This window comes from Streptomyces sp. NPDC001514 (assembly GCF_053597075.1).
In genome coordinates, this window is the sequence record NZ_JBSFHO010000031.1 from 9,300 (window position 1) to 64,690 (window position 55,391).

The following is a 55,391-nucleotide window of genomic DNA, read 5'->3' on the forward strand; positions in this document are numbered from 1 at the left end:
ACGCCCCACCCAACATCACCCCCCGCGCCGGGGCGCGGGGCCTGCGCCCCCCCCCCCCCACTGTTCTGTGGTTGTGCGAACCTGGGCCCATGAACGAGCGAGGCGCGGCCCGTCTGGTGCTGCTGCGGCACGCCAAGTCCGCGTGGCCGGACGTCGCGGACAATGAGCGCCCCCTCGCGCCGCGCGGCCGCCGGGACGCTCCCGTCGCCGGACGGCTGCTGCGCGAGATGACGTGCGTTCCCGACCTGGTGATCTGCTCGACCGCCCGGCGGGCCCGCGAGACCTGGGAGCTCGCGGCTGCCGAACTGGGCGCGAAGGTGCCGGTCCGTTACGACGAGCAGGTGTACGGGGCGGATCCGGCCGAGCTCATCGACGTGCTGCGGGAGGTTCCCGCGGAGGTGGGAACCGCCCTGCTGGTCGGCCACAACCCGGGTATGGAGGACCTCGCGGGTGCACTCACCGCCGAGGCCGAGGGTGACGCCCTCGCCCGGATGACCGAGAAGTTCCCGACGTCCGCCTTCGCGGTGCTCGACTTCGACGGCGGCTGGCCGGCGCTCGCTCCCGGCACTGCTCGGCTGACCGCCTTCGTCGTCGCCAGGGGTGCAAAGGGCACCAAGGACACCTAGGGCACGAGGGCGGGCCGGACACAAAACAGTCCCCGGTAGTCCGCCTCGATTTCCGTGCGTCTCAGTCGTCGCTGAAACACCGGTCCTCGTGCTTTCTGCCGGGGGCCTAGCCAAAGCCGAGGGCTGGGTCACGCGTATCTTCGGACGTCTCCTCCGACGCGTGTGGCTCGTCTCTGGTTCTGGTGTAGGGGTAATTTTCCTCCTGATTTGTCCGAAGTCAAGGGGCGTCCGCCCATCGACTTACGCGATGAGCTCCCTGGCGTGGGCGAGTGCACCCCTGAGGACGCCGGAGAGCCTGCGGTCCCCCTCGGCGGACAGGAGGTGGCTCTGCCACGGGTCGACCGACTGCCATCCGTGGTCGGTCAGGGGTGGCCTGGGCCCTCCGGCTTTGAGGGAATGGGGCGGCGACGGAAGTCGCACGAGCAGGGTCCCCATTCCCAGGACCACAGCGGCCGCGATGCCCTCGTGAGCCAGTACCGGAACCCCGTAGGCGGCGTGAAGAGGATGGCCCGGGACCAGCCGGGTCAGCCGCCCCCAGAGGTCGGTGTGCGTGTGCAGCTGCCACTCACCCAGGGTCCAGTCATGCGGCCCGCTCGGCGGAGAGGCCTGCGCCCGCAGGAACTCCAGCAGTGCGGCGTTCTGTGGCAGATCCGGGAGCCTTGGCGGCGTTCCAGGGCGCATGGGGCGACGCTACTGGCCACCGTTTCCCGGAGGCAACGCCCAAGACCGGTGCGCCATCTCGTCGCGTGCTCGCCGCACCGGACGCGGCCCGCGTACCCCTGCCAGGAACCGTGCACACGGTCCCCGGAGTCTGAGGCGGCATGCGCGTGACGATGATTCTCCCCGCCCTGACGGAGGCGACCAGTCCGCTCTTCCGTCCCATCAAGTACTCGCTGTTCCCGCCGCTCGGGCTCGCGACCCTCGCCGGGTACCTGGATCCGGACGACGAGGTGACGCTGTACGACGAGCACGTCGAGCGGATCGACATCGAGGCCCTGCCCACCCCCGACCTGCTGGTCATCCAGCCGTACATCACCTCCGCGCGGAGGGCGTACGAGATAGCCGACCACTTCCGGGCCCGTGGTGTGCATGTGGCCATGGGCGGTCTGCATGTCACCTCCCTGCCGGAGGAGGCGGCGGCGCACGCGGACACGATCTTCACCGGGCCGGGCGAAGACACCTGGCCGCAGTTTCTGAAGGACTTCCGGGACCGGGTCCCGGCTCCCCGGTACGACTCCGCGACCCGCACGCTCGCCGGGCTGCCGCCCGTGCGACGGGATCTGATCAAGCGTCATCTCTATCTCGTACCGAACTCGATCGTCGTGTCGCGCGGCTGCCCGCACCACTGCGACTTCTGCTACAAGGACGCGTTCTTCGAAGGCGGGAAGTCGTTCTACACCCAGGCCGTCGACGACGCACTGGCCGAGATCGAGCGGCTGCCGGGCCGGCATCTGTACTTCCTCGACGACCACTTGCTGGGAAACCGGCGGTTCGCCGAGGCGCTGTTCGACGGGATGCGCGGGATGGGGCGGCTGTGGCAGGCGGCCGGCACGGTCAGTTCCGTACTGCGGCCCGGTCTGCTGGAGCGGGCGGCGGAGGCGGGGCTGCGCAGTCTGTTCGTGGGGTTCGAGACGGTCAACGGCGCGAACCTCGCGGAGCGCAGGAAGAACCAGAACATCGGCACGGACTACGCCGCCGCCGTACGCCGCCTGCACGACGCGGGTGTCATGGTGAACGCCAGCTTCGTCTTCGGCCTCGACCACGACGGTCCGGACGTTTTCGACCGCACCGTGGAGTGGGCGGTGGAGCAGGGCATCGAGACGGCGACGTTCCACATCATGACGCCGTATCCGTCGACGGGGCTGTGGAAGCAGCTCGAGGCCGAGGGCCGGATCGTCCACCGGGACTGGGATCTGTACGACACCCGCCACGTCGTCCACCGGCCCGCGGGGATGACGCCGCAGGAGCTGGAGGACGGCTACTGGCGGGCGTACCGGGACTTCTACCGCTGGTCGAACATCTGGCGGGGCGCGGCCAGCCAGCCGGGCCCGCACGAGCGGCTGCGGCATCTCGCGTACGCGGGCGGCTGGAAGAAGTTCGAGCCGGCCTGGGACGCCCTGATCCGCTCCCGCCGGGTGGTGCGGGCGATGCCGATGCTGGAGCGGACCCTGTCGGCGTTCGGCGGGCGCTGAGCCGGGATGTGGTTCCCCGCATCTGTTTGCCGGTGCGGCCGACCGTGCCGAGTGCGCAGCGGTCGGCGACGGCCGGCATTCCCCCGGGGCCCGTCTCAGGGCTTCCCGATGTCCACCACCCGGACCCCCATCCGTCGTACGCCTCGGGCACTGCGCTGAGTACCTGACCGTCGACGGTGCCGGAGACCGCCGCGTGGATCGCGTGCGCATGGCGCGAGTCGACGCCGGGGGCCACGGCCTGTTCGACGGTCGACTTCTGAAGTCGTTGCAGACCTGTACTCAGATGTAGTACTTCTTATACATGAGCGAGCAGGTACACAACAGGCTGGCCGTCGTCAGAGCTGAGCGGAAAGTGTCCCGCCAGCAGCTGGCCGAGGCAGTGGGAGTCCACTACCAGACCATCGGCTACATCGAGCGGGGGCAGTACAACCCCAGCCTCGATCTGGCGTTGAAGGTCGCCCGGTACTTCCGGCTCCCGGTGGAGGCACTGTTCTCCCTGGAGCCGTTCCAGCCGCTCACGGACGAGATCTACGGGAGGAAGAAGTCGTGACGGTGACCAGGGGGACTACGGGGACTGCGGTGGCCACGGGGGCCACGGAGGCGGCGCCGACTCCGACGCGGTTCGACCGGCGGATGTACGAGATCATGAACAGGCGGGACGGGGCGGCGGTGTACGCGACGGCCGCGCGCAGGCGGCTCGTGGTCGCGGCGCATGTTCTGCTGACCACCGGGACGGCGGCAGCGTGGCTCGGGGCGGTCCTGGGGGACTCGCTGTGGCCCGTGTTCGTGACGTTCGGGCTGCTGGTGCCGTGGTGCTTCGCCACCGGCGCCATCAACGCCTCCACGCGCGGGCTGCTCGAACTGCGCCTGCGGATCCTCGACGAGCGGCAGCGCGCCGAGCGCGACCAGGTGCAGGCGCGGGCGCACCGGCTGACCACCTGGCTGCTGTTCGGGGCGGCCGTCGGAGCCGGGTCCGCGAGCTGGCTCGGAGGGCTCAAGGCCGAGGCGCTGATCTTCCCCGCGCTGTTCGGCGTCCTCGTCGTGCACTGGCTGATGCCCCTGTGGGTGGCCGGACTGCGCGTGCAGGACGAAATCGGCGACGAACCCTCCGACGGGCCCGGAGGCGATTTCGGCCGGGAGTGAGTCAGGCCACTTCCGGCAACACGTCGCGCATGCTTTCCGCCCTCCGGGGCAGGCGTCACGATCACCAGTTGTCACTGGTGAGGAACGTAACGGGAACGGAAGGCCAAACGCGACGTGTCGGCACAACTGACCATCCACGTGGGCGGAGAGTGGCGTGAATCCGCCTCCGGGGCCACGCGAGAGATCCTCGACCCCGTCGACGCCACCGCCTTCGCGGTCGTGGCGGAAGGCGGGGCCGAGGACGTCGACGCCGCCGTCGCCGCCGCATGCCGGGCGTTCGACCGGGGCCAGGGGGAGTGGCCCCGTACGCCCGTGGCCCAGCGGGCCGCGCTGCTCCGGCGCGTCGCCGCACTGCTCCGGCGGGACCGTGAGGAGCTCGGGCTCCTGGAGAGCCGGGACGCGGGCAAGACGCTGGAGGAAGGGCGCGTCGACGTCGACTGCGTCGCCGACGCCTTCACGTACTTCGCCGACCTGGTCGTGAACGAGAACGGGCGCGTCGTCGACGCCGGGTCGAGCGACATCCACAGCGTGGTCGTGCATGAACCCGTCGGCGTCTGCGCGCTCATCACCCCGTGGAACTATCCGCTGCTGCAGGCAAGCTGGAAGATCGCCCCGGCCCTCGCCGCGGGCAACACCTTCGTGATCAAGCCCAGCGAGCTCACCCCGCTGACCACCGTGGCCCTGATCCGGCTGCTGACCGAAGCCGGTCTCCCCGACGGCGTCGCCAACATCGTCACCGGCCCCGGCCACTCCGTCGGGGCGCGCCTCGCCGAGCACCCGGACGTCGACCTCGTGTCGTTCACGGGCGGCTTGACCAGCGGTACGAAGGTGATGCGCGCGGCCGCCGACACCGTCAAGAAGGTCGCCCTGGAGCTCGGGGGCAAGAATCCGAACGTGGTGTTCGCCGACGCCTGCACGGACGACGAAGCCTTCGACACGGCCGTCGACCAGGCACTGAACGCCGCCTTCATCCACAGCGGCCAGGTCTGCTCCGCCGGCTCCCGCCTCATCGTCGAGGAGTCCCTGCGCGAGCGCTTCGTCGCCGAACTCGCCCGCCGCGCCGAGAAGATCCGCCTCGGCCGCGGCACCGACAAGGACGTCGAATGCGGGCCGCTCGTATCCGCGCAGCAGCTGGCGAAGACCGAGGAGTACGTCGCCTCCGCGCTGGCGGAAGGCGCCGTGCTGCGGGCGGGCGGCACCCGGCCCGACGGGCCCGGGTACGCGGGGTACTTCTACCGGCCCACCGTCCTCGACCGGTGCCACCGCGACATGCGCGTCGTCCGCGAGGAGGTCTTCGGGCCGGTCCTGACCGTCGAGACGTTCCATACGGAGGACGAGGCCGTCGCCCTCGCCAACGACACCGAGTACGGGCTCGCGGGAGCTGTCTGGAGCGGCGACCCCGGACGGGCCCGGCGCGTCGCAGGCCGGCTGAGGCACGGAACCGTATGGATCAACGACTTCCACCCCTATCTCCCGCAGGCGGAGTGGGGCGGCTTCGGCAAGTCGGGCGTCGGGCGCGAGCTGGGGCCCGCGGGTCTCGCCGAGTACCGCGAGACCAAGCACATCTATCAGAACCTCGCCCCGCGCCCCGTGCGCTGGTTCGCGGGCTGAACACGGGGAGCAGGAGCACCACGAGCATGACCGAGCACAAGTACCAGACCGAATACGACTATGTCGTCGTCGGGGGCGGCACCGCCGGATCGGTGATCGCCTCCCGCCTGACCGAGAACCCGGATGTCACCGTCGCCGTCATCGAGGGCGGCCCGAGCGACGTCGGCCGGGAGGACGTCCTCACGCTGCGCCGCTGGATGGGGCTCCTCGGCGGCGAGCTCGACTACGACTACCCCACCACCGAACAGCCCCGCGGCAACTCCCACATCCGGCACAGCCGGGCCCGCGTCCTCGGCGGCTGCTCGTCGCACAACACCCTCATCGCCTTCAAGCCGCTGCCGTCCGACTGGGACGAGTGGGCGCAGGCCGGGGCCGACGGCTGGGACGCCGCCGCCATGGACCCGTACTACGAGCGGCTGCTCAACAACATCGTGCCGGTCGACGAGGCGGACCGTAACGCCATCGCCCGCGACTTCGTCGACGCCGCGCAGACAGCGCTCGGCGTCCCGCGCGTCGAGGGCTTCAACAAGAAGCCCTTCCACGAGGGTGTCGGCTTCTTCGACCTCGCGTACCACCCGGAGAACAACAAGCGTTCGTCGGCGTCCGTGGCCTACCTCCACCCGGTGATGGACGACCGGCCGAACCTCACGCTGATGCTGGAGACGTGGGCGTACCGGCTGGAGGTGGACGGCGGACGGCGTGCGACCGGCGTCCATGTGAGGAAGAAGGACGGGACGGAACTGGTCGTACGGGCCCGGCGCGAAGTCGTCGTCTGCGCCGGAGCCGTCGACACCCCGCGGCTGCTCCTGCACTCCGGCATCGGGCCCAAGGCCGATCTGGAGGCGCTCGGCATACCCGTCGTCCACGACCTGCCGGGCGTCGGTGAGAACCTCCTCGACCACCCCGAGTCGGTGATCGTCTGGGAGACCCACGGGCCGATACCCGAGAACTCGGCGATGGACTCCGACGCCGGGCTCTTCGTACGCCGGGATCCCGAGCACCGGGGCCCCGACCTGATGTTCCACTTCTACCAAATACCGTTCACCGACAATCCGGAGCGGCTCGGCTACGAACGCCCGCCGCACGGCGTGTCGATGACACCGAACATCCCCAAGCCGCGCAGCCGCGGCCGCCTCCACCTCACCAGCGCCGACCCGGAGGCCAAGCCCGCCCTCGACTTCCGCTACTTCACGGACGAGGACGACTACGACGGCCGCACCCTCGTCGACGGCATCCGCCTCGCCCGCGAGATCGCCAAGGCCGAGCCGCTCGCGAGCTGGCTGAAGCGGGAGGTGTGCCCGGGACCCGAGGTGACGGACGACGAGGAGCTGAGCGCGTACGCGCGCAAGGTCGCGCACACCGTCTACCACCCCGCCGGCACCTGCCGAATGGGTGCTTCCACCGATGAACTGGCCGTAGTGTCACCCGACCTGAGGGTGCGGGGGCTCGACGGAATCCGTATCGCCGACGCCTCCGTCTTCCCGACGATGCCCGCCGTGAACCCGATGATCGGCGTTCTGATGGTCGGCGAGAAATGCGCGGAACTGCTGCAGACGGGGAGTGAAGCCCGATGACCGCCGAGATCACCAAAGAGCCGCCTGTCTTCGCCGTGCGCGAGCTGTGGAAGGTCTTCGGGCCGCGGGCCGGGCGGGTGCCGGGATCCACGGAGCTCGGTGCGCTGACCCCCACCGAGCTGCGCGAACGCACCGGCTGCACCGCAGCCGTACGGGACGTCAGCTTCGACGTCCGCCGCGGCGAGGTCTTCGTCGTCATGGGCCTGTCCGGCTCCGGCAAGTCCACGCTCGTACGGTGCCTGACCCGGTTGATCGAACCGACGTCCGGGTCGATCGCCATCGACGGCGAGGACGTGCTGTCGATGGACAGGTCACGGCTGCGCGAGCTGCGCCGGCACCGCGCATCGATGGTCTTCCAGCACTTCGGACTGCTGCCGCACCGGTCGGTGCTCGACAACGTCGCCTACGGGCTGGAGATCCAGGGCGTCGGCCGTGCGCAGCGGCGCACCAGGGCGGCGGAGGTCGTCGCGAAGGTCGGCCTGGAGGGTCTCGAACACCGCCGCCCCGGGCAGCTCTCCGGTGGTCAGCAGCAGCGCGTCGGACTGGCGCGGGCGCTCGCCGTCGACCCCGAAGTGATGCTCTTCGACGAGCCGTTCAGCGCGCTCGACCCGCTGATCCGCCGCGACATGCAGGACGAGGTCGTGCGGCTGCACCGCGAGGAGGGCCGCACGATGGTCTTCATCACTCACGACCTGGGCGAGGCTCTGCGCCTCGGCGACCGGATCGCGCTGATGCGGGACGGGCGGATCGTGCAGCTCGGCACGCCCGAGGAGATCGTCGGCTCGCCGGCCGACGACTACGTACGGGACTTCGTCCGCGATGTCCCGCGCGAACAGGTCATGACCGTCCGCACGGCGATGCGCCGGCCGGTGGACGCGGACGAGGCCGCATCGGGCCCGGCCGTCGCGCCCGGCGCCACGGTCGCCGACGCGATCGAGGCCGTCGCGCGGGCCGGGCTCCCGGCCCGGGTCATGGACAACGGCCGCTGCGTGGGCGTCGTCGACCAGGCTGCGCTGCTCGCGGTGGTGGCGGGGCTGTCGGTGGGGGAGGTGGCGGCGTGAGCGTCTTTTCCCCACCCTGCCCCTTCTCCCCACCCCGCCCCTTCTCCCCACCCAGCCCCTTCCCGAACCGGGGGCTTCGCCCCCAGCCCCCCACTCCCTGGCGGTGGTACCGATGACCGCCACCGTGGACGCACTGGCCAAAACACCCGAGGCCGTGGGCGGGCCCCAGGGGCCGGGCCGCGGGCTGCGGGACGTCGTACGACGTCGCCGCGGACTGATCGTGGGCGCCGGTGCCGTCGCCGTGCTCCTCGCGCTCGGCATCGCCCTGCTCGGCGGCGGAGGCTGGCCCTCCGGGCTGACCGTCGACATCTCGCAGCCGCTCGACGACGCCAACGCATGGGTCATCGACAACCGCGACACCCACCCCCTCTTCCTCTACTTCCTGCTGCATCTGTCCAACACGGCGACCGCCGCGGTCGACGCCGTCTACCAGCTGCTCGACGCACTCGGCTGGCTCGGGGTCCTCGCCGCGGGCGTCCTGACCGCGTGGCGGGCCGCCGGGCTCGGGCGGCGCGGGGCGCGCGTGGCGCTCACCGCGCTCGGGGCGTTCGCCATGTGCGGGCTGCTCGGGATGTGGGACGCCACGCTGATCACCATCGCGCTGATGGTGGTGTCCGTGACCGTCGCCGCGGTACTGGGCGCCCTGATCGGGCTCCTGGCCGGGGTCTCCGACCGGGTGGACAGGGCGCTGCGGCCGGTGCTCGACACCATGCAGGTGCTGCCGGCGTTCGCGTACCTCCTGCCGTTCGTGCTGGTCTTCGGCACGGGCACGCCTGCCGCGCTCTTCTGCACGGTGATCTACGCGGCCCCGCCGATGGCCCGCCTCACCGCGCTCGGCCTGCGCGGCGCCGACCCGGCCGCGCTGGAGGCGTCCGCGTCGCTCGGCGCGAGCGGCTGGCAGCGGCTGTGGACGGCCCGGCTGCCGCTGGCCCGCCGGCAGATGCTCCTCGGCCTCAACCAGACGATCATGATGGCGCTGTCGATGGTCGTCATCGCCGCCCTTGTCGGGGCCGGCGGCCTGGGCGAGGAGGTGTATTCGGCGCTGTCGACGACGGACGTCGGCAAGGCGTTCGCCGCAGGCGTCCCGATCGTGCTGATCGCGATCTGGCTGGACCGTACGACCGCGGCCGCCGGCGACCGTATCGGCGGCGTGCCGCCGCGCGCGGGGAGTTGGCTGCACGGTGGCCGGGCCTGGGCGCTGGTGCTGGTCGCGGTCGGTGCCGCGGCCGCCGTACGCACCACGGCATGGCCCGAGGTGTGGACGTACGAGATCTCGACGCCGGTCAACAAGGCGCAGGAGTGGATCACCGAGAACCTGACGTTCATGGAAGCCTGGGCGCGGGAGTTCACGCTGTGGATCCTCAACCCGCTGCGGGACACCCTGTTCTGGCTGCCGTGGTGGTCGGTGGTGCTGCTCGTCGCCGCCGTGGCCTGGCTCGTCGGGAACTGGGCCGCCGCGCTCACGGCGACCGCCGCTATGACCGCGATCGGGGTGCTCGGTGTCTGGGCGAAGTCCCTGGACACGCTCTCGCAGGTGCTCGCCGCGCTGGTGATCACGTTGGTGCTGGGCGTCCTCGCGGGCGTGCTGTGCGCGCGGGCCGGCCGGCTGGAGCGATGGCTGCGGCCGCTGCTGGACGCGATGCAGACGATGCCGCAGTTCGTGTACCTGATCCCGGTCGTCGCGCTCTTCGGCGCCACGCGCACGGCGGCGATCGTCGCGGCCGTCGTCTACGCGCTGCCCGCAGTCGTCCGCATCACCACCCAGGGCCTGCGCGAGGTCGACCCGGCCGCGCTGGAGGCCTCCCGCTCGCTCGGCGCGTCCACCCGGCAGCAACTCCTGCAGGTGCAGCTGCCCCTGGCCCGCCCGGCCTTGCAACTCGCCGTCAACCAGGGCGTGGTGCTCGTGCTGGCCGTGGTCGTCGTCGGCGGCCTCGTCGGCGGCGGGGCGCTCGGGTACGACGTCGTGAAGGGCCTCTCCCGGGGCGAGATGGGCATCGGGATGACCGCCGGCGTCGCGATCGTCTGCCTCGGCCTCGTCCTGGACCGGATCACTCAGCCTGCGGCGCGCAAACCACGCTGACGCCGCTCACCCCCTCACCCGTCCGCCCGCCCCGTCCCCTCACATCCTCAGGAGCACCATGCGTACCGTCCGTACCCTCCGTACCGCAGTCGCGGTCGCCGGCGCACTCGGCGTCCTCTCCCTCACCGCGTGCGGCGCCGCCGACACCGGCAAGAGCAGCGACGTCGGCGGCAAGAAAACCGTGAAACTGACCGTCCCCTCATGGGTCGGCGCCCAGGCCAACGTGGCCGTCGCCCAGCACATCCTGGAGAAGGAGCTCGGCTACACCGTCAAGACCCAGCAGATGGGCGAGGTGCTGGCCTGGGACGCGCTGTCCAAGGGCGACGTCGACGCGGTCCTGGAGGACTGGGGCCACCCCAAGGAGGAGAAGCAGTACGTCGAGACGAAGAAGACCGTCGTCAAGGGCGGCGACCTCGGCGTCACCGGGCACATCGGCTGGTTCGTACCCAAGTACTTCGCCGACCAGCACCCCGACGTCACGGACTGGAAGAACCTCAACAAGTACGCCAAGGACTTCAGAACCGGGGAGAGCGGCGACAAGGGTGAGCTGCTGGAGGGCTCGCCCGACTACGTCACCAACGACGACGCGATCATCGGCAATCTGAAGCTGAACCTGAAGACGAACTACTCGGGCTCCGAGGCCGCCCAGATCACGGCGATCAAGAAGGCCGCGAAGGAGAAGAAGCCCTTCCTGACGTACTGGTGGACCCCGCAGTGGCTCAACGCCCAGATCGACCTCGTCGAGGTCAAGCTCCCCGAGTACAAGGAGGGCTGTGACGCCGACCCGAAGAAGGTCGCCTGCGCGTACCCGAACACCCCGCTGCAGAAGTACCTCAACGCGGACTTCGCGAAGGAGGGCGGCGAGGCGGCCGAGTTCCTGAAGAACTTCAAGTGGACCACCGAGCAGCAGAACGAGGTCGCGCTGATGATCGCCGACCAGAAGCTGTCGCCCGAGGCGGCGGCGGAGAAGTGGGTGAAGGCGAACGAGTCCACCTGGAAGGCGTGGCTCCCGAAGAAGTAACGGGTCCTCCAGTCCCGTGCCCGGTCGGTACGGGGCGCACCCCGTGCCGCCGGGTGGGCCGGGGCTCCCCCCCCGGGGCACGGGGCACGGGGCACAGAGGGCGCGGGGCGCCTGCGGCGAGCCTTCTCCCCGCCCCGCCCCTTCCCGAACCGGGGCTCCGCCCCGGACCCCGTTCCCGGGGGCTCCGCCCCCGGACCCCCGCTCCTGAATCGCCGGACGGGCTCATTTCGAGCCCGTCCGGCGCTTGAGTACACGGCCGTAGGCCGTACGCAGTGTTCGCCATGCGGCTCCGCCGCGCGGGCCCGCTGCAGGCGCCCAAGGCCACCGGGGTCAGCTGCGCAGGGACGCCGCCAGGTCTCGGACCGCGTCCAGCGTGCGCAGCAGCAGGCCCGGGCCGAAGGTGATGCGGGTCGCGCCCAGGCGGCCCAGCTCGGGGATGTCGGGCGTGCCGGGGAACTTGCCCGCGTTGATGGGTCCCGTGAGCGCCTCGCGAAGGCGCGGGAGGACCTCCGGTGGCGCCCCGATCGGGTAGACGCAGTCGGCGCCCGCGGCGACGTACAGCCGGGCGCGTTCGATCGCGGCCCCGGGATCGGCGATCCCGCGGATGAAGGTGTCGACGCGCGCGTTGAGGAAGAGCGCATCGCCCGCCTCGGCCCGTACCTCCGCGAGCCACTCCGCCTGCCGACGCGGGTCGACGAGGACCTTGCCGGGGCCCGAGTCCTCCAGGTTGACGCCCACCGCGCCGGTGTCGAGGACCCGCTCGACCAGCTCCTTCGCGGGGAGGCCGTAGCCCGCCTCGACGTCGGCGGAGACGGGGACGTCCACGGCCCGGACGATACGGGTGACCGCCGCGAACATCTCGTCGGCGGGCGTCGCCCCGTCCTCGTACCCGAGGGACGCCGCCACGCCCGCGCTGGGCGTGGCGAGGGCCGGGAAACCGGCGTCCGCGAAGACGCGGGCGCTCGCCGCGTCCCACGGGCCGGGCAGGACCAGAGGGTCCTCGGGGGCGCGGCCGTGGTGCAGGGCACGGAAGTCGGTGACTGACATGTGCGTGCGGCCTTTCACTGCTCAGTGTCGCTGCTCAGTGCTGCTGCCTGCTGCCTGCTCGGTGCTCAGTGCTTGAACTGGCCCGGCGTGTAGTGGCCCGGCACCAGCCGGTGGGTGACCCCGAAACGGTTCCACGCGTTGATCACCGTGATCGCGGCGACGAGCTGGGCCAGCTCCGCCTCGTCGAAGTGCTTCGCGGCCTTCTCGTACACCTCGTCGGGGACGAATCCGTCGGTCAGCACGGTCACCGCCTCGGTGAGTTCGATCGCGGCGATCTCCTTCGCCGTGTAGAAGTGCTGCGACTCCTCCCAGGCGCTCAGCTGGATGATCCGCTCCATCGATTCGCCCGCCGCGAGCGCGTCCTTGGAGTGCATGTCGAGGCAGAAAGCACAGTGGTTGAGCTGCGAGGCGCGGATCTTGACCAGCTCCAGCAGCACCGGGTCGAGGCCCTGCCGGGCGGCCGCGTCCAGCCGGACCATGGCCTTGTAGACCTCGGGGGCGTGCTGCACCCACTGCAGGCGCGGGGTGTGCTCGGGGTGGTGGACGGTCTCGTTCTCGTTCGTCGTCATGACTACGACCGTACGGGCCACATGGCTCCCCGGTATGGTCCATTTCCATGACGGATGACTGGGCCACTTCCAAGGCTTCGATCGGGGCCGACCTCCATATCGAGCTGCGCGGAGCCGGGCTGCGTACGGGCCTCATGGACGCCCTGCGCGACGCCGTACGCACCGGGCGGCTGGCCCCCGGCACCCGGCTGCCGTCGTCCCGTACGCTCGCCGCGGACCTGGGCCTCGCCCGTAACACCGTCGCCGACGCCTACGCCGAACTCGTCGCCGAGGGCTGGCTCACCGCCCGCCAGGGCTCGGGCACCCGCGTCGCCAACCGCGCCACCCCTCGCAAGCCGTCCCCCGGCGCGCGGCGTGCCCTCTCCCCGCACCCCGGGGGCGTGGGGGGACCGCCGGCGCGCCCCGGGCCGACGTACAGCCTGATGCCCGGCTCGCCGGACCTCGCCTCGTTCCCGCGCGCCGAATGGCTCAAGGCGGCGCGGCGCGCGCTGACCGCCGCCCCGCACGAGGCCTTCGGCTACAGCGACACGCGCGGGCGCATCGAGCTGCGTACCGTCCTCGCGGACTATCTCGCGCGGGCCCGTGGCGTGTACGCCGATCCGGACCGCATCGTCATCTGCTCCGGGTACGTCCACGGGCTGATGCTGCTCGCGACCGTGCTGCGCAGGCGTCGCCGGGTGCGGGAGGTGGCGGTCGAGTCGTACGGGCTCGACCTGCACTGGCAGCGGCTGAGGGACGCGGGGCTGCGGCTGCCCGCGCTGCCCTTCGACGAGCGCGGCACGCGCACCGACGAGCTCGCCGGGCCGGCGCTGAAGGGCGTGGGCGCGGTGCTGCTCACGCCCGCGCACCAGTTCCCCATGGGTGTCGCGCTCCACCCCGACCGGCGGGCCGCCGCCGTCGACTGGGCGCGGAGCACGGGCGGGCTGATTCTGGAGGACGACTACGACGGGGAGTTCCGCTACGACCGCCAGCCGGTCGGCGCGCTGCAGGGCCTCGACCCGGACCGGGTCGTCTATCTGGGTACGGCGAGCAAGTCCCTGGCGCCCGGGCTGCGGTTGGGCTGGATGGTGCTGCCGGAGGGTCTGGCGGCGGAGGTCGCGGCGGCGAAGGGCGAGGCGGACTGGGCGTCGGGGACGCCGGACCAGCTGACGCTCGCGGAGTTCATCGCCTCGGGCGCGTACGACCGCCATGTACGCGGCATGCGGCTGCGCTACCGGCGCCGCCGCGACCAGCTCGTCGAGTCCCTCGCGGAACGTGCCCCGGACATCCGGGTCAGCGGCATCGCGGCCGGCATGCACGCGGTCCTCGAACTCCCCCCGGGCACGGAACGCACGGTCGTCCAGGCGGCGGCCTGGCAGGGCCTCGCTCTGGAGGGCCTCTCCCGCTACCGCCACCCCTCGACCCCGCGCGGCCGCGACGCCCTCGTCGTGGGCTACGGAACGCCGTCGGACAGCGCATGGTCGGGGGCGCTGGATGCCTTGTGCAGGGTGCTGCCATGAGGGGGCGCTCATTTTGAGCCCGTCCGGCGATCGAGGACGGACACGCGGGCCGACCGGACGGCGCCGGTCACATCGCCGGACACCCCCTAGCCCCGCGCCGGGGGCCCGCCGTTCGCCTCGGCGGACTCGGGCGCCGCCGGGTCGTCCGGATCCGGACGACCCGGACCCGCGGCCGCCGCCGGCGTCGGGAGCTCGCCGAAACGCGCCAGCACCAGCGCACCCGCCACCGAGATCGCGAACCCCGTGATCGCGAGCCACGCCAGCCCCTCGCGCGTGCGGTCACCGAGCCAGACGACCCCGACCGCCGAGGGGATCAGGGTCTCCGTCAGCACCAGCCCCGCCGTCGCCGTGGTCACCGAGCCCCGCGCGAAAGCCGAGGTGAGCAGCAGAAACGCCGCCGCCCCACCGAGCAGCAGCGCGTACAGCGCCGGGTTCGTGAAGTCCACCGAGTCCAGCAGCCGAACCGCCACCTCGGGCACCCCGAAGCCGATGCCCGCGCCCATGCCCAGCACCAGCGCCCGGGCGCGGCCCGGCAGCCGGCCCGCCGCCGCGCCGATCAGCAGGACCAGGACCGAGGTGCCGAGCAGCACCCACTTCAGCTCGGGCGGCGCGGGCGTCTCGCCCTCCGGGCCCGAGGCGAGGCCCAGCATTCCGAGGCCGGCGCAGACCGAGCCGACCGCGGCCCACTCGGTACGGCTGAGCCGCACCGACAGCACCCGCGTCGCGGCCACCGCCGTCACCGCCAGGCTCGCGGCGAGCGCCGCGCCCACCGCGTAGATCGGAATCAGCCGCAGCGCCACGATCTGGAGCGCGAACCCCGCGCCGTCCAGGGCGAGTCCGACCAGGTAACGCCACTGCCGCACCGCGCGCAGGAACAGCGCGGGGTCCACCCCGGAGGCCGTGGCCGGTTCGACGACGGCACGGGCGGCGACCGCCTGGAAGACGGTGGCCAGGCCGTAGCAGACCGCCGAGGCAATCGCGCAGAACATCCCAAAGAACACAAAGCGACTCTAGTTGCGGAGGGTTCGTGGACCGGGCTTACGGCGGGGCGGCGCGGCCATCTAGTCTGTGCGGCGGTTCATTGACTGGCTTGATGTGTACAAGGACGGGGAGGCCGGAGGATGGCGCGGCGCAGGCTGAGGTCGGGCACAGTGGTGCTCGGCGGTATGGGGGTGCTCGCGGCGACGCTGACGTCCTGCGGCTCGGAGCCGGACGAGCGGTGCATCGACCCCGTGACGTACGAGGTGCTGCCCGACTACGAGTGCGACGACGACGGGGACGGGCACACCACCGGCCGCTACTACTACGGCGGCAGCGTCCGCAGCGGCAAGGTCTCCGGCGGCAGCTACGAGAAGTCGGCCGTGGACAGCGGCGGTTTCGGCGGGTCCAGCAGCGGCGGCGGCTGAGCCGGGACACGTACACACCGATGAAGCGCCACACCATAGAACCCCGCCCCGGCTGGCAGGAAACCGTCGAGGAGCAGGGGCTCATCTATCCGCTCACCCGCTACCCGGACGGTTCGCTGCGCCCGTACTGGGACGAGAGCGCGTACTACGAGTTCTCGCTGCCCGAGGTCGAGGCGCTGGAGGAGGTCGTCGAGGAGCTGCACGCCATGTGCCTGGCCGCGGCCGCGCACATCGTGGAGCACAACCGCTTCGCGGACCTCGGCATCACCGATCGGCGGCTGGCCAGGCGGGTCGCCGAGTCGTGGCGGCGCCGCGCCGAACTGCCCTCCATCTACGGACGGTTCGACCTGCGCTACGACGGCAACGGCCCGGCCAAGATGCTGGAGTACAACGCGGACACGCCCACCTCGCTCGTCGAGGCGGCCAGCCCCCAGTGGTTCTGGATGGAGGAACGCTTCCCCGGCGCCGACCAGTGGAACTCCCTGCACGAGCGGCTCGTCGACGCCTGGAAGCGGCAGGCGCCGCTGCTGCCGCCCGGCCCGGTGCACTTCGTGCACTCCGACGGGGACGAGCTCGGCGAGGACCTGATGACGGTCGCGTATCTGCGCGAAACCGCTCAGCAGGCCGGGCTCGCCACCGAGGCGCTGTCGGTCGAACGGATCGGCTGGGACCGGCTCTCCGGACGGTTCGTGGACGACCGGCTGCGCTTCATCCGCAGCTGCTTCAAGCTCTACCCGTGGGAGTGGCTGACCACGGACCGCTTCGGCCCGTACGTCCTCGACACCCTGGACAACGGCGGCGGCACCGGCACCACCTGCTGGATCGAGCCCGCCTGGAAGATGCTGCTGTCCAACAAGGCGCTGCTCGCGGTGCTGTGGGAGCTGTATCCCGGGCACCCGAATCTGCTGCCCGCGTATCTCGACGGCCCGCGCGAACTCGCCGCCACCAGCGGCTATGTCGCCAAGCCGCTGCTGGGCCGCGAGGGCGCGGGCGTCACGATCCACGAGCCCGGTGCGGACCCGGTGGTACGCGAAGAGGCGTGTTGCTACCAGGAGTTGGCGCCGCTGCCCGACTTCGACGGCAATCGGGTCGTGCTCGGTGCGTGGGTCGTCGAGGGCGAGTCGGCGGGGCTGGGGATCCGTGAGTCCGCAGGTCCGGTCACGGACGAGTACGCCCGCTTCCTGCCGCACGTGATTCTGTAGGCCCTGCCCGGAGGGCCGTACGCGAACCCGGCACGTTCCGGCGCGGGTGGTGGGCCCTGCCCCACAGGGGCCCGGCCCACCACCCGCGCGGGCTCACTCGCCGGCCAGCACCGCGCGCAGCTGGTCGAGGCCCCAGTCCAGGTCCTCCTTGCTGATCACCAGCGGCGGAGCGATCCGGATCGTCGAACCGTGGGTGTCCTTCACCAGCACACCGCGGTCCATCAGCTTCTCGGAGATCTCCCGGCCCGTGCCGTGCGACGGGACGATGTCGATCCCGGCCCACAGCCCGCGGCCGCGCACCGCTTCCACGGCGCCCCCGCCGACCAGCAGGCCCAGCTCGTGGTGGAGGTGCTCGCCCAGCTCGGTGGCGCGCTGCTGGAACTCGCCGGTCCGCAGCATCGCGATGACCTCCAGCGCCACGGCACAGGCCAGCGGATTGCCGCCGAACGTCGAACCGTGCTCACCGGGCCGGTAGACCCCGAGCACCTCGGTCGAGGAGACGACCGCCGAGACGGGGACGACACCGCCGCCCAGCGCCTTGCCCAGGATGTACATGTCGGGGACGACGCCCTCGTGCTCACAGGCGAAGGTGCGGCCGGTGCGACCCAGGCCGGACTGGATCTCGTCCGCGATGAACAGCACGTTCCGCTCGCGGGTCAGCTCGCGCACCCCGGCCAGATAGCCGGCCGGCGGCACCAGGACCCCGGCCTCGCCCTGGATCGGCTCCAGCAGCACCGCCACCGTGTTCGCACTGCACGCCCGGTGCAGGGCGGTCAGATCGCCGTACGGGACGATCTCGAAGCCCGGCGTGTACGGGCCGAAGTCGGCGCGGGCCTCCGGGTCGGTGGAGAAGCTGACGATCGTGGTCGTGCGGCCGTGGAAGTTGTTGGCCGCGACGACGATCTTCGCCTGGCCGGGCGGGACGCCCTTGACCTTGTACCCCCACTTCCGGGCGGTCTTGACGGCGGTCTCCACCGCCTCCGCCCCGGTGTTCATGGGCAGCACCATCTCCATGCCGCACAGCTCGGCGAGCTGGGTGCAGAAATCGGCGAACCGGTCGTGGTGGAACGCCCTGGAGGTCAGCGTCACCCGCTCCAGCTGGGCCTTCGCGGCATCGATGAGCCGCCGGTTGCCGTGGCCGAAGTTGAGCGCCGAGTACCCGGCGAGCATGTCGAGGTAGCGGCGCCCCTCGACGTCCGTCATCCACGCGCCTTCCGCCGAGGTGATCATGACGGGCAGCGGGTGGTAGTTGTGGGCGCTGTGCGCCTCCGCGGAGGCGATCGCTCTCTCCGTAGCAGACACGGGGTCTCCGTTCGTCCTGCGGCGTGGGTCGGTCGGACCGGGGCCGGATGGGCCCGGACCGGGGCCGGGGTATGCCCCTTTCTATCGTCGCTCGGCTACCGCGAGAAGAAACATTGAGCCTCGGGAGCGACTCGCCGGACACCTTCCCGTTTCCCTGCGGTTTCGGAACCCGTGGCCGGGCTCCGGTGCGGCCGCGAGTAATGTGGGCGGTACGCACGGCGACTGGCGTACGCGGAACGGACCGCGGGGGAGCCGTGTGCGGCAGAACCGACGAGGTGCCGCCCGCCTGGGCACCAAGGGACACATCCCGTGTGGGTGCCGCCCGCCCCCTGCCTCCGGCGGGGGACTCCAAGCCGCACCTCGGGGACACCGACTGCCCGCCCCGGAGGACGCCATGACAGTTCCCACCCAGCAGACCCATCCCGCGCTCACCGCCACCGACCCCGAGCTGGCCGCACTCATCGGCGCCGAGGAGCGGCTGCAGGCCGACACGCTGCGGCTCATTCCCAGCGAGAACTACGTCTCGCGGGCGGTGCTCGAAGCCTCCGGCACCGTCCTGCAGAACAAGTACAGCGAGGGCTACCCCGGGCGCCGCTACTACGAGGGCCAGCAGAACATCGACCAGGTCGAGCTGCTCGCCATCGCCCGCGCGAAGGCGCTCTTCGGCGTCGACCACGCCAACGTCCAGCCCTACTCCGGCTCCCCGGCCAACCTCGCCGTCTATCTCGCCTTCGCCGAGCCCGGCGACACCGTGATGGGCATGGCCCTCCCGATGGGCGGCCACCTCACCCACGGGTGGGGCGTCTCCGCGACCGGCAAGTGGTTCCGCGGCGTGCAGTACGGGGTGCGCAAGGACACCGGCCTCCTCGACTTCGACGAGGTGCGCGAACTGGCCCTCAAGGAGCGGCCCAAGGTCATCTTCTGCGGCGGCACGGCCCTTCCCCGCACCATCGACTTCGCCGCCTTCGGCGAGATCGCCCGCGAGGCCGGAGCCGTGCTGGTCGCCGACGTCGCGCACATCGCCGGCCTGATCGCGGGCGGCGCGCATCCCTCGCCGGTGCCGCACGCGGACGTGATCTCCACGACCACGCACAAGACGCTGCGGGGCCCGCGCGGGGCGATGCTGATGTGCCGCGAGGAGCACGCGAAGGCCATCGACAAGGCGGTCTTCCCCGGCCTCCAGGGCGGCCCGCACAACCAGACCACCGCCGCGATCGCGGTCGCCCTGCACGAGGCGGCCCAGCCCTCCTTCCGTGACTACGCGCACGCGATCGTCGCCAACGCCAAGGCCCTCGCCGAAGAACTGCTCGCCCGCGGCTTCGACCTGGTCTCCGGCGGCACCGACAACCATCTGATCCTGATGGACCTCACGCCCAAGGACGTCCCGGGCAAGGTCGCGGCGAAAGCGCTGGACCGCGCGGGGATCGTCGTCAACTACAACACCGTCCCCTACGACACCCGGAAGCCCTTCGACCCCTCCGGCATCCGTATCGGCACCCCCTCCCTCACCTCCCGCGGACTCTCCACGGAGCACATGCCGGCCGTCGCCGACTGGATCGACCGTGGCGTCACCGCCGCCCGGGCGGAGGACGAGGAGGCCCTGGCCGTCATCCGCGCCGAGGTGGCCGAGCTGATGGCGTCCTTCCCCGCGCCGGGCCTGCCGGCCTGACCCCGGCGCGCCCGCGCCCGGGAGCCGTCCCGGCTCCGGCGATTCCGCCGGCCGGGGCGGACACCCCGGGCTGCGGGCCCAGCCTGCTGTCCAGTTCTCCCGACGGGTGCCCGGCCCACGTAAGGCCGCCTGCGTGCGGCCGAGCCTGCCCGGTCGGGCTGCCGCCTCGCCGTCGGAGGTCCGACCAGGCTGCCCGGGCCCGGCCGGCCGGCGCCGGACACCGGAGCTGCCCGGAACGTACGCGCGTGATCACCGCGGCCTCGTCGACGACGGTCGGAGCGCGGCCTGAAGTCGCGATCGGTTCCCGTCCTGTCGGCGGTACCTGAGACAATGCTGGGCATGGCCTCTGACAGTCCTCGCGTGCTCTCCGGAATCCAGCCCACCGCAGGCTCGTTCCACCTCGGCAACTACCTCGGCGCGGTCCGCCAGTGGGTCGCGCTGCAGGAGACCCACGACGCCTTCTACATGGTCGTGGACCTGCATGCGATCACGGTCCCGCAGGACCCGGCCGAGCTGCGGGCCAACACCCGCCTCGCCGCCGCCCAGCTGCTCGCCGCGGGCCTCGACCCGGAGCGCTGCACCCTGTTCGTCCAGAGCCATGTCCCGGAGCACGCCCAGCTCGGCTGGGTCATGAACTGCCTCACCGGCTTCGGCGAGGCCTCCCGCATGACCCAGTTCAAGGACAAGTCCGCCAAGCAGGGCGCCGAGCGCGCCACCGTCGGCCTCTTCACGTACCCGATCCTGCAGGTCGCGGACATCCTCCTGTACCAGGCGAACGAGGTCCCGGTCGGCGGGGACCAGCGCCAGCACATCGAGCTGACCCGCGACCTCGCGGAGCGCTTCAACGGCCGGTACGGCGACACCTTCACGATCCCCAAGCCGTACATCCTCAAGGAGACGGCGAAGATCTGCGACCTGCAGGACCCGTCCGCCAAGATGAGCAAGTCGACGGCCAACCCCAAGGGCCTGATCAACCTGCTCGACGACCCGAAGGCCAGCGCGAAGAAGATCAAGAGCGCCGTCACCGACACCGACACCGTCATCCGTTTCGACGAGGACGAGAAGCCGGGCGTCAGCAACCTGCTCACGATCTACTCCACCCTCACCGGTACGGCGATCGCGGATCTGGAGCAGAAATACGAGGGCAAGGGCTACGGTGCGCTGAAGACCGACCTCGCCGAGGTCATGGTGGACTTCGTCACACCGTTCCGGGCGCGTACGCAGGAGTATCTGGACGACCCGGAGACGCTGGACTCCATCCTCGCCAAGGGAGCGGAGAAGGCCCGCACGGTCGCCGCCGAGACCCTCGCGCGGACCTACGACCGGGTGGGCTTCCTGCCTGCCAAGCACTGAGTCCAAGGACCCTGGCCACAGCGGCGGTGCAGCGGTCACACTGGCGGCTGCACCGACCGTCCGACGAATGAGGAGAACGACGTGGGGACCGTAACGCTCGGCGTTTCGATCGCGGTCCCGGAGCCCTACGGCAGCCTGCTCCAGGAGCAGCGCGCGGGCTTCGGGGATCCCGCCGCGCACGGCATCCCCACGCACGTCACCCTCCTCCCGCCCACCGAGGCCGACGCCTCCGCGCTGCCGTCCGTGGAGGCGCACCTCGCCCGGGTCGCGGCGACGAGCAGACCGTTCCCGATGCGGCTGTCCGGCACCGGGACCTTCCGCCCCCTCTCGCCCGTCGTCTACGTCAAGGTCGTCGAGGGCGCCTCGGCCTGTACGCAGTTGCAGCAGCGGGTCCGGGACGCGTCGGGACCGCTGGTCCGGGAGCTGCAGTTCCCGTACCACCCGCACGTGACCGTGGCGCACGGCATCGCCGACGAGGCGATGGACCGGGCGTACGAGGAGCTGGCCGACTACGAGGCGGCGTGGACGTGCACGTCGTTCGCGCTGTACGAGCAGGGCGCGGACGGGGTGTGGCGCAAGCTTCAGGTGTACGCCTTCGGGAGCGGTTCGACGCTGTCCAACGTGCCCGCGCAGGCCACCTCGGTCGAAACGCCGGCCGGCACCCCTGTCACCCCCTGCTGATCACAGCGCACCCCCGCCGATCAGAGCGGAAGCCGCCGGAAGACCGGCCGGGGCACGTGCCGCAGCGCGGACATCACCAGTCGTAGCTGCCCGGGCACCCACACCGTTTCCGAGCGCCGCCGCAGCCCCGTCTCGATCGCCTCGGCGACCGCCTCCGGGGTGGTGGCCAGTGGCGCCTCCGGCAGGCCCGCCGTCATCTTCGACCGTACGAAACCGGGCCTGACCACCATCACGTGCACGCCCGTGCCGTGGAGGGCGTCGCCGAGCCCCTGGGCGAAGGCGTCCAGGCCCGCCTTCGACGACCCGTAGATGAAGTTGGCCCGCCGGGCCCGCTCGGCCGCCACCGATGACAGCACGACGAGCGAGCCATGGCCCTGGGCCTGCAGGGCGGCCGCGCAGGCCAGTCCGGAGGAGACCGCTCCGGTGTAGTTCGTCTGGGCGACCCGCACCGCGGAGAGCGGCTCGGCCTCGTCCCGCGCCTGGTCGCCGAGGACCCCGAAGGCGAGCAGCACCATGTCGATGTCGCCCTCCGCGAAGACCTTGCCGATGACCTCCTCGTGCGTCGCGGGTTCGAGGGCGTCGAACGGGACCGTGAGCACGTCCGCGCCCAGGCCGCGGAGCGAGGCCGCGGCCGCGTCCATCGCGGGGGACGGGCGGCCGGCCAGCCGGACCCTGCGGGTCCGGCGGGCGACCAGCCGGCGCGCCGTGGCCAGGCCGATCTCGGACGTACCGCCGAGGACCAGCAGGGACTGGGGGCTGCCGAAGGCGTCCTTCATGACGAGAAGCTCCTCACAGAGACAGGCGGCTGGACAGGGACGGGCGGCTCAACAGGGACGGGCGGCTCACAGAGACAGGCGGCGGGACAGGTCCGAAACGAACACCCCGCTCGGATCGAGCTCGGCGCGCAGCGCCCGGAAACGGTCCAGCCGGGGATACATCGCGGCCAGCAGCTCCGGCCGCAGCCGTGAGTCCTTGGCCAGGTACACCCGCCCCCCGGCCCCCGCCACGTCCTCGTCCAGCTCGTCCAGGAAGGCGCCGAGCCCCGGCATCCGCGCCGGGATGTCCAGGGCCAGCGTCCAGCCGGGCATGGGGAACGACAGCCAGCCGGCATCGCCCTCGCCGAAGCGCTTGAGCACGGCCAGGAACGACGGACAGCCGTGCCGGGAGATCCGCCGCACGATCCGGCGCAGCGCTTCCTCCTGCCCGTACCCGACGACGAACTGGTACTGGACGAAGCCGCTCCGCCCGTAGATCCGGTTCCAGTGCGGGACCCCGTCGAGGGGGTGGAAGAAGGCGGAGATCTTCTGGAGCTCGCCGGTGCGCGAGCGCGGCGCCCTGCGGTACCAGAGCTCGTTGAAGAGAGCGACCGATGTACGGCCGAGGAGTCCCTCCGGTACGAAGCCGGGGGCCGCCGGGAGCCGGCCGGGGCGGAACTCCAGCGGGCGGCGCAGAGCGCGCGGCGGGAGCGCTTCGAGAGGCGCGTGCTCCCCGCGGGTGAGGACCGCGCGGCCCGTCGCCGCGCCGCGCGCGAGCAGATCGATCCAGGCGACGGAGTAGCGGTAGCGGTGGTCGGTGGCGGTGAGCCGGGCCATCAAGTCGTCGAGGTCGGCGGCCCGTTCGGTGTCGACCGACATCAGGGAGGTCTCGACGCGGTGCAGCCGGACCGCGGCGGAGAGGATCACTCCGGTCAGGCCCATCCCGCCCGCCGTCGCATCGAAGAGCTCCGTGCCGGGCAGGGCCCTACGTACCTCACCGTCGGCGGTGAGCAGTTCCAGCGACAGCACATGGCGGCAGAAGGAGCCGGAGACATGGTGGTTCTTTCCGTGGATGTCGGCGCCGATGGCCCCGCCGACCGTCACATAGCGGGTCCCGGGCGTGACCGGTACGAACCAGCCGAGCGGAAGCAGCACCTCCATCAACCGGTGCAGGCTCACGCCCGCGTCGCACACCACGACGCCCGCCTCCGCGTCGATGGAGCGGATCCGGTCGAGGCCGGTCATGTCGAGGACCGCGCCGCCCGCGTTCTGCGCCGCGTCGCCGTACGCCCTTCCGAGACCGCGCGCGATGGAGCCGCGTGCCCCGCAGCCGCGTACGGCCGCCGCCGCCTCCTCGTACGTACGGGGGCGGACGAGCAGCGCGGCCGAGGGGGCGGTACGGCCCCAGCCGGTCACGGCCACGGGCAGGTCGTCGGTTGTGGTCGACGAGCCGGAAGTCGACGAACGGGAAATCGACGAACCGGAAGGCGTCGAACCGGAAGGCGTCGAACCGGAAGTCGGAGTCGACGCGGTGGAACGGGAGTCGGCAGACATACGTGCGACGCTATCGCCCTCTATGAGGCATTTGCGGCTCATCTCAGCTGACTCGCCGAAATGGGTGATTATCCGAGTGTCATCAAAGATTGCCGTGAATGATGGCCTCCGGTTGAGAAGAGTCGGCCCCTGGTTGATCGAAAGGGGTGGCAGATGCGATACGTCGACCGGGCGGGCGGCGCGGGCCTGGCGGCCGCCGATCACCGGCTGCTGGTGGCCATGCGCGACTGCGGCCGGCAGCCGGGCGTGGCCGCGGCGGCCCGCGCGCTCTCGCGCAGCGGCGAGCACAGCGCGCTGTGGATCACGGCGGGGCTCGCGTGCGCGAAGGCCGACCGGGAGCGGCGCCGCGACTGGCTGCGCGCGACCGCACTGGTCGGCGGGGCCCATCTGGCGAGTATCGGCATCAAGTGGGTGGTACGCCGTCCACGCCCGCGACTGCCCGCACGCGAGCCGCTCGTACGCACCGCGGGCCGGTACTCCTTCCCCAGCTCGCACGCCACCGCCGCGGCCGCCGCTGCCGTCGCCTTCGGCGTGCTGCGCCCGGCCGGGCGCCGGCTGGTGTCCCCGCTGGCCGCCGCGATGTGTGTGTCCCGGCTGGTCGTCGGCGTCCACTACCCGACCGACGTGGCCGCGGGCGCGCTTCTGGGCACGCTGGCGGCGCGCCTGGGCACGGCGTGGCTGCCGGTGCCGGGCGGCGAGCCGGGGTGTTCGTCCGCACGCGCCGGACGGGCTCGGAAGCAGCCGACGCCGGACCGCACGTGGCTCCGGAGGAGCCCCGGCGGCGGGGGGATCCATGGCTGAGCGCAGCACCGCTCTGCTGGAGCAGCCGGAGCGGCCCGGCCCTCCAGCGCCCACCCGCCCGCGACACCGGCTGAGCCTGCCCGTCGGGCTCGTCAGGACCGCACGCCCGCGCCAGTGGATCAAGAACGTGCTGGTCGTGGCGGCCCCCGCCGCCGCGGGTGAGCTGACGTCCCGGCACACCGCCGTCCAACTGGCCGTCGTCTTCACCCTCTTCACCACCGCCGCATCCGCCGTCTACCTGATCAACGACGCGCGCGACGCCGAAGCCGACCGGGCACACCCGGCGAAGTGCCGCCGCCCGGTGGCCGCCGGGGACGTACCCGTGCCCGTCGCCTACACGGCGGGCGCGCTCCTCGCCATCGCCACGACCGCCGCGGCCGTGGTCCTCTGCAACGCGATGACGGCCGCGCTGCTGACCGCGTACGTCGTGATGCAGCTCGCGTACTGCGTCCGGCTCAAGCACGTCCTCGTCGTCGACCTGGCCGTCGTCACCACCGGCTTCCTGATGCGGGCGATGGTCGGCGGAGTGGCGCTGGCCATCCCGCTCTCCCGCTGGTTCCTGATCACCACCGGCTTCGGTGCGCTCTTCATGGTGGCCGCCAAGCGCTACTCGGAGGCCGTGGAGATGGCGGACGCGGGAGGCGCGACCCGGGCGCTGCTCTCCACCTACACCGCCGGATATCTGCGCTTCGTCTGGCAGTTGGCGGCCGGGGTCGCGGTCCTCGGGTACTGCCTCTGGGCGCTGGAAAGCGGTGGGACCGCGAACGGTTCGCTGCTGCCCTGGCGGCAGCTCTCGATGATCGCGTTCATCCTCGCGGTGCTGCGGTACGCCGTGTTCGCCGACCGGGGCGCGGCCGGTGCACCGGAGGAGGTCGTCCTGCGCGACCGGCCGCTCGCCGTCATCGGGCTGGTGTGGCTGGCGATGTACGGCATGGCCGTGGCGGACCTGTGAGCCGCGCGACCGTAGCCGCGCACCGGTGCCGGAGGTGTTCTGCCTGCGCTTCCGGGGGACAAGGACCTTGGTCTTCGGACTCGCGGGAAGAGGGAACTCATGGACTGGCTCACCCGGCTCCCCGTCATCGGCCCGCTCGTACAGCGGCTGATGAGGACCCACGCATGGCGATCGTACGAGCGGCTCGACCGGGCGCACTGGACCCGGCTCGCGGCGGCCATCACCTTCATCAGCTTTCTCGCGCTCTTCCCGCTGGTCACGGTCGCCGCGGCGATCGGCGCGGCGTTGCTCAGCCCTGAGCAGCTGCGCACGATCGAGGACAAGCTGGCCGAGCAGGTGCCCGGGATCTCCGAGCAGCTCAACATCGGGGGCCTCGTCGACAACGCCGGGACGGTCGGGCTGATCGCCGGCGCGCTGCTGCTCCTGACCGGCATCGGCTGGATCGGCTCGATGCGGGAGTGCCTGCGCGTGGTCTGGGAGCTGGACGAAGAGGGCGAGCACAATCCGTTCGTACGGAAGGCCAAGGACACGGTCGTCCTGCTCGGGCTCGGCGCGGTCGTACTGGCGTCGTTCGCCGCGTCCTCGCTCGGCTCCAGTGCCGTCGGCTGGGGCGCGGAACGGCTGGGCATCGAACAGGACGGGGCGGGCGGCGTCCTGCTGCGGATCGCCGCCCTCGCCGTCGCGGTGCTCGCCGACTTCCTGATGCTTCTGTACGTACTGACGCTGCTGCCCGGGGTGAAGCCGCCGCGCCGCAGGCTGATCGTGGCGGCGCTGCTGGGCGCGGTCGGCTTCGAGCTGCTGAAGCTGCTGCTCAGCGGCTATATCTCGGGCGTCGCGACGAAGTCGATGTACGGGGCGTTCGGCGTGCCGATCGCGCTGCTGCTGTGGATCAACTTCACGGCGAGGCTGCTGCTGTACTGCGCCGCCTGGACGGCGACGCCGTCGGTCGGCGACGACGCCGAAGCGCCGCGGGACGGACCTAGCGGCGCGGAAGGCGGCGGACCAGATCGGGCAGCGGCCAGCGGCGGTTGACCAGGAACACCGCCCCGGCGAGCAGTACCAGTACGCCGCCGACGATCGCGATCGCGACGCCCACGCCGGTGGAGCCCTCGTGGCTCGCGGCCGACGCCTTCGCCGGGCCCGGCCGGTTCTTCTTGCCGTCCTCGCCGGTGCCGGCCGTCGACTCGGAACCGTTGGACGGGTCCGTACGCGCGGACTTCGGCGGAACCAGTTCGCCGACCGGCTTCACCTTCCCGGCCGCCGCGAAACCCCAGTCGAGGAGGCGGGCGGTCTCCTTGTAGACGGCCTGGCTCTCGTCCGACGACGGGTTCATGACGGTGACGAGCAGCACCTTGCCGTTCCGCTCCGCGACACCGGTGAAGGTCGCGCCCGCGTGCGTGGTGTTGCCGTTCTTGACGCCCGCGATGCCCTCGTAGGGATTGAGGCCGAAGTCGCCGGTGAGCAGTCGGTTGGTGTTCTGGATCTCGAACGTCTCGCGCTTCTTGCCCGGCTTCTGCTCGCCCGGGAACTCGGCGCGTGCGGTCGAGCAGTACTCCCGGAAGTCCTTCTTCTGCATCCCGCTGCGGGCGATCAGGGTCAGGTCGTACGCGCTGGACACCTGGCCCGTCTCGTCGTAGCCGTCCGGCGTGACGACGTGCGTGTCGAGCGCCTGCAGCTCATCGGCGTGGTCCTGCATCTCCTGGACGGTCTGCGGGACGCCGCCGTTCATCTCGGCCAGTACGTGGACGGCGTCGTTCCCCGAACGGAGGAAGACGCCCAGCCAGAGATCGTGGACGGTGTAGGTCTGGTCCTCCTTGACCCCGACGAGGCTGCTGCCCTCGCCGACACCGGCGAGGTCGTTGTTCGTGACCGTGTACGCCTCGTCCCTGGACAGCTTGGGCAGGACGGTGTCCGCGAAGAGCATCTTCAGCGTGGACGCGGGAGGCAGCCGCCAGTGCGCGTTGTGGGCGGCGAGCACATCACCGCTCTCCGCGTCCGCGACGATCCAGGAGCGCCCCGTCAGATCCTTGGGGAGGACGGGGGCGCCGGGTGCGAGATCGACCTGGGTGCCTGGCTTGCCGAGCTGCGCGCCGCCGACGGTCGACATGACGGCCGGGGGCTTCGGACCGTTGTTGTCCTTCTCGACCGTCCGGGTGACCGCCGATGCGGGCGCGGCGGCGAGGGCGGGCAGCAACGCGGCGGCGGCGACCGTCAATGCGGTCTTCTTCAAAGCAGACACGGACGAGAAAGTACATGGAGTTGACGGCGATGTTGACACCGGCAGGGTGACCCGCCGCGAGCGCCGCCGGTACAGCCCATCCCCGGGACCCCGCCACACCGGTATGGAGGACACCGGTGATACTGGGTCCATGAAGCTCAGCCGCCCCGTCTCCTGGTTCCTGCTCGCGTTCGGGGTGTGGAGCTGGGTCATCTGGGTCACTTTCGTCAAGAACCTGTGGCAGGACGCCAGCGGGCTCGCCTTCGACGACGCGGGTGACCCGACTGCGTACTTCTGGGTCCATCTGCTGCTCGCCATCACGTCCTTTCTCCTGGGGACGGCGGTCGGGGTCATCGGGTTGCGTGGCGTACGCGCATCGCGTCGCGACCGCGGATCAGGGAACTGAGGGAACGGTGCCGTGCTGATCGTCCTGCTTGTGATCGCTGTCGTCCTCGCCGTGCTCGTGGGCGTCCACTGGTACGTCTGGCGTCGCCTGGTCCGCGACACGACGGTGCCGGGGAGCGCCGCGCGCCGCGCGGGCACGGTGGCCGTGGTGCTGCTTCCGCTCCTCTCGGTCGGCGCGCTGGTGTCGGGGCGCGCGGGTGCGCCGTTCTGGCTCGAGCAGGTCCTGGCATGGCCGGGCTACCTGTGGCTCGCCACGCTGCTGTACCTGACGCTGGCGCTGGTCGTGGCGGAGGGCGTGCGGCCCCTTCTGCGCCGGGCCCTGGCGCGGCGGGATGACGCCCGGTCAGTGCCCGGCCCGGGTGAGGCCGTCGACGTGGCGGCGGACGCGGGTGCGGTGGACATGGCCGCGTCGACGCGTTCGACGTCCGGAAGCACCGGCGAGCGCGCTCCGGCGGCCGCGGGCGGGTCCGCGGACGGCGCCACGAGCGTCGCCGTCGCCGTCGACGGCCGGCCGGACGCCGAAGCGCCCCGGTCCGACGCAGCCGTGGGAGCGGGCGCGGCCTCCGGCTCGGGCGCGGCTGCAGACGTACGCCAGGACATACGCCAGGACGTGCGCCCCGAGCTGTCGCGGCGGCTTTTCGTCGCCCGCGTCGCCGGCGGTGCGGCGGCCGCGGTCGCCGCGGGCACCGTCGGATACGGGACGTACGGGGTGCTGCGCGGACCCCGGGTGAAGCGGGTCACCGTGCCGCTCGCGAAGCTCGCGCGCGGGGCGCACGGGTATCGGATCGCCGTCGTCAGCGACATCCACCTCGGCCCGATCCTCGGCCGCGCCCACACCCAGCGGATCGTCGACACGATCAACGCCACGCAGCCCGACCTCGTCGCGGTCGTCGGCGACCTCGTCGACGGCAGCGTCGCCGACCTCGGACACGCCGCCGAGCCGCTCGCACAGCTCCGGGCGCGGCACGGGTCCTACTTCGTCACCGGCAACCACGAGTACTTCTCCGGCGCCGACGCCTGGGTCGACCACGTACGCGAGCTCGGTCTCACTCCGCTCCGCAACGACCGCGTCGAGATCGCCGGCTTCGATCTCGCGGGCGTCGACGACGTCGCGGGCGAGAGCGAGGGCCAGGGCCCCGACTTCGACCGCGCACTCGGCGACCGTGACCGGACCCGCGCGTCCGTCCTCCTCGCCCACCAGCCCATCGTGATCGACGACGCCGTACGCCACGGAGTGGATCTCCAGCTGTCCGGGCACACGCACGGCGGTCAGCTCTGGCCCGGCAACTTCGTGGCGGAGCTGGCCAATCCGACCGTCGCCGGTCTGGAGCGGTACGGCGACACCCAGCTCTACGTGTCGCGGGGCGCGGGCGCGTGGGGGCCGCCGGTGCGGGTCGGCGCGCCGTCCGACATCACCGTCGTGGAACTGGCGTCCCGGCAGGCCTGACGGATCACCGGCCCTCGGACCGTGCAGCCTCGGGTCAGGCTCCCGGACCTGAGTCCTTCCGGCTCACCGAACGCTTGGGCTTGCCCGACGCGGCCATCCCGGCCGCGGTCGGCATGAAGTCCCTGAGCAGCTCGTGCGTCTCCTTCACCAGGGGGCGCAGGATCCGGAAGCGGGAGAGCGAGATCGCGCGGGCCGTGACGGGCGCGAGCCGCTCGACCAGGCGGCGGCTGTTGGCGCAGCCCTCGGAGCGGTCGTACACCCAGAACAGCACGAGTCCCATCTGCTGGAGCCACAGCAACTGCGGCAGCGCCTCGGCCAGTTCGGGATCCACCTTGACGGCGGCCCCGGACAGCACCCGGCGGTGGACCTCGATCGCCGCGTCCCGGGGGCCTTCCGACTCCGGCGAGAACGGACTGAGCGGACTGTCCGGGTCGGCGGCGTTCTTGAAGAACTGGGCCGCGAACTCGTGGTACGGCTCGGCGATGTCGAGCCAGCCGAGGAGGACTCCGCGGATGCGTGCCGTGAGGTCCTTCTCGTCGCCCTCCAGGATGTCCGCGACCGCTGCCTGGTGCTGCTCGGCGATGCGGTCGTAGAAGCCCTGGACCAGGTGCTCCTTGGACGAGAAGTAGTAGTACGCGTTGCCGACCGAGACCCCTGCCTCCTGGGCGATGGCCCGCATCGTCGTCCTGTCGTAACCGCGCTCCTGGAAGAGCCGGAGCGCGGTTTCGAGGATGAGCGTGCGGGTCTGCTCGCTCTTGGCGGGCTTGGCGGCCGACTTGCTCTGCTTCTCGTCCTTGACGTCGTTCACGATGACCGAGCCTAACGGGGCGGGCCCGGGACCTCGCACCGCCCGTCCTCGCACGGTGCCGCGGTGACCTCCCGGTACTTCGCGGCGGCGAGGACGGTCACCCGGGCGAAGGGCGCGCCCGCGGGCGTCGCCAGCCAGTTGGCCCTGGGCCGGTGCTCGGCCAGGGCCCAGAGGCAGACGATCCAGGCGGCGGTGGACCGGTACACCTGGCCCCGGTCCCCGACCACGGTGATCTCCCGCAGGGTGCTCTCGTGGTCGAGATCCGGGAAGCGCCGCCTGGCCTCGTCCGACGCGGCCGGGACCAGGTCCAGCGGGACCAGCTGCGGTTGCCGGATCAGCCAGTGCCGCAGATGGACGCAGAGCGAGCACTGCGCGTCGTACAGCACGGTCAGACGCTTCACCGGTATCCCCGGCACCCCCGACACGCCGCCCATGACCGCTCACGCTCCCGTGGCAGGTGCGGCCCAGGGGCCCTGGTCGGCGGTGCCGGTCCAGCCCTGCGGCGGGACGGGCGGGGTCTGCTGGCGCTCCATCATTCCGCGTCGGCGGATCTTGTTGAGGACGTAGACATTGACGAGGTGCATGACGCCGAGGACGAGGAGTACGACGCCGAGCTTGACCGAGAGCGCCTCGAAGAGCGTTCGTGCGTCGGCGACGGCGTCGTCCTGGCTGAGGTGCAGCGCGACGAAGCCGAGGTTGACGAGGTAGAAGCCGACCACCAGCAGGTGGTTGACCGCGTCGGCGAGCTTCTCGTTCCCGTGCAGGACATCGGCCAGGAAGATCCGGCCGTTCTGGCTGAGCGTGCGGGCCACCCAGATGGTGAGCGCGACGCTGACCAGCAGGTAGATGCCGTATGCGACAACAGTGAGGTCCATGCCCCACCCTCCCTTGAACGTGTTCAAAAGGTCTTGTCGTGGACTGTAGACCTGTTCTTGAACATGTTCAAGCGGCTGGGCTTGGCACGGACCTGAAGCGCCGCACGCCCGGCACCGCCGCCGTCGCCACGCACGCGCCGCCGACGATGAACGCGGCGACGGTCAGCGGGACTTCCGGGCCCCATGCGGACGCGGCCGGCGGCGCGAGGGCGTAGCCCAGGGGCATCGCGCCGAGCGAGAGGAGCCAGTCGTACGACGTCACGCGCGCGAGCGCGTGGGCGGGGACGGCCTGCTGCACCGAGGTGTTCCACACGGGGGAGAGGAAACCGAGTCCGGCCTGTGCGATGCCGTACGCGGCGATCGTCAGCGGCGCGGGAGCGGAGGCGGCGAGGAGGGCGAGGGGCAGGGCGTACGTGGCGAGGCCGAGGTTCGCCATGAGGACCGGCCGCCCCGGCCGGGCCCGGCCCGCCAGCAGCGAGCCGAGCAGCAGGCCGACGGCGCCGGTCTGGAGCAGCGCCACCCACGCACCCTCGCCGCCGAGCTCCTGTACGGCGATGGCGGGACCGAGGGTCATCAGGACGGCTGCCGCGCCGTTCCACGCGGCGTGGGCGATGAGGCTGGTCCAGTACCAGTCGCGGGCGCGGACCTCGTCCCAGCCCTCACGGAGGTCGGCGAGCAGCGACCGCCGGGGGACGGGGACATGGCGTACGCGTACGGCGGAGAGCAGTGCGGCGCTCACCGCGAAGCTCACCCCGTCGAGGACGAACGCCCAGCCGGGCCCCGCGGTGTAGATCAGCAGCCCGGCCAGCGCCGGGCCGCTCAGCCGTGTGACGCTCTGCGCGACGCCCATCACGGCGTTGGCGCGCTGCAGTTGATCCGTGGCCACCGTGCCGGTGATCAGCGGCGAGACGGTCGGCATGGCGAAGGCGGAAGCGGCGCCGCCGATCACCTCCGCGGCCGCCACGAGCCACAGTCGCGGTTCGCCGCCGAGGAGTTGCGCGCCGACGAGCAGTTGGGTGGCGCAGCGCACGAGGTCGGTGACGAGTGCGACCGTACGGGCGTCGAACCGGTCGCCGGCGACGCCGCCGAGCGGCAGCAGAAGCAGCCTCGGGACCATCGCGCAGGCCAGAACCAGGGCGAGCGCGGAGGTGGAACCGGTGGCCTCCAGGACGGCGAGGGCGAGCGCGGCGGGAATCGCGGCGTCGCCCAGGAGGGACAGGGTCCGCCCGGCGAAGAGGAGTTGGAAGGGGCGCGAGCGCAGCGGGTGCGGCTTGGACGCAGGCGGTACGGGCAGCAGAGGCGTGGACGGCATGCACCGCACAGTATTTCGGTAACGAATAATTCGTCAACGAAATACTTTGTTCCGGAAGCCGGCTGCCACGCGCGTACGATCGGCCGCATGAACGAGCCCGAGACCCGCGACTGGACCGACGAGCACGTGGCGCGCTGGCTGCCCGTCCTGCCCGGACTCGACCCGGAAGTCGAGGGCGCCGTCACCCGGATGAAGAAGCTCATCGTGCATCTGCGCCGCGTCCGCGAACAGTCGCTCGTCGACTTCGACCTGGAACGCCACGAGTTCGAGACCCTTCACAAACTCGCCGGGCGCGGCGGCACCACCGCGCCCTCCGAACTCGCCGCCGACCTCGATCTCGCCCCCGCCTCGGTCACCGGCCGCCTCGACGCGCTGGAGCGCCGCGGCCTCGTCCGCCGTACACCGTCCACGACCGACCGCCGCCGCGTCGTCGTCGAACTCACGCCGGACGGCAGGTCGACCTGGCTGGGCGCGATGGACGTGCTCGGCCACGAGGAGTACCGGCTGCTCGGCGTCCTGAGCAAGGACGAACGCGTCCTCCTCAACGACATGTTGCGGCGCGTCATGCTGGTCGCCGAGGGGCGCGACGGGGCCGTGCGGGACGCCTGAGCGCCCCGCGCCACGAACCCGTGCCGCGCCACGAACCCTGCGCCGCGTGCCTAGATGCTCAGCGACCGCGCGTAGTTGATCTGACCCATCACCCAGTGGATCGTGTCCGGGCCGTTCGCCGGGATCATCGTCGCGTGGTGGCGGCCGCCACTGGAGACGGTGATCTGGACGAAGCCCGTCGTCCTCTTCTCCTTCATCAGCAGAAAGAGCAGGCCCAGCAGGCAGAACAGGAAGAAGACGATCGCCAGGACGACCGCGTGCGCCGGGATGTGCTCCTCGGTCCGCGACATGTCCGTGGCGTTCCACACCGCACCCTTGAGCGGCAGCGCCCCGTTCGGGGTCACGATCGCGTCCGGCATCACCGTGATGTCCCCGAGCACCAGCAGCGGAACACCCGGGGCCGTCCCCGGTGCGTCCATCGGCACGAGCGGCCCTTGCGGATAGCCGTAGCCGCCCGCGTGGCCGTACGGCTGGGCCGGACCCCACTGGTAGTCGCCGCCGTTCAGGTAGGGGTTAGGGTTCGGCTCGCTCATAAGTCCCCGCTCTCGCATGACAAAGGCCCGTTTCTGTACGGCGAGCGTACAGAAACGGGCCCGTGGCAGAGCGTGTGACTCCTTGCTCAGAAGCGGCGGGTGATCAGCGCGCGCTTGACCTCCTGGATCGCCTTCGTGACCTCGATGCCACGCGGGCAGGCGTCCGTGCAGTTGAAGGTCGTGCGGCAACGCCACACGCCGTCCTTGTCGTTGAGGATCTCAAGACGCTGCTCGCCGGCCTCGTCACGCGAATCGAAGATGAAGCGGTGCGCGTTGACGATCGCCGCCGGGCCGAAGTACTGCCCGTCGTTCCAGAACACCGGGCAGGACGACGTGCACGCGGCGCACAGGATGCACTTGGTGGTGTCGTCGAACCGCTCGCGGTCCTCGGCGGACTGCAGACGCTCGCGCGTCGGCTCGTTGCCGGTGGTCACCAGGAACGGCATGACGTCCCGGTACGCCTGGAAGAACGGCTCCATGTCCACGACCAGGTCCTTCAGGACCGTGAGGCCCTTTATGGCCTCGACCGTGATGGGCTTCTCCGGGTTGATGTCCTTGATCAGCGTCTTGCAGGCGAGCCTGTTCTTGCCGTTGATCCGCATCGCGTCGGAGCCGCAGATGCCGTGCGCGCAGGAGCGCCGGAAGGTCAGCGAGCCGTCGATGTCCCACTTGATCTTGTGGAGACCGTCGAGCACGCGCTCCTTCGGGTCGATCTCGATCTGGAAGTCCTGCCACTCCGCCTCGGCCGAGACCTCGGGGTTGAAGCGGCGGATCCGGAAGGTGACCGTGATGTACGGGGAGGCGGCAGCCTCCGCCTCCACCTTGTCCATGGTCGGTGTAGCCATCAGTACTTACGCTCCATCGGCTGGTAGCGGGTCTGGACGACGGGCTTGTAGTCGAGACGGACGGTCTCGGTGCCGTCGGCGCCGACCTCGCGGTACGCCATGGTGTGGCGCATGAAGTTGACGTCGTCGCGGTTCGGGAAGTCCTCGCGGTAGTGACCGCCGCGGGACTCCTTGCGGGCCAGCGCGGAGACGGCCATGACCTCGGCCAGGTCGAGCAGGTTGCCCAGCTCGATGGCCTCCAGCAGGTCCGTGTTGAACCGCTTGCCCTTGTCCTGGATGGACACGTTCAGGTAGCGCTCGCGCAGCTCGGCGATCTTCTCGACCGCCGTCTTGATCGTCTGCTCGGTGCGGAACACCATCACGTTGGCGTCCATCGTCTCCTGAAGCTCCTTGCGGAGTACGGCGACCCGCTCCGAGCCGGTGGAGTTGCGCAGCCGCTCGACCTGCTCCTGCACGAAGGAGGCCGGGTTCTCGGGCAGCTCGACGTAGTCGGCCTTCGCCGAGTACTCGGCGGCGGCGATACCGGCGCGCTTGCCGAACACGTTGATGTCGAGCAGCGAGTTGGTGCCGAGGCGGTTGGCGCCGTGCACCGACACGCACGCGACCTCACCGGCGGCGTACAGACCCGGGACGACGGTGGTGTTGTCCGCCAGGACCTCACCCTCGACGTTCGTCGGGATGCCGCCCATCGCGTAGTGCGCGGTCGGCTGGATCGGGATCGGGTCCGTGTAGGGCTCGATGCCGAGGTACGTACGCGCGAACTCGGTGATGTCCGGGAGCTTGGCGTCCAGCTGCTCCGGCGGCAGGTGGGTCAGGTCCAGGAAGACGTGGTCGCCCTCGGGACCGCAGCCGCGGCCCTCGCGGATCTCCGTGTAGATGGAGCGCGAGACGACGTCACGCGAGGCGAGGTCCTTCATGACGGGCGCGTACTTCTCCATGAAGCGCTCGCCGTCCTTGTTGCGGAGGATGCCGCCCTCACCGCGGGCGCCCTCCGTCAGCAGGATGCCCATGCGCCAGATGCCCGTCGGGTGGAACTGGAAGAACTCCATGTCCTCCAGCGGCAGACCGCGCCGGTAGCAGGCGGCCTGGCCGTCACCGGTCAGGGTGTGCGCGTTGGAGGTCACCTTGAAGAACTTGCCGGTGCCGCCGGACGCGTAGATGACGGCCTTCGCCTGGAAGACGTGGATCTCACCGGTGGCCAGCTCATAGGCCACCACACCGGCCGACCTGCGGACGCCGTCGACCTCGGTGATCAGCTGGTCCAGGACGTAGAACTCGTTGAAGAACTCCACGCCCTCCTTGACGCAGTTCTGGTACAGCGTCTGGAGGATCATGTGGCCGGTGCGGTCCGCGGCGTAGCAGGACCGGCGGACCGGGGCCTCGCCGTGGTTGCGGGAGTGACCGCCGAAGCGGCGCTGGTCGATGGTGCCGTCCGGGGTCCGGTTGAACGGCAGGCCCATCTTCTCCAGGTCGAGGACGGCGTCGATGGCCTCCTTCGCCAGGATCTCGGCGGCGTCCTGGTCGACCAGGTAGTCACCGCCCTTGACCGTGTCGAAGGTGTGCCACTCCCAGTTGTCCTCCTCCACGTTCGCCAGTGCGGCGGCCATGCCGCCCTGCGCGGCGCCCGTGTGGGAGCGGGTGGGGTAGAGCTTCGTCAGCACGGCGGTGCGGCTGCGCTTCGTCGCCTCGATGGCGGCGCGCATGCCGGCGCCGCCGGCGCCGACGATGACGGTGTCGTACTTGTGGATCTTCATGACGTGGATTACCTCAGCCCCGTGCCTAGCGGATGTTCGGGTCGAAGGTGAAGATCACCAGCGTGCCCAGAAGGATGGTGAACACCGTGGCGGTGTACAGCAGGCCCTTGAGCCACAGACGCGTGTTCGGCCGCTCGGCGTAGTCGTTGATGACGGTGCGGAGGCCGTTGGCGCCGTGCAGCATCGCCAGCCACAGCATCAGCAGGTCCCAGGTCTGCCAGAACGGGGACGCCCAGCGGCCGGCCACGAAGGCGAAGCCGATCTTGGAGACGCCGCCGTCGAGCACGAGCTGGATCAGCAGGTGGCCGATGACGAGGACGACGAGGACGACACCGGACAGGCGCATGAAGAGCCACGCGGCCATCTCGAAGTTGCCGCGGGTCGCCTTCGGGGTCTTACCGGTGCGCTTGCGCGGCGCCTCGATGAAGGGGGCGGGGTTGTCGACGTCGTACGGCCCGACGCCCTCGACAGCGCCGATCGCCGAAGCGGAAGAGGTCTCAGCAGACATGTCTGGCGTCAGCTCCCGAACAGTTCACGTGCGGCGTGGCCGAGGACCGGGTACAGGGCGCCCGCCATCAGCACGACCCAGATGCCCATGACGGTCCACAGCATCTGCTTCTGGTAGCGAGGGCCCTTGGACCAGAAGTCCACGGCGATGACACGAAGGCCGTTCAGCGCGTGGAAGAGGATGGCGGCCACGAGGCCGTACTCCAGCAGCGCGACGATCGGATTCTTGTACGTGGCGACGACCTCGTCGTACGCCTCGGGGGAGACGCGGACGAGAGCGGTGTCCAGCACGTGTACGAACAGGAAGAAGAAGATGAGGACGCCGGTGACTCGATGAGCCACCCAGGACCACATACCTTCCCGGCCGCGGTACAGCGTTCCAGCCGGCACGGAAAAACCCTCCGGGAGCGGGGATTGGAGCCGGCCGCCAGCGTTCTACCAAAAGTGACAGCTCTGTCGGTCTGGCCCGGCCGGGTACGGTCCACCGGCCCTGGCCATCGTAGCGACGAGATGTCGGTTCCCTCGCGCGGGGTCCATAGGTGTGATCAAACCGGCAATCAAACAGGCACGGACGGGCTATCGGGACGCTTCCCGGGCGGGCCGCCGGGGGTCCCGAGCGGGGCCTTTGGGGGCGGAGCAACGGTCCGGTTCACGAATTCCGGACGGATTCGCCACGAGATGCGCAAACCGGGCCCGGGCGAGTCGGCGCAGCTCGTCGGCGGCGACCGCCCGCTCCTCGTCCGGATCGTTTCCGAGTCGTGAGCGGATGCCGGCCAGCACCTGGTCGGGCTGCTCGTCGGGCCGGAAGCCGTCCAGGCAGATCACGAAGGCGTGGCCGAAGCTGCTCTCGTACGCGGCGTGCGCGGCGCGCAGCGCGGTGTGGGCGGCCGCGGGCGCGCCCGGGTGCAGCCCGGACGAGGACTCGTCGGCGAGGGCCTCGTCGAGGTCGGCGGAGCCGAGGTCGTAGCTCGCCTCGTCGGCGGCGGCGAGGAGCGCGTCCAGGTCGGGGTACGGGCGGTGGGCGACGATCCGCCGGGACCAGCGGCGGCTGCCGCAGCAGGCGAGCAGTGCGGTCTCGACGGCACCCGCGGGGGCCTTGTTGAAGCACTCCAGGCCGGGCGGAGGCGCGGGGCTGTGGGACGGCGACGGCGGTGTGGACCGGGAGGGTGAGGCTGGAGCCGGGATCCGCAGGACGCCGGTGTGCGATTCGCTGGACAGCGTGGGCTCCTCGGCTCCTGGAGAAGGGCTCGGCGGCGACTGGCAGGGGCGGGGTGGATGGGCCGTAACGCTATCGAGGCGCGCCGGGAGCTGTCCGACGGACCCATGAATTTCACCCGGACGAGAGCGTTTCGGTGCGCATGATAGACGGCCGCGACCACCTTCGCAGGGTTCATCTTGATTGGCCATACTTCGCCCGGAAGAGGAGGCTGATGGGATGATCCGGCAGTCAAATGGTAAGTCGTGGGGAATGTCCAGGGGCAGGCGGTTCGCGGGCCCGGCGGTCGCGGCCGCCGCGGCGCTGACCACGGTCGTGTCCTGCGCGTCCGGCAGCGGTTCACAGCCGGGCGCGCGCGGTGACGTGTCCGGGGCCGTCGCCCCCTCGCCGACAGCGACGCCGGCGGCGCCCGCCCCCACGCCGACACCCACGAAGACGTATCCGCTCTCCACGGCCCCCCGCACCATTCCTTCCGTACGGACGCACGAGGCGGCACGCGGGCCCGGCTGGCGGCCGGGTCCCGGCAGCGCGGTCGTCGTCGCCAAGGGCAGCGAGGTACTCGCCGACGAGGCCAGGCTGCTGTCCCAGGAGCTGAAGACGGACGTGCGCAACGGACCGGCACGCACCGGTGACATCGAGCTGGCGCTCGGCCCGGCGCAGAACGGGCCCGAGTCGTACACCCTCACCACCCGCGGCAACCGCGTCCGGATCACCGGTCCCGACGAGGCCGGCGTCTTCTACGGCACCCGCACCGTGAAGCAGGCCCTCCGCTCCGGTGGCGTCGTGCCCGAGGGTGTCGTACGCGACCGTCCCGAGCGGCCGCAGCGCGGGCTCAACCTCGACATCGCGCGCAAGCACTACACCGCGGACTGGATCGAGGACCGGCTGCGCGAGATGGCCGATCTCAAGCTCAACCAGCTCGGGCTGCACTTCTCCGACGACCAGGGCTTCCGGATCGCCTCCGACTCGCACCCCGAGGTCGTCTCGGCCCAGCACCTCACCAAGGCAGAGGTGCGCCGGATCATCGCCCTCGCGCAGAGCCTGCACATCACGGTCGTGCCGGAGATCGACTCGCCGGGGCATCTGGGCGCGGTCATGCGGGCCCATCCGGACCTCCAGCTCCGCAACACGCAGGGCGTGCCGCGGCAGGGCGCCATCGACATCTCGAAGCCGGAGTCGGCCCGGATCGTGGACGATCTGCTGCGCGAGTACGCGGCTCTCTTCCCCGGCGACTGGTTCCACATCGGCGCCGACGAGTACCAGGCGCTGACCGTGCGCGACCCGGCGGCCTCGTACCCGCAGCTGGCCCGGGCGGCACAGCAGAAGTACGGACCGCAGGCCGGTGTCCAGGACCTGGCCACCGGCTGGCTCAACGACCGGGCGGCGGTCGTGCGCGCTGCGGACAAGCAGCCCAAGGCGTGGAACGACGGCTTCTTCCGCGGCGGAGTCGTGCCCGGCGACAAGAACGTCGAGGTCGAGTACTGGACCGGCAAGGAGATCGGGGCACGGCAGCCGCAGGAGTACCTGGCGGAGGGACGCAAGGTCGTCAACCTCAACGACGAGTACCTCTACTACGTGCTCGGCGAGCCCAACGAGTTCACGTACCCCACCGGCCGGCGGATCTACGAACAGTGGACGCCGCTCGTCATGCGCGGCACCATCGCCGTCCCCGCGCGCTACTCCGGCCAGATCCTGGGCGCCCGCCTCGCGATCTGGTCCGACCTCTCCCAGGCGCAGACCCAGGGCCAGGTGGCGGCGGGCATCCGGATGCCGCTGCGGGCGCTGGCCCAGAAGACCTGGACACCGGGGCAGCCGGCGCTGAACTGGGCGGAGTTCACGGCCCTGGCGAACCGGCTGGGCTGAGCTGCGGCGAACGGCAGCTGTACGGCGGCTTTCTCGCTGGACGGCATCGGCGGTGCCGCATAGGGTCCGGCGGAACGGCCGGTGTCCGGCCCATCCGCAGCCCTCGGGGGAGGGGGCGCGTTGCGGCTTTCCCGTTCACGTGTCTCGTTGCCGGTTGCCGATTTGCCGGTTCCCGTTTCCCGTTTTTCTGCCCGTGGGGGGTATCTCCGTGATGAGTTCTGCGCGTCCGCCTGTCGCCGGTCCGGTACTGCGGGCACCCGTCGGTCTGTCGTACGCCGTCGTTGCCTTGCTCGGTCTGGTCGTGCTCCTCGACCTGCTGTGGCTCTACGCCGCGGCGCTCATGCGTGGGCTGATGGGCGATGTGGCCGAGGGAGACCTGAGTGCCTACGGTGACGAGGACCTGGAACGCGCCCAACTACTGCTGCGCCTCAGCCCGGGGTTCTACGCGGTCGCCCTGCTCGTGACGGCCATCGTCTTCATCCTCTGGTTCCACCGGGCCCGCATCAACGCCGGGGTCTTCGGGCCCGATCTGCAGCGCCGCCGTCCTGGCTGGGCGATCGGGTCCTGGTTCATTCCCGTCGCCAACCTCTGGATGCCGTACGGGGTCGCCGCCGACGTCTGGGACGCGAGCGACCGCGACCTCGGGGCGCCGGGGCGGCGCACGTCGCGTGCGCTCCTCAACGCCTGGTGGGCGTCATGGCTGGTCGCGTGGGCCGTCGACCGGGCCGCCACCGCCGTGGACAACCGCGCCGAGGATGCCGCGGAGATCCACGACGCCATGGGACTCCTGATGTTCAGCAACGTGGCCGACATCGTGGCGGCGGTGCTGGCGACGCTCTTCGTCCGCAAGCTGACCCGGATGCAGCACACCAAGGCCCTGCAGGGACGGACCGTGGCCACGGTGTGACGCCTCGTCGAACCACCGAGTGACGCTTTTCGGCCATGTGGCGCAGAGAAGAGCGGTACCTTCGTCCGCACCGCGCCGTACTGCGCCGTACTGCGGTCCGCACCCGACTGGAGGCGTCGATGAGCCTGGCGGAACTGATTGCTGAGGCGGATGAGCGGAGCCTGGCCGCGAGCGGTCTGGCCTGTCTCGACCGCTGCCTGCCCCTGCTGATCGACGAGACCGAGGTGCTGCGCCCGCTCTGGGCGGGTATCGCCGCGGGCGAGGACGGCTGGGCGGGGCAGCTGGCGACCGCCAGGGCCGTGCTGGACGACGCCGACGAAGCCGCGGCCCCGGTACGGAGGATGATCGGCGACGCGCCCTCGGAGTGGGCCGCCGGGCCGCTCGCCGAATGGGCCACGGCGTGCTCGGCCCTGGTGATCGAACTCCACCAGGAGCTCGACCCGACAGGCGGGACGCAGGGCCCGCTCGTGGTGGGGGAGCAGCGCCGCCAGATCCAGATCCTGGAGGTCCTTTCGGCCACTCCGGGCGGTGCGGGCCTGCGCCGGGCCCTCGACCTCTCGGTGGAAGGGCAGCGCGTGCTCCGCGCTGCCCTGTCCCGCCGTGCGAGGGCCGCCCAGGGCGCGTCCTAGGGACTAGGGACGCAGGACCCGGGCGGCGTCCGTCGCCGGAGTGACTCCATCCGGTCCGCCCCGCGCCACGACCGCTCCTCCGGCGACGAGGTCGTCGTACCCGTCGCCATCGGTGTCGCGCGCCGTGAACGGCTCACCGCTGTCCCGGCCGTCCCGGAGGCCGCGGACCGTGCCGTCGAGGGTGGGTGCACCGGTGGTGGTGAGACCGCCGGCCGAGCCGTGGAAGGTCGCGAACCCGCGGGCGGTCAGGACGGCGAGGTCGTCGTACCCGTCGCCGTTGAAATCACCGGCGGTGACGGCCCGTCCGCCGGCGCCGTGCAGAACGGCGGGTGAGCCCGTGTCGAACCCGGTCGCCGTGCCCCTCAACAGGACGAGGGGCAGGGAGCCCTGCGCCGTACGGTAGGTGAGGGCGGCGTCCGGAAAGCCGTCGGAGTCGAAGTCGCCGGTGGTGACGTCGGCGTCCACGGTCTCCCAGTCGTCGGTGTCGGTGTCGAAGTCGGTGCCGGTGTCGATGCCCGCGCCGGTGTCGATGCCCGCGCCGGCGTCGGTGTCCGTGCCTGTGCCCGTGCCCGTGCCTGCGCCGATGTCGCTGTCCGCGCCTGCGTCCGCGCCCGGGTCGTCCATGCCGGAGGCGTCCGGGAGGACCCCGGAGGCGATGGCCGCCGCGAGCGCACGGATTTCGGGCAGATCGTCGTACAGATTGTCGCCGGGGCAGTCGGTCGCGGAGCCGTCGCGGTGCCCGGAGATCCGGCGGAGCTTGGCCCTTTCGCCCGCCATGTACCTCCCGTTGTCGACGCTCGGGGTGAGGGTGACCGTACCCGCCGGATCGTGTCCGTAGAGCCCGAGCTTCCAGGCGGCGATCGCGGCGATCGCCTGCCGTACGGCCGCAGAGGTCCTTGCCGTCATGTAGTCACCGAGGACCGAGATGCTGCTCGTGTCGGTGTTGAGGCCGTACGTGTGCGCGCCCTGGACGGGCCTGTCGATGCCGCCCGCGCGGCCCTCGAAGATCTTGCCGCACTTGTCGACGAGGAAGTGGTAGCCGATGTCGTTCCAGCCCTGGCTCTCCACGTGGTACGTGAAGATGCCTCGGATGATGGAGGCCGACTCGGCGCAGGTGTAGTCGTTCGTCCCGGCGGTGTGGTGGACGAAGACCGCCTTGGTGGTCCTGTTGTACCGGGGCGGGTCCCTGACGATCGACTCGTCCGCGCCCCAGCCCGAGCGCGACGTGATGGGCGGTTCTTCGGCCAGTGCCTCGGCGCGCGGTGACGGGGCCATGGGAGCGCCGGCGCCCTTCCCCGGGTTGACCAGTTCGACGCGCAGCCCCTCCGGCAGCGCCTCGCCCTGGGCGCGCAGCTGGACCCCGTCGGACGGCCCCGTCCACAGCGGCGAGGTCCCGCCGCGCAGCGCGGTGCCGGCCCGCTCGGGGCCCGACTCGGGCGCCCGGACATCGGTGTCGAGCGGCCGCCACGCGGACCAGACACCGGTACGGCTGTCCCGGGTGCGGACCTCGGCGGTGCCGTTCAGCTGTGCGGACGCGTCGTCCCAGGTCAGGCCGATCATGCTGAACGGTGGTGTGGTCCGGGCGGGGAGCGCCCTGCGCGCCGGATCGTCACCGGCGGGCACGGGGACGGTATGGACGTCGCCGCTCGTCGCGACGGGGTCGGGGACCGTAAGTCGGGAGCCGCTCGTGGGCTCGGGGCCTGCGGGTTCGGAGCCGGCCGGTTCGGCTAGACAGAACCCGATGGACAGGGCCGCGGCGACGACCAGCGCGGTGCGGGAGCGCCTTGTGGGGCGGTTTCTCATGAGGCGCGAGCATAGGGACCGAACACCGGCAAAAGCGGCGGGCCGGGCCGCTGTCCTGCCGATGATCGCCCGAAATGAGCAGGTGATTGACGGGCCATCGGAATACGGGTCCGAACAGCCGCGGCAAGGACCGCAAGGTGCTGGTCATGCCGCAGATGTCGAAGGTCGAGCTGTACGTGGAGATCCGGCGTGACCACCGCGCCGGCATGTCGATGCGGGCCGAAGCCGAGGCCGGCCAGTGCCGTAGCAGGAAACGTTCGCCCTGTAGGTCGTGACGCGCGTCGGTCGATGTCCGCAGTTGGCCGCCGTAATCGAAGGACCTGGCCGCCCAGCCTGCCATCGGCTCGGCCGCCACGACGATGCGCTTCGCGCGTTGTGCTGCTGACTGCCGCGCCGGCGGCCCCGGAAACGGTTCGACGGCTCGGGTTTGGGAGGCGCCCCGATCCACGGTCGGGTGATGTTCACGAGTTTTGACAGCACTGCGGTTCTTGCCAGGACAGCATCGGGCCCGCTGCCCGCTGCCCGCCAACCGCTCCCTGACCACTGGCCGCCCGTCGCCGACCACCGCCGGCCGCTCGGCAGGACGACTGATTCGCTGCTCTTCCGCCCGCGATCGGAGGCTTGTCCGCTCGATGGCACGGATCCTCGGCAGCGTGCTATACCTGCGCGCGCCTCCGGGGAATCCCGTCCCGCCGACGGACCCGGGCTGCCGGAGGGGAGAGCGGATGGGGGCGAGGGTGAGCCACTGGGTCGATGCGGTCGTCGTGATCTCGGCCGTCCTCGCCCTGGCCCTCGCGCCGGCTGCCGGGCGCCGGATGCCGGCACGTCCGGTCGAGGGTGTGGCCGGCGGGCGCAGGATCGGTCCCGGCGGCGCGTTGACCGCGGTGACGGCGCTGGTCTACCTCAACCAGGTCTTGTTCACCGTCTACGTCGCGCGCGTGCACGGCGGCGACGCGTCCTTCATCGCCCGCCATCTCCCTGACGGCTGGTTCGCCCTGGCCGCCACCGACAGCGGGCCGCTGGGATGGGCGGTTGCGCACTTTCCCGCACCGGAGCTCCTCGCGCCGTCGGTGCTGCGGGTGCAGGCCTTCCTCGAACTTCCCTTCGTGCTCCTTGCCTTCATGGTCGTGCTGCGGTGGTTGGATCCCGCCCTGTACCCGAGGGTTGCCCGGTCGGCGCTGCTCTGGGCCGCGTCGGCCTCGTACACCGCGGTGTTCTGTCTCGTGGAATGGGATCTGCGCAATCCGTACACGGTCGATGACATCGCCATCCGGCTGGTGGCGGCTGTGGTGACACCGGCGCTCATCAGGTGGCTCGCCGCGCGCCAGGACGAGGACAAGGACAAGGGCGAGGGCGAGGACAAGGGCGCGGGCGCGGGCGAGCCGGGCGGAGGGCCGCTCGGCGTGGGCGGCCTCCTGCTGTTCTTCGTGTCGCTCGCCGCCCTGGGGGCACTGGTGCTGATGGTGTACGACACCGCCCTCCTCTACAACCTCGGCAAGACGGACCGGAGATGGCCCTACGCGGCGTCCGCACTGCTCGTCCTGTTCCTCGCGCGGCGGGCCGCCGGCAAGGTCCGCGGTCGGCCGGTCCCGGGCGGGGCGGTGGCCGTGGTCGGCGAGGGCCTGCGCCGCTGGCTGGTCCTGTTCTTCGTGCCCGCACTCGCCGTGCGGTACGGGGTGACCTTCGGGACGCCCGCACTGGCGGCGGCCGTCGCGCTCCTGATCCTGCTCATGGCGGCCGCGTACGCCCTCCGGCAGGGCGGGTCCGGGCCCCGGCTGCTCCTCGGCGCCCAGCTCGGCGCCGCCGTGGTCGCCGGGACGGCTGCGGCCTATGTGGCCGGTTCATGGGGAAGCGGCACCTACTACGAAGTCGCGCTCCTGAGCGCCGTAACGGCATTTCTGCTCACGAGCCTCGCCGTGTGCGCGGCGACCGATGCCCTCCTGCGATAAGGGAAGTTGAGTGATTCACGGGAGTCGACGGCCTGTCACATGCCACTGGTACGGTCCCGCCATGGCCGACGATCACGGATCAGCGAGAAGCCCCGTCACCGCCGACGACGTCCAGCACGCCGTGCGGCTCGCGCTCACGACCCTGCGGAGCCGCCTCGGCGGCGACTGGGACGCCAAGGCCGGGACCCTGGAGTGGACCTGCTGGGAGACCGTCGAGCATCTCGCCGACGACCTCTTCGCGTACGCCGCCCAGATCGGTCCGGACACGCCCCCGTTGGACAAGGAGATCCCTTTCCACTGGTACGCGCGACGGGAGGGCGGGCCCGCGAACGTGACCTTCGCGGACCGGGCCGCCGGGCCTGCCGGACTGCTCATGGTGCTGGAGGCATGCGGGGCGATGCTCACCGCGATGGTCCGGACGGCGCCGGCCGACGTGCGCGCGCACCACGGCTTCGGGGTGTCGGACCCGGAGGGCTTCGCCGCCATGGGTGTGGTCGAGACCCTGGTCCACACCCACGACATCGCCGAGGGCCTCGGCGTCTCCTGGACGCCGCCGGCCGGCCTCTGTGATCGCGTCCTCGCCCGCCTCTTCCCCGACGCGCCTGCGGACACCGACCGCTGGGCCACCCTCCTGTGGGCGACGGGCCGCGGCGAACTGCCGGACCGGGGCCGACTGGAGTCGTGGCAGTGGTACGGGGCGGTCCGCGACTGACCGATCGCGCGCGCACGGCGTGTCGGCAGCCCGGCTCTGCGGCTGCATGGTCCGGGTCAGCCGTTGAGCCAGTCGCCGTCCATCCGGTCGCGGACACGGTCCAGCGCCTCTTCCGTGCGGCCGCGGGCCATCAGCCAGGCTCCGGCGTCGTCGCGCAGCAGCACGTCGTCGCGCAGGAACCAGCGCGTGGCCCCCTCCTCGTCCGGCGGGTAGGCGGGCAACGGCAGTCGTATGCCGTGCCGTTCCAGCTCGTCCAGGTCCGACTCGTCCGGTGCGTCCAGGTGGTCGACGAGCTCGTCGGGCGCGTGCAGGGACTCCGAGAGGACGATCTCGACGAAGGTGAGCGAGACGCGGTCCAGCCAGCTCTCCCATGCTTCGGTGCTCTTGTCCGCCAGGTCGGGGCGTATGACGACGGCGGGGTCGTCCTGGGCGAGGTCGGCGAGCAGGATGCCCCAGCGCGCGGCGCCCTGGTTCTCGTCGCGGAAGACGAGCGCCTCGCCGCTCTCGTCGACGTACAGCTCGGCCGGGGTGCGCAGCGTGTCGTGGTTGCTGGTCAGGTCCCGGCGGTTGCCGAGGAGCACGTACGCCTCGCGCAGTGCGGCCGGCAGCCGCAGGCCCAGCCTCTCCTCGGCGGCGGCGAGGTCCGCCTCGGACCATCCGACGGCGTCGCCGAGGGCGTCGTCCGTCCAGTGCGCGGCGAAGTCGCGGATGAACTGCCAGGCACCCTGCCGGTCCTCGACGCCCGCCGCCAGGGACCGGGCCAGATCGAACTCGTGAGTCATGAGGTGACCGTACCGGCGGGCACTGACAGTTCAGGCAGGCCTGTGTGGTGCGAGGTTCAGGGTATTCATGGCGCTTTGCGAGGAATGGTCATCGACGTGATCGCGGGCCGATCGCTGCTGTACAGTCCGCGCGCCCCGTCGTGACGTAAGGAAGATGTCCATGCGAACTCGTTTCAGGCGCTCTGCACTGGTTCTCCCGCTCGCGCTCTTGCTGGTCGCCTGCGGGGCGGCGGAGGAAGAGGGGCCGGCAGAGTCGGCCGACAAGGCCGGGGGCTCTGAGGCGACGCAGTCCTCCGAGCCGGCCGAGGCGGCGTCGCCCGAGTCCCCGGAGGACTTCCTCGACCTGGCCCAGAAGGCGATGGCGGCGGAGAGCGCGTGGACGTTCTCCGTGAAGGGCGAGGAAGGGCTGACGCACCAGGGTCAGAAGAGCGCCGCCACCTACGAGGCCTCGGTCCGGCGCGGCATGGCGCCGAAGGCGCTGCACTCGCAGGGCGTCAGCACCAGCAGCAAGGGCACCAGGAAGAACGAGGAGATCTACGTCGTCGACGGCACGGCGTACCTCAAGGAGGGCGGCGCGTCCTGGAAGGACGCACCTGCCTCCGACCCCGAGATGCAGAACAAGGTCGAGGACCCGGTCGGGGTCATCGAGGAGTTCCGGGCATACGCGCGTGCCGCCACCGGGGACGAACTGACCCTGACCGAGGCGGACGAGACGATCGAACTCCGTGTCGCCTGCGAGAAGCAGAAGCTGACGGTCGTCCGGGACCGGGTCTGGGTCAAGAAGGCGGTCCGGGAGTTCGACCCCACCGCCGACCAGCTCCGCGAGGCAGGCATCCCGGTGAACGACGGTCAACTCACGCTGTCCGGCCTGGAGGAGGTGCTCGTACTGGACGCGAAGACCTACCGCGTCAGGAGTCACCGCTTCGAGTTCGGCTTCCTGGTTCCGTACGGCGGACAGGGCATCACGTTCGAGCAGAAGGTGCTGGAGGAGAACCAGGGCACGTTCAACGGGAAGATCGAGCCCCCGGCCGGCGTGCGCTGACACAGGCAGGGCTCTTACACCTCTAAGAACGAGGGTGCTGGTGGAAGGGCGCGCTGCGACAGCTCTGGGGTGCGAGGGGCCGCCGCCCGAGGGCAACGGACAGCAGGTTCCGGCCCGACGGGCTCACCGTCGGCAGGATCGCCGCGTTTTCCAGCCACTGAGTCCGTGGGATCCGGCCGGTCCGTCAGGTCGCCCTCCCGGACTATTGACTCTCTTTCTCACAGGCGCTTTTCTCGTCGCACTGCTTGCGCGGCCATGACAAATTGACCCGTGGTCGTGCGCCGGCAAGTCCGTCAGCTCCTCGAGACCCCCCACCCGCTCACCGAAGTTCTGAGCGATGACACCGAAGGCACGAGTGATGACCACGAATCGACGCTCGCACCGCACACGGAAGCGGCCCCTCGCCGTTCTGGTGTTGCTCCTCACCGCGGTTGCCCTGGTCCTCGGCACGGGCCCCAGTTCCTCGGCCGTGGCCGAGGCCGAAGCCGACTGGTGGACGCCGGCCGCGCGCCCGTCGCCCGACTCGCAGATCAATGTCACGGGCGCGCCCTTCAAGGGGGCCGACTCCCAGGGACGGGTACGGGGCTTCGTCGACGCCCACAACCACCTGATGTCCAACGAGGCCTTCGGCGGCCGACTCATCTGCGGCAAGACGTTCTCCGAGCAGGGCATCGCCGACGCACTCAAGGACTGCCCCGAGCACTACCCCGACGGCTCGCTCGCGATCTTCGACTTCATCACCAAGGGCGGCGACGGCAGGCACGACCCCAACGGATGGCCGACGTTCAAGGACTGGCCGGCCCATGACTCGCTGACGCACCAGCAGAACTACTACGCCTGGGTCGAGCGGGCCTGGCGCGGCGGTCAGCGCGTGCTCGTCAACGACCTCGTCACCAACGGCGTGATCTGCTCGGTCTACTTCTTCAAGGACCGCAGCTGCGACGAGATGACCTCCCTCCGCCTGCAGGCGCAGAAGACGTACGACCTGCAGGCCTACGTCGACAGGATGTACGGCGGCCCCGGCAAGGGCTGGTTCAGGATCGTCACCGACAGCGCGCAGGCCCGCGAGGTCATCAAGCAGGGCAAGCTGGCCGTCGTCCTGGGGGTCGAGACCTCCGAACCGTTCGGTTGCAAGCAGATCCTGGACATCGCCCAGTGCGGCAAGGACGACATCGACCGCGGTCTGGACGAGCTGTACGGCCTGGGCGTACGCAGCATGTTCCTCTGCCACAAGTTCGACAACGCCCTGTGCGGCGTCCGCTTCGACTCGGGCACCCTCGGCACGGCGATCAACGTCGGCCAGTTCCTGTCGACCGGCACCTTCTGGAAGACGGAGAAGTGCGCGGGCCCGCAGCACGACAACCCCATCGGCCTCGCATCGGCGCCCCAAGCCGAGAAGGAACTTCCGCCGGGCGTGGCGGTTCCGTCGTACGCCGCGGACGCGCAGTGCAACACCCGCGGTCTCACCGCGCTCGGCGAGTATGCCGTACGCGGCATGATGAAACGCGGGATGATGCTGGAGATCGACCACATGAGCGTCAAGGCCACAGGCCGCGCCCTCGACATCCTCGAGTCGGATTCGTACGCCGGTGTGCTCTCCTCGCACAGCTGGATGGATCTCAACTGGACCGAGCGGGTCTACGGTCTCGGCGGCTTCATCGCCCAGTACATGCACGGCGCCGAAGGGTTCATCGGCGAGGCGAAGCGTACGGAGGCGCTGCGCGACAAGTACGGCGTCGGGTACGGCTACGGCACCGACATGAACGGCGTCGGCGGCTGGCCCGGCCCCCGCGGCGCGGACACGCCGAACCCCGTGCGGTACCCCTTCCGCAGCGCCGACGGCGGTGCCGTCATCGACCGGCAGACCACCGGCGAGCGCACCTGGGACATCAACACCGACGGAGCCGCGCACTACGGTCTCGTCCCGGACTGGCTGGAGGACATACGGGTCGTCGGCGGCCAGGACGTCGTGGACGACCTCTTCCGAGGCGCCGAGTCCTACCTCACCACCTGGGAGGCGTCCGAGAACCACAAGGCCGGGGTGAACCTCGCCGCGGCAGCCTCCACCTCGGCCAGCTCGTCGGAGTGGAGCCTCTTCACGAGCTACGGACCCCACCGGGCCGTGGACGGCAGGACCGACACCCGCTGGGCGAGCGACTGGAGCGACGACCAGTGGCTCGGGATCGACCTCGGCGCCCAGCACCTGGTCAAGCGCGTCACCCTCGACTGGGAGCGCGCCTACGGGAAGGCGTACCGCATCGAGGTCTCCACCGACGGCACGAACTGGCGGTCCGTATGGTCCACGACCGACGGTGACGGAGGCCTGGACACGGCACGGTTCACGGGAACACCGGCCCGCCACATACGCATCCACGGGCTGGAGCGCGGCACCGGATGGGGCTACTCCCTCCACGAAGTCGGCGTCTACAGCAGCTGACATCGCGCCGCGCGACGCCTGACGGCCGGGGTGCACCGGATCATTTCTCCTGATCCGGTGCACCCCGGCCGCTTGCTGACGGTCCGGCGGACAGCCTCCGAGCGATCTGCTCCGGTGCCGGCGCCGACATCGTCTGCGACCGGAGTGTCATGACCGAGCGTCCCTCGCAGCTCGCAGAACACCCGGTATATCCATGTATGACCGGTCGACCTTGTCGCGCGGCCGTGCGCCGCCGTGCTGTTCCGACGACCCGAGGATCACGTCGTGCTGCCCACATCCCGTAGCTCCTCCGCCGCGCTGGCCGTGACCGGCGCCCTGGTGCTGGTGTCCGCATTCGGAGGCAGGGGGCCCGTCGGCTCCGCAGGCTTCGCCGTGTCGGCAGCGCCCGCCGCCGCACCCGGCGCCCCGTCCTTCCCCGTGCCGGTCGGCGTCGGCGATGCCACGCAGATCATCACGGTGGAGGCGAGCGGTTCGTATGCGACGGTCACTGCCTGGTCCAAGGGCTCATCCGGCTGGAAGAGCGTCATCTCCGACAGCGGCCGCGTCGGGTCGAACGGTGTCGTCGACGGAGCCACGCGCAAGCAGGGCACGTACACCACGCCGACGGGCACGTACACGATCACCGAGGGCTTCGGCGTGGAGGCCGGCGGCACCGCCATGCCGTACACGAAGGTCGACTCCACCCACTGGTGGGTCCAGGACCCGGAGTCGAAGTTCTACAACCAGCTGCACACCGAGGCAGGGGCGGACTTCCCGCTCACCGAGTCCGGCGAGCGCGGCAGCGAGCACCTCATCAACCACCCGACCCAGTACGCCAAGGCCCTCGTCATCGACTTCAACCGCCGGCCCGCCGTGCCCGGCCGGGGAGCCGGGATCTTCCTGCACGTCAACGGCAGCGGCGCGACCGCGGGGTGTGTCTCGGTGCCACGCCCGACGATGGACCGGATCATGGCGTGGATCGAGCCGTCCGCGCACCCGCGCATCGCGATCGGCGCAGACGCCTGAAGGTGCCCAAGGGTTGTACGGTCGGCGGAAATCCGACCTGTGAGAACCCGCACCTCGGATCACCGTGATGGTCCCGACATCGATGTCGCTTGATCATGCATGGACAGGGACTTCGGCACACTGCCCGGCGCGCGGGACATGCGCGCCTACGTCACCCGTTTCGTCGCACAGCTGACCGAGCGGAACCGGCTGCCGCTCGACTACTCCGTCGCCAGCCTGCGACTCGTCGACCTCGTGGTCGACGGGCTGCGTCGCGACCAGCCGGAGCGGGCTCAGGTGGAGGCGGTTCTGCGGGGGCTCGGGGCGTACACGGGTGAGGTGATCGTGCGCCGGGCCGGCGGGCAGTGGGTCGATCTCGATGCCGAGCAGCGGGAGTTCTTCGGGCAGCCGGTCGGCGTCAGGATGCCGGACGGCAGGGTCTGGAATCCGCTGGGCAAGGTGGTCAACCGCTTCGAGGCGGGCTCGGAGGAGTCCGTACAGCGGCTCTATCTGCTGCTGCACGGCCGGGTCGGCCGGAGGGTGTCGTGCTGAGCTGCGGCAGCGGCGACCGAAGGAAGCGGCGTCAAGGAAGCGGCGACCAAGGAAGCAGCGACGAAGGAAGCAGCGACGAAGAAACAGCGACGAAGGAAGCAGAGCGCCGCTGCCGCCCACCCGATCGGACGGGTGAGCGGCAGCGGCGCTTCACTTCACACGGAGATCACTTCAGGTAGACGAGACCGTCCGTGGTCACCGTCGGCCGGCCGGACGTGCCGACCACCACGATCTTGACGGTGTGCTTGGCGGACGTGGTCCAGGTCTTGGTCCAGATCGCGTCGCGGTACTTGGTGGTGGTGGACCTGAGGTCCACCGTCGCCACCTTCACCCCGTCCACGTAGACGTATGCCTGACCCGACGTCGACGCGCGGGAGACCACCCAGGCTGCCGACCTTCCGGTGAACGTCCACGTCAGGGAGGCGTTCCTCGACGTGCTGGAGTAGGACGCGCCGCCCAGGTAGCTGGACGAGGACCTGGTGGACCACGTACCGCTCCGGACCGCGGAGGTCTCCTGCAGGATCACCGGCGTCCCGGTGACCGAGGCGGCGGCGGTGTTGCCGGCCTGGTCGTACGCCGTCACGTTCCAGGCCGTGGCCACACCGGACTTGGCGGTGTGGGCGGCGCTCGTCACCGTCGGGCCGTACGTCTTGGCGACCGGCGCGGTCAGCCGCACCTCCCTCAGGGCCGCGCTGTCGCTCGCCTTCCAGGACAGCGTGAGCGGCACGGCCGTGGTGCTCACCGTGCCCGTGCGCAGCGCGAGCGACGGCTTCGTCGTGAAGACCGGGGCGGTGGTCTCGGCGACGACCGTGGCGGCAGCGGAGGTCGCCGTCTTCCCGGACTGGTGGACCGCCCGCACCGCCACCTGGTGGGAGCCGACCGGCAGGGTCGCGCCGGCGGAGGTGGCCGAGCCGGCCGTCGTCGCCACGACCTTGCCGTCGACGAGGAGTTCGAACTTGCTGATCAGTGCCGCGGGCGTCGAGGCCGACCAGCCGACCGTGATGCCCGCCTTCGTGTAGTGCGTCGAGCCGGAGACGCCGCCGGTGACGGACTTGATGGCGAGTCCGGCGACCGGGCCGCCGGCCCAGCTGCGGATGGTGCCGAGCTGACCGTAGAAGGCGGTGCCCGGGCACTGCGTGTTGTACCCGTCGCGGTGGCCGTGGATCGTCGGCAGGGTCCGCTGGGTGCCCTGGGCCCAGGTGGCGCCGAGTAGGTTCTGGCCGGCGGCACCGGCCGTGAGCGTCGCGGTCCCGGTCGGGCTGACGCCGTACTGGCCCAGCTTCCAGGCGGCGATACGGGCCACCGAGGTCATCGCCGCCTGGGAGGGAGCGGCGTCGGTGTAGGTGCCGAGGACCGAGATGCCGGTCGTCTCGCTGTTGAAGCCGTAGGCGTGGGCGCCCAGCACGGGCAGGTCGACGCCTCCCTTGCGGCCCTCGTAGACCGTCCCGCACTTGTCGACGAGGAAGTTGTAGCCGATGTCTTTCCAGCCGAGCTGCTTCACGTGGTACGTGTAGACGCCCCGCACCACGGCCGGAGCGTCGGCACAGGTGTAGGTGTTGCTCTCGGCCGTGTGGTGGACCACGACGGCCTTGATCTTCTCGCCGGGCAGATAGCCCGGCTCCTCCGGGCTGATCGACTCGTCCGCTCCCCAGCCCGCCCGTGAGGTGATCGGCGGACGCGGGGCGGTGGACGGCGGCGCGGTCGGGGTCGTGGCCGTGGCCGTGGAGGTGGGCGAGGACGAGGCCGACGGGGAGGCCGACTCGCTCGGCGTGACGGACTCCGACGGAGTGGTCTCCGTCGAGGGCGGGTCCGTCGGCTGGTCGGTGGCCGGGTCGGTCGGCTCGGCCGGGGCCGACGACGTGGGCGCCGAGGCCGTGTCCTCCGGGGCGGGGGGCTCCGACGTCGGGGTCGCACTCTCCTCCACGGCGAACGCAGCCGGCTCCATCGCCGCGCCGCTTCCCTTGCCCGGGTCGACCATGTCGAGGCGCAGTCCGGCAGGGAGCCGGGACGAGGTCGTGCCGCCCGCCGTGACCCGTACTTCCACGCCGTCGGACGGACCCACCCAGGCGGGTTCCGTACCGCCACGCCGCGCCGACTTCTCGCCCTGGCCGCTGTCGCCGTCCAGCTTCAGCCAGTTCGACCACTTTCCGGAGCCGATCGCGCGGGTGCGGGCCTCGACGGTGCCGGTGACCCGGGCGGCCGGATCGGTCCATGTGACGCCGAGCATGCCGAACGGCTCGGTGTCGCGCTGGGCGAGCGAGGCGCGGTGGCCGTTGCCGTCCATTTTCAACGCAGTTGTCCGAGATTCCGCCTTCACTGGCCCGGCCTTGCCCTCCACACCGGCGCCCTCCCAGGGCTGGCCGGTCACCCCCTGGAAGACGAGCACTCCGGCGAGTCCGGCCACCACCGTGGTGGCCGTGACCCATATGCGTCGAGATCTCATGTCCGGTACGTATTCCCTAGGTTCGCTATGCTTCGGGCGGATGTTGAACGGGTTTGACACCCACCCCAGCGCACAGCGGCCGCCCCCAGCGCACAGCGGCCGCAATACGTCACGGCCGTCCGGCCTGCAGAGAATCTGAAGGGCCGTCACGCCTTCGTGGGGCAGCACTGATGCCGGCCCCGGCGCGGGCCGGGTTTACTGGCGGGAGATTCGGAAAGGACGACCGGGGCCGCCACCCCCCACAGGAGAGGCCCCGGTCGTCGTCCGCCGGGATCGCTGCGCGACCCCGTACTACCTACAGCGCCGTGGGTGCGTTTTCTGTCACACGCACGGCTACAGCAGAATGTTGCAAGTTGTACAAGACATGGACGTACGCAATGGTAGGCACGTAGCGTGCTCCTGCGCGATGGGGCGTGCGGCAGTGGTGACCAGCCGCGATGACGAACAGGTAGTGGGAGTGCTGGGGGACGACGCGGAGCTGACCGCCGCGGTGCTCGCGGCTCAGGACGGAAACGAAGACGCTTTCCGGACTGTGTACCGCGCCGTGCATCCGCGGTTGCTCGGCTACATACGCACGCTGGTCGGCGAATCGGACGCCGAGGATGTCGCGTCCGAGTCCTGGCTGCAGATAGCGCGGGACCTGGAGCGGTTCAGCGGGGAC

53 protein-coding genes and 1 riboswitch (1 of these 54 only partly in view) are annotated in these 55,391 nt (G+C 71.0%); of the genes, 32 read left to right on the forward strand and 21 right to left on the reverse strand.

The annotated features are described in order from the left end of the window. Window positions 1-89: 89 nt before the first annotated feature. Window positions 90-626 (forward strand): SixA phosphatase family protein, encoded by a 537-nt coding sequence (locus ACWCXB_RS27375; RefSeq protein WP_450726423.1) that lies wholly within the window; start codon window positions 90-92, stop codon window positions 624-626. A 240-nt stretch (window positions 627-866) separates the two neighbouring features. Here the strand turns inward: ACWCXB_RS27375 and ACWCXB_RS27380 are convergent, their stop codons facing one another. Continuing rightward, complete coding sequence (locus ACWCXB_RS27380; protein ID WP_450726424.1) at window positions 867-1,307, reverse strand: hypothetical protein; 441 nt, start codon at window positions 1,305-1,307, stop codon at window positions 867-869. A 152-nt stretch (window positions 1,308-1,459) separates the two neighbouring features. Between ACWCXB_RS27380 and ACWCXB_RS27385 the strand changes: the two genes are divergently transcribed. The 8 genes from ACWCXB_RS27385 (at window position 1,460) to ACWCXB_RS27420 (ending at window position 11,308) form a co-directional block, all read left to right on the forward strand. After that, complete coding sequence (locus ACWCXB_RS27385) at window positions 1,460-2,818, forward strand: B12-binding domain-containing radical SAM protein (RefSeq protein WP_450726503.1); 1,359 nt, start codon at window positions 1,460-1,462, stop codon at window positions 2,816-2,818. Window positions 2,819-3,119: 301 nt separating this feature from the next. Then, entirely contained in the window at window positions 3,120-3,368 is a 249-nt protein-coding gene (locus ACWCXB_RS27390; RefSeq protein WP_450726425.1) for a helix-turn-helix transcriptional regulator, read from the forward strand. A gap of 2 nt (window positions 3,369-3,370) precedes the next feature. Continuing rightward, window positions 3,371-3,961 (forward strand): hypothetical protein, encoded by a 591-nt coding sequence (locus ACWCXB_RS27395; RefSeq protein ID WP_450726426.1) that lies wholly within the window; start codon window positions 3,371-3,373, stop codon window positions 3,959-3,961. A 114-nt stretch (window positions 3,962-4,075) separates the two neighbouring features. Beyond that, a complete protein-coding gene (locus tag ACWCXB_RS27400; RefSeq protein WP_450726427.1) occupies window positions 4,076-5,572 on the forward strand; it encodes an aldehyde dehydrogenase family protein in 1,497 nt (498 codons plus the stop codon). A 26-nt stretch (window positions 5,573-5,598) separates the two neighbouring features. After that, window positions 5,599-7,146 carry a GMC family oxidoreductase gene (locus ACWCXB_RS27405; protein ID WP_450726428.1) on the forward strand — a complete coding sequence of 516 codons (1,548 nt, stop codon included), beginning with the start codon at window positions 5,599-5,601 and terminating at the stop codon, window positions 7,144-7,146. Continuing rightward, window positions 7,143-8,207: a quaternary amine ABC transporter ATP-binding protein gene (locus ACWCXB_RS27410; RefSeq protein WP_450726429.1), complete on the forward strand. Its 1,065-nt coding sequence runs from the start codon at window positions 7,143-7,145 to the stop codon at window positions 8,205-8,207. Before ACWCXB_RS27405 ends, ACWCXB_RS27410 begins: the two co-directional genes overlap by 4 nt. A 112-nt stretch (window positions 8,208-8,319) precedes the next feature. Then, entirely contained in the window at window positions 8,320-10,287 is a 1,968-nt protein-coding gene (locus ACWCXB_RS27415) for an ABC transporter permease (protein ID WP_450726430.1), read from the forward strand. A gap of 58 nt (window positions 10,288-10,345) precedes the next feature. Beyond that, the gene (locus tag ACWCXB_RS27420) at window positions 10,346-11,308 is read left to right on the forward strand and encodes a glycine betaine ABC transporter substrate-binding protein (RefSeq protein WP_450726431.1); all 963 of its coding nucleotides are present in this window, start codon (window positions 10,346-10,348) and stop codon (window positions 11,306-11,308) included. Between the two features lie 330 nt (window positions 11,309-11,638). Here the strand turns inward: ACWCXB_RS27420 and ACWCXB_RS27425 are convergent, their stop codons facing one another. Together ACWCXB_RS27425 and ACWCXB_RS27430 are read right to left on the reverse strand one after the other, a co-directional pair. Then, window positions 11,639-12,355: an isocitrate lyase/PEP mutase family protein gene (locus ACWCXB_RS27425; RefSeq protein ID WP_450726432.1), complete on the reverse strand. Its 717-nt coding sequence runs from the start codon at window positions 12,353-12,355 to the stop codon at window positions 11,639-11,641. A 65-nt stretch (window positions 12,356-12,420) separates the two neighbouring features. Then, window positions 12,421-12,924, reverse strand: coding sequence for a carboxymuconolactone decarboxylase family protein (locus ACWCXB_RS27430; RefSeq protein WP_450726433.1), 504 nt, complete (start codon window positions 12,922-12,924; stop codon window positions 12,421-12,423). Between the two features lie 47 nt (window positions 12,925-12,971). On the opposite strand from ACWCXB_RS27430, the gene pdxR reads away from it, so the two are divergent. Beyond that, entirely contained in the window at window positions 12,972-14,423 is a 1,452-nt protein-coding gene (pdxR, locus tag ACWCXB_RS27435; RefSeq protein ID WP_450726434.1) for a MocR-like pyridoxine biosynthesis transcription factor PdxR, read from the forward strand. An 86-nt stretch (window positions 14,424-14,509) separates the two neighbouring features. Here the strand turns inward: pdxR and ACWCXB_RS27440 are convergent, their stop codons facing one another. Next, window positions 14,510-15,412, reverse strand: coding sequence for a hypothetical protein (locus ACWCXB_RS27440; RefSeq protein WP_450726504.1), 903 nt, complete (start codon window positions 15,410-15,412; stop codon window positions 14,510-14,512). 132 nt (window positions 15,413-15,544) lie between these two features. On the opposite strand from ACWCXB_RS27440, the gene ACWCXB_RS27445 reads away from it, so the two are divergent. Together ACWCXB_RS27445 and ACWCXB_RS27450 are read left to right on the forward strand one after the other, a co-directional pair. Continuing rightward, the gene (locus ACWCXB_RS27445) at window positions 15,545-15,829 is read left to right on the forward strand and encodes a hypothetical protein (RefSeq protein ID WP_450726435.1); all 285 of its coding nucleotides are present in this window, start codon (window positions 15,545-15,547) and stop codon (window positions 15,827-15,829) included. A 20-nt stretch (window positions 15,830-15,849) separates the two neighbouring features. Next, complete coding sequence (locus ACWCXB_RS27450) at window positions 15,850-17,031, forward strand: glutathionylspermidine synthase family protein (RefSeq protein WP_450726436.1); 1,182 nt, start codon at window positions 15,850-15,852, stop codon at window positions 17,029-17,031. Between the two features lie 93 nt (window positions 17,032-17,124). Here ACWCXB_RS27450 and rocD read toward each other — a convergent pair whose 3' ends face one another. After that, a complete protein-coding gene (gene rocD, locus ACWCXB_RS27455) occupies window positions 17,125-18,333 on the reverse strand; it encodes an ornithine--oxo-acid transaminase (RefSeq protein WP_450726437.1) in 1,209 nt (402 codons plus the stop codon). A gap of 208 nt (window positions 18,334-18,541) precedes the next feature. Further along, a riboswitch (ZMP/ZTP riboswitch) is annotated at window positions 18,542-18,632 on the forward strand. A gap of 95 nt (window positions 18,633-18,727) precedes the next feature. On the opposite strand from rocD, the gene ACWCXB_RS27460 reads away from it, so the two are divergent. The 3 genes from ACWCXB_RS27460 to ACWCXB_RS27470 all read left to right on the forward strand — a co-directional run bounded on the left by ACWCXB_RS27460 (window position 18,728) and on the right by ACWCXB_RS27470 (window position 22,036). Further along, complete coding sequence (locus tag ACWCXB_RS27460; RefSeq protein ID WP_450726438.1) at window positions 18,728-20,002, forward strand: serine hydroxymethyltransferase; 1,275 nt, start codon at window positions 18,728-18,730, stop codon at window positions 20,000-20,002. Between the two features lie 339 nt (window positions 20,003-20,341). Continuing rightward, complete coding sequence (gene trpS / locus ACWCXB_RS27465) at window positions 20,342-21,355, forward strand: tryptophan--tRNA ligase (RefSeq protein ID WP_450726439.1); 1,014 nt, start codon at window positions 20,342-20,344, stop codon at window positions 21,353-21,355. Between the two features lie 81 nt (window positions 21,356-21,436). Further along, the gene (locus ACWCXB_RS27470) at window positions 21,437-22,036 is read left to right on the forward strand and encodes a 2'-5' RNA ligase family protein (protein WP_450726440.1); all 600 of its coding nucleotides are present in this window, start codon (window positions 21,437-21,439) and stop codon (window positions 22,034-22,036) included. A gap of 20 nt (window positions 22,037-22,056) precedes the next feature. On the opposite strand, the gene ACWCXB_RS27475 is transcribed toward ACWCXB_RS27470, so the two are convergent. Next, window positions 22,057-22,812, reverse strand: coding sequence for a decaprenylphospho-beta-D-erythro-pentofuranosid-2-ulose 2-reductase (locus ACWCXB_RS27475; protein WP_450726441.1), 756 nt, complete (start codon window positions 22,810-22,812; stop codon window positions 22,057-22,059). Between the two features lie 66 nt (window positions 22,813-22,878). After that, a complete protein-coding gene (locus ACWCXB_RS27480; RefSeq protein ID WP_450726442.1) occupies window positions 22,879-24,345 on the reverse strand; it encodes an FAD-binding protein in 1,467 nt (488 codons plus the stop codon). 153 nt (window positions 24,346-24,498) lie between these two features. Between ACWCXB_RS27480 and ACWCXB_RS27485 the strand changes: the two genes are divergently transcribed. The 3 genes from ACWCXB_RS27485 (at window position 24,499) to ACWCXB_RS27495 (ending at window position 27,130) form a co-directional block, all read left to right on the forward strand. Continuing rightward, complete coding sequence (locus ACWCXB_RS27485) at window positions 24,499-25,146, forward strand: phosphatase PAP2 family protein (protein WP_450726443.1); 648 nt, start codon at window positions 24,499-24,501, stop codon at window positions 25,144-25,146. Further along, complete coding sequence (locus tag ACWCXB_RS27490) at window positions 25,139-26,098, forward strand: decaprenyl-phosphate phosphoribosyltransferase (RefSeq protein ID WP_450726444.1); 960 nt, start codon at window positions 25,139-25,141, stop codon at window positions 26,096-26,098. The genes ACWCXB_RS27485 and ACWCXB_RS27490 overlap by 8 nt, the downstream gene beginning before the upstream one ends. Before the next feature lie 99 nt (window positions 26,099-26,197). After that, on the forward strand, window positions 26,198-27,130 hold the full coding sequence (locus ACWCXB_RS27495) for a YihY/virulence factor BrkB family protein (protein WP_450726445.1): 933 nt from the start codon (window positions 26,198-26,200) through the stop codon (window positions 27,128-27,130). Here ACWCXB_RS27495 and ACWCXB_RS27500 read toward each other — a convergent pair. Beyond that, window positions 27,078-28,337: a D-alanyl-D-alanine carboxypeptidase family protein gene (locus tag ACWCXB_RS27500; RefSeq protein WP_450726446.1), complete on the reverse strand. Its 1,260-nt coding sequence runs from the start codon at window positions 28,335-28,337 to the stop codon at window positions 27,078-27,080. The genes ACWCXB_RS27495 and ACWCXB_RS27500 overlap by 53 nt on opposite strands. Before the next feature lie 130 nt (window positions 28,338-28,467). Between ACWCXB_RS27500 and ACWCXB_RS27505 the strand changes: the two genes are divergently transcribed. Both ACWCXB_RS27505 and ACWCXB_RS27510 read left to right on the forward strand, forming a co-directional pair. Then, window positions 28,468-28,722 carry an SCO4848 family membrane protein gene (locus ACWCXB_RS27505; RefSeq protein ID WP_450726447.1) on the forward strand — a complete coding sequence of 85 codons (255 nt, stop codon included), beginning with the start codon at window positions 28,468-28,470 and terminating at the stop codon, window positions 28,720-28,722. A gap of 12 nt (window positions 28,723-28,734) precedes the next feature. Beyond that, complete coding sequence (locus tag ACWCXB_RS27510; RefSeq protein ID WP_450726448.1) at window positions 28,735-30,168, forward strand: metallophosphoesterase; 1,434 nt, start codon at window positions 28,735-28,737, stop codon at window positions 30,166-30,168. A gap of 34 nt (window positions 30,169-30,202) precedes the next feature. On the opposite strand, the gene ACWCXB_RS27515 is transcribed toward ACWCXB_RS27510, so the two are convergent. From ACWCXB_RS27515 to ACWCXB_RS27530, 4 genes are all read right to left on the reverse strand, one after another. After that, a complete protein-coding gene (locus tag ACWCXB_RS27515) occupies window positions 30,203-30,976 on the reverse strand; it encodes a TetR family transcriptional regulator (protein ID WP_450726449.1) in 774 nt (257 codons plus the stop codon). 11 nt (window positions 30,977-30,987) lie between these two features. Next, on the reverse strand, window positions 30,988-31,410 hold the full coding sequence (locus ACWCXB_RS27520; RefSeq protein ID WP_450726450.1) for a thiol-disulfide oxidoreductase DCC family protein: 423 nt from the start codon (window positions 31,408-31,410) through the stop codon (window positions 30,988-30,990). A 6-nt stretch (window positions 31,411-31,416) separates the two neighbouring features. Beyond that, a complete protein-coding gene (locus ACWCXB_RS27525; protein ID WP_450726451.1) occupies window positions 31,417-31,851 on the reverse strand; it encodes a hypothetical protein in 435 nt (144 codons plus the stop codon). Between the two features lie 67 nt (window positions 31,852-31,918). After that, the gene (locus ACWCXB_RS27530) at window positions 31,919-33,163 is read right to left on the reverse strand and encodes an MFS transporter (RefSeq protein WP_450726452.1); all 1,245 of its coding nucleotides are present in this window, start codon (window positions 33,161-33,163) and stop codon (window positions 31,919-31,921) included. Between the two features lie 87 nt (window positions 33,164-33,250). On the opposite strand from ACWCXB_RS27530, the gene ACWCXB_RS27535 reads away from it, so the two are divergent. Then, window positions 33,251-33,772, forward strand: a complete 522-nt coding sequence (locus ACWCXB_RS27535; protein WP_450726453.1) for a MarR family winged helix-turn-helix transcriptional regulator — start codon at window positions 33,251-33,253, stop codon at window positions 33,770-33,772. Window positions 33,773-33,822: 50 nt separating this feature from the next. On the opposite strand, the gene ACWCXB_RS27540 is transcribed toward ACWCXB_RS27535, so the two are convergent. From ACWCXB_RS27540 to ACWCXB_RS27565, 6 genes are all read right to left on the reverse strand, one after another. Beyond that, a complete protein-coding gene (locus tag ACWCXB_RS27540; protein WP_450726454.1) occupies window positions 33,823-34,305 on the reverse strand; it encodes a hypothetical protein in 483 nt (160 codons plus the stop codon). A gap of 86 nt (window positions 34,306-34,391) precedes the next feature. Beyond that, entirely contained in the window at window positions 34,392-35,150 is a 759-nt protein-coding gene (locus ACWCXB_RS27545; RefSeq protein WP_450726455.1) for a succinate dehydrogenase iron-sulfur subunit, read from the reverse strand. Beyond that, a complete protein-coding gene (gene sdhA, locus ACWCXB_RS27550) occupies window positions 35,150-36,904 on the reverse strand; it encodes a succinate dehydrogenase flavoprotein subunit (protein ID WP_450726456.1) in 1,755 nt (584 codons plus the stop codon). Before sdhA ends, ACWCXB_RS27545 begins: the two co-directional genes overlap by 1 nt. A gap of 25 nt (window positions 36,905-36,929) precedes the next feature. After that, a complete protein-coding gene (locus tag ACWCXB_RS27555; protein ID WP_450726457.1) occupies window positions 36,930-37,412 on the reverse strand; it encodes a succinate dehydrogenase hydrophobic membrane anchor subunit in 483 nt (160 codons plus the stop codon). 8 nt (window positions 37,413-37,420) lie between these two features. Beyond that, on the reverse strand, window positions 37,421-37,801 hold the full coding sequence (sdhC, locus tag ACWCXB_RS27560; protein WP_450726458.1) for a succinate dehydrogenase, cytochrome b556 subunit: 381 nt from the start codon (window positions 37,799-37,801) through the stop codon (window positions 37,421-37,423). 186 nt (window positions 37,802-37,987) lie between these two features. After that, window positions 37,988-38,602, reverse strand: a complete 615-nt coding sequence (locus ACWCXB_RS27565) for a 2-oxo-4-hydroxy-4-carboxy-5-ureidoimidazoline decarboxylase (RefSeq protein WP_450726505.1) — start codon at window positions 38,600-38,602, stop codon at window positions 37,988-37,990. 277 nt (window positions 38,603-38,879) lie between these two features. On the opposite strand from ACWCXB_RS27565, the gene ACWCXB_RS27570 reads away from it, so the two are divergent. The 3 genes from ACWCXB_RS27570 (at window position 38,880) to ACWCXB_RS27580 (ending at window position 42,026) form a co-directional block, all read left to right on the forward strand. Beyond that, the gene (locus ACWCXB_RS27570; RefSeq protein ID WP_450726459.1) at window positions 38,880-40,490 is read left to right on the forward strand and encodes a beta-N-acetylhexosaminidase; all 1,611 of its coding nucleotides are present in this window, start codon (window positions 38,880-38,882) and stop codon (window positions 40,488-40,490) included. Window positions 40,491-40,701: 211 nt separating this feature from the next. Further along, entirely contained in the window at window positions 40,702-41,397 is a 696-nt protein-coding gene (locus ACWCXB_RS27575; protein ID WP_450726460.1) for a DUF4328 domain-containing protein, read from the forward strand. Between the two features lie 119 nt (window positions 41,398-41,516). Next, window positions 41,517-42,026 carry a hypothetical protein gene (locus ACWCXB_RS27580; protein WP_450726506.1) on the forward strand — a complete coding sequence of 170 codons (510 nt, stop codon included), beginning with the start codon at window positions 41,517-41,519 and terminating at the stop codon, window positions 42,024-42,026. Between the two features lie 3 nt (window positions 42,027-42,029). On the opposite strand, the gene ACWCXB_RS27585 is transcribed toward ACWCXB_RS27580, so the two are convergent. Further along, window positions 42,030-43,829 carry an N-acetylmuramoyl-L-alanine amidase gene (locus ACWCXB_RS27585; protein WP_450726461.1) on the reverse strand — a complete coding sequence of 600 codons (1,800 nt, stop codon included), beginning with the start codon at window positions 43,827-43,829 and terminating at the stop codon, window positions 42,030-42,032. Window positions 43,830-43,966: 137 nt separating this feature from the next. Between ACWCXB_RS27585 and ACWCXB_RS27590 the strand changes: the two genes are divergently transcribed. From ACWCXB_RS27590 to ACWCXB_RS27600, 3 genes are all read left to right on the forward strand, one after another. Continuing rightward, window positions 43,967-44,104, forward strand: a complete 138-nt coding sequence (locus tag ACWCXB_RS27590; RefSeq protein ID WP_450726462.1) for a hypothetical protein — start codon at window positions 43,967-43,969, stop codon at window positions 44,102-44,104. A gap of 462 nt (window positions 44,105-44,566) precedes the next feature. After that, on the forward strand, window positions 44,567-45,778 hold the full coding sequence (locus ACWCXB_RS27595) for a hypothetical protein (RefSeq protein WP_450726463.1): 1,212 nt from the start codon (window positions 44,567-44,569) through the stop codon (window positions 45,776-45,778). 61 nt (window positions 45,779-45,839) lie between these two features. Continuing rightward, a complete protein-coding gene (locus ACWCXB_RS27600) occupies window positions 45,840-46,490 on the forward strand; it encodes a hypothetical protein (protein ID WP_450726464.1) in 651 nt (216 codons plus the stop codon). 56 nt (window positions 46,491-46,546) lie between these two features. On the opposite strand, the gene ACWCXB_RS27605 is transcribed toward ACWCXB_RS27600, so the two are convergent. Continuing rightward, window positions 46,547-47,272 (reverse strand): SMI1/KNR4 family protein, encoded by a 726-nt coding sequence (locus ACWCXB_RS27605; RefSeq protein WP_450726465.1) that lies wholly within the window; start codon window positions 47,270-47,272, stop codon window positions 46,547-46,549. Window positions 47,273-47,432: 160 nt separating this feature from the next. On the opposite strand from ACWCXB_RS27605, the gene ACWCXB_RS27610 reads away from it, so the two are divergent. The 4 genes from ACWCXB_RS27610 to ACWCXB_RS27625 all read left to right on the forward strand — a co-directional run bounded on the left by ACWCXB_RS27610 (window position 47,433) and on the right by ACWCXB_RS27625 (window position 52,287). Then, the gene (locus ACWCXB_RS27610; RefSeq protein WP_450726466.1) at window positions 47,433-48,314 is read left to right on the forward strand and encodes a hypothetical protein; all 882 of its coding nucleotides are present in this window, start codon (window positions 47,433-47,435) and stop codon (window positions 48,312-48,314) included. A gap of 358 nt (window positions 48,315-48,672) precedes the next feature. Beyond that, complete coding sequence (locus tag ACWCXB_RS27615; protein WP_450726467.1) at window positions 48,673-50,751, forward strand: discoidin domain-containing protein; 2,079 nt, start codon at window positions 48,673-48,675, stop codon at window positions 50,749-50,751. Between the two features lie 264 nt (window positions 50,752-51,015). Continuing rightward, entirely contained in the window at window positions 51,016-51,756 is a 741-nt protein-coding gene (locus tag ACWCXB_RS27620) for a L,D-transpeptidase family protein (RefSeq protein ID WP_450726468.1), read from the forward strand. 99 nt (window positions 51,757-51,855) lie between these two features. After that, a complete protein-coding gene (locus ACWCXB_RS27625; protein ID WP_450726469.1) occupies window positions 51,856-52,287 on the forward strand; it encodes a hypothetical protein in 432 nt (143 codons plus the stop codon). Window positions 52,288-52,453: 166 nt separating this feature from the next. On the opposite strand, the gene ACWCXB_RS27630 is transcribed toward ACWCXB_RS27625, so the two are convergent. Next, a complete protein-coding gene (locus ACWCXB_RS27630; protein ID WP_450726470.1) occupies window positions 52,454-54,730 on the reverse strand; it encodes an N-acetylmuramoyl-L-alanine amidase in 2,277 nt (758 codons plus the stop codon). Window positions 54,731-55,187: 457 nt separating this feature from the next. On the opposite strand from ACWCXB_RS27630, the gene ACWCXB_RS27635 reads away from it, so the two are divergent. After that, window positions 55,188-55,391 carry the 5' portion of an RNA polymerase sigma factor gene (locus tag ACWCXB_RS27635; RefSeq protein ID WP_450726507.1) on the forward strand. It continues 531 nt past the right edge of the window, so 204 of the gene's 735 nt are visible here — the first part of the coding sequence; the start codon lies at window positions 55,188-55,190; the stop codon falls past the right edge of the window.

Excerpts from the sequence above, each read along its gene's own strand:
- ACWCXB_RS27375 (WP_450726423.1), top strand. The coding sequence starts at position 90 with ATGAACGAGCGAGGCGCGGCCCGTCTGGTGCTGCTGCGGCACGCCAAG.
- ACWCXB_RS27380 (WP_450726424.1), bottom strand. The coding sequence starts at position 1,307 with ATGCGCCCTGGAACGCCGCCAAGGCTCCCGGATCTGCCACAGAACGCC.
- ACWCXB_RS27385 (WP_450726503.1), top strand. The coding sequence starts at position 1,460 with ATGATTCTCCCCGCCCTGACGGAGGCGACCAGTCCGCTCTTCCGTCCC.
- ACWCXB_RS27390 (WP_450726425.1), top strand. The coding sequence starts at position 3,120 with ATGAGCGAGCAGGTACACAACAGGCTGGCCGTCGTCAGAGCTGAGCGG.
- ACWCXB_RS27405 (WP_450726428.1), top strand. The coding sequence starts at position 5,599 with ATGACCGAGCACAAGTACCAGACCGAATACGACTATGTCGTCGTCGGG.
- ACWCXB_RS27410 (WP_450726429.1), top strand. The coding sequence starts at position 7,143 with ATGACCGCCGAGATCACCAAAGAGCCGCCTGTCTTCGCCGTGCGCGAG.
- ACWCXB_RS27415 (WP_450726430.1), top strand. The coding sequence starts at position 8,320 with ATGACCGCCACCGTGGACGCACTGGCCAAAACACCCGAGGCCGTGGGC.
- ACWCXB_RS27420 (WP_450726431.1), top strand. The coding sequence starts at position 10,346 with ATGCGTACCGTCCGTACCCTCCGTACCGCAGTCGCGGTCGCCGGCGCA.
- ACWCXB_RS27425 (WP_450726432.1), bottom strand. The coding sequence starts at position 12,355 with ATGTCAGTCACCGACTTCCGTGCCCTGCACCACGGCCGCGCCCCCGAG.
- ACWCXB_RS27430 (WP_450726433.1), bottom strand. The coding sequence starts at position 12,924 with ATGACGACGAACGAGAACGAGACCGTCCACCACCCCGAGCACACCCCG.
- pdxR (WP_450726434.1), top strand. The coding sequence starts at position 12,972 with ATGACGGATGACTGGGCCACTTCCAAGGCTTCGATCGGGGCCGACCTC.
- ACWCXB_RS27440 (WP_450726504.1), bottom strand. The coding sequence starts at position 15,412 with ATGTTCTGCGCGATTGCCTCGGCGGTCTGCTACGGCCTGGCCACCGTC.
- ACWCXB_RS27445 (WP_450726435.1), top strand. The coding sequence starts at position 15,545 with ATGGCGCGGCGCAGGCTGAGGTCGGGCACAGTGGTGCTCGGCGGTATG.
- ACWCXB_RS27450 (WP_450726436.1), top strand. The coding sequence starts at position 15,850 with ATGAAGCGCCACACCATAGAACCCCGCCCCGGCTGGCAGGAAACCGTC.
- ACWCXB_RS27460 (WP_450726438.1), top strand. The coding sequence starts at position 18,728 with ATGACAGTTCCCACCCAGCAGACCCATCCCGCGCTCACCGCCACCGAC.
- trpS (WP_450726439.1), top strand. The coding sequence starts at position 20,342 with ATGGCCTCTGACAGTCCTCGCGTGCTCTCCGGAATCCAGCCCACCGCA.
- ACWCXB_RS27475 (WP_450726441.1), bottom strand. The coding sequence starts at position 22,812 with ATGAAGGACGCCTTCGGCAGCCCCCAGTCCCTGCTGGTCCTCGGCGGT.
- ACWCXB_RS27480 (WP_450726442.1), bottom strand. The coding sequence starts at position 24,345 with ATGTCTGCCGACTCCCGTTCCACCGCGTCGACTCCGACTTCCGGTTCG.
- ACWCXB_RS27485 (WP_450726443.1), top strand. The coding sequence starts at position 24,499 with ATGCGATACGTCGACCGGGCGGGCGGCGCGGGCCTGGCGGCCGCCGAT.
- ACWCXB_RS27490 (WP_450726444.1), top strand. The coding sequence starts at position 25,139 with ATGGCTGAGCGCAGCACCGCTCTGCTGGAGCAGCCGGAGCGGCCCGGC.
- ACWCXB_RS27495 (WP_450726445.1), top strand. The coding sequence starts at position 26,198 with ATGGACTGGCTCACCCGGCTCCCCGTCATCGGCCCGCTCGTACAGCGG.
- ACWCXB_RS27505 (WP_450726447.1), top strand. The coding sequence starts at position 28,468 with ATGAAGCTCAGCCGCCCCGTCTCCTGGTTCCTGCTCGCGTTCGGGGTG.
- ACWCXB_RS27520 (WP_450726450.1), bottom strand. The coding sequence starts at position 31,410 with ATGGGCGGCGTGTCGGGGGTGCCGGGGATACCGGTGAAGCGTCTGACC.
- ACWCXB_RS27525 (WP_450726451.1), bottom strand. The coding sequence starts at position 31,851 with ATGGACCTCACTGTTGTCGCATACGGCATCTACCTGCTGGTCAGCGTC.
- ACWCXB_RS27530 (WP_450726452.1), bottom strand. The coding sequence starts at position 33,163 with ATGCCGTCCACGCCTCTGCTGCCCGTACCGCCTGCGTCCAAGCCGCAC.
- ACWCXB_RS27535 (WP_450726453.1), top strand. The coding sequence starts at position 33,251 with ATGAACGAGCCCGAGACCCGCGACTGGACCGACGAGCACGTGGCGCGC.
- ACWCXB_RS27540 (WP_450726454.1), bottom strand. The coding sequence starts at position 34,305 with ATGAGCGAGCCGAACCCTAACCCCTACCTGAACGGCGGCGACTACCAG.
- ACWCXB_RS27545 (WP_450726455.1), bottom strand. The coding sequence starts at position 35,150 with ATGGCTACACCGACCATGGACAAGGTGGAGGCGGAGGCTGCCGCCTCC.
- sdhA (WP_450726456.1), bottom strand. The coding sequence starts at position 36,904 with ATGAAGATCCACAAGTACGACACCGTCATCGTCGGCGCCGGCGGCGCC.
- ACWCXB_RS27555 (WP_450726457.1), bottom strand. The coding sequence starts at position 37,412 with ATGTCTGCTGAGACCTCTTCCGCTTCGGCGATCGGCGCTGTCGAGGGC.
- ACWCXB_RS27570 (WP_450726459.1), top strand. The coding sequence starts at position 38,880 with ATGTCCAGGGGCAGGCGGTTCGCGGGCCCGGCGGTCGCGGCCGCCGCG.
- ACWCXB_RS27575 (WP_450726460.1), top strand. The coding sequence starts at position 40,702 with ATGAGTTCTGCGCGTCCGCCTGTCGCCGGTCCGGTACTGCGGGCACCC.
- ACWCXB_RS27580 (WP_450726506.1), top strand. The coding sequence starts at position 41,517 with ATGAGCCTGGCGGAACTGATTGCTGAGGCGGATGAGCGGAGCCTGGCC.
- ACWCXB_RS27585 (WP_450726461.1), bottom strand. The coding sequence starts at position 43,829 with ATGAGAAACCGCCCCACAAGGCGCTCCCGCACCGCGCTGGTCGTCGCC.
- ACWCXB_RS27600 (WP_450726464.1), top strand. The coding sequence starts at position 45,840 with ATGGCCGACGATCACGGATCAGCGAGAAGCCCCGTCACCGCCGACGAC.
- ACWCXB_RS27605 (WP_450726465.1), bottom strand. The coding sequence starts at position 47,272 with ATGACTCACGAGTTCGATCTGGCCCGGTCCCTGGCGGCGGGCGTCGAG.
- ACWCXB_RS27610 (WP_450726466.1), top strand. The coding sequence starts at position 47,433 with ATGCGAACTCGTTTCAGGCGCTCTGCACTGGTTCTCCCGCTCGCGCTC.
- ACWCXB_RS27615 (WP_450726467.1), top strand. The coding sequence starts at position 48,673 with ATGACCACGAATCGACGCTCGCACCGCACACGGAAGCGGCCCCTCGCC.
- ACWCXB_RS27625 (WP_450726469.1), top strand. The coding sequence starts at position 51,856 with ATGGACAGGGACTTCGGCACACTGCCCGGCGCGCGGGACATGCGCGCC.
- ACWCXB_RS27630 (WP_450726470.1), bottom strand. The coding sequence starts at position 54,730 with ATGAGATCTCGACGCATATGGGTCACGGCCACCACGGTGGTGGCCGGA.